General features: G+C 51.8%; 54 protein-coding genes (1 of these 54 running past the window's edge). 23 read left to right on the top strand and 31 right to left on the bottom strand.

All coding sequences use genetic code 11. The annotated features are described in order from the left end of the window. From ACYZYZ_RS07265 to ACYZYZ_RS07250, 4 genes are all read left to right on the top strand, one after another. Positions 1–77: the end of an ArsJ-associated glyceraldehyde-3-phosphate dehydrogenase gene (locus ACYZYZ_RS07265; RefSeq protein ID WP_461483791.1), read on the top strand. Its footprint begins 931 nt before the window's first position; the window shows 77 of its 1,008 coding nt (coding positions 932–1,008); the start codon falls outside the window, past its left edge; the stop codon is at positions 75–77. A 5-nt stretch (positions 78–82) separates the two neighbouring features. Further along, positions 83–1,312 (top strand): organoarsenical effux MFS transporter ArsJ, encoded by a 1,230-nt coding sequence (gene arsJ, locus ACYZYZ_RS07260; RefSeq protein ID WP_305169492.1) that lies wholly within the window; start codon positions 83–85, stop codon positions 1,310–1,312. A 141-nt stretch (positions 1,313–1,453) separates the two neighbouring features. Then, on the top strand, positions 1,454–2,770 hold the full coding sequence (locus tag ACYZYZ_RS07255) for a permease (protein ID WP_305169493.1): 1,317 nt from the start codon (positions 1,454–1,456) through the stop codon (positions 2,768–2,770). An 11-nt stretch (positions 2,771–2,781) separates the two neighbouring features. Continuing rightward, positions 2,782–3,021: a thioredoxin family protein gene (locus ACYZYZ_RS07250; protein WP_305169494.1), complete on the top strand. Its 240-nt coding sequence runs from the start codon at positions 2,782–2,784 to the stop codon at positions 3,019–3,021. 71 nt (positions 3,022–3,092) lie between these two features. Here the strand turns inward: ACYZYZ_RS07250 and ACYZYZ_RS07245 are convergent, their stop codons facing one another. Beyond that, the gene (locus ACYZYZ_RS07245; RefSeq protein WP_461483790.1) at positions 3,093–3,782 is read right to left on the bottom strand and encodes a TetR/AcrR family transcriptional regulator; all 690 of its coding nucleotides are present in this window, start codon (positions 3,780–3,782) and stop codon (positions 3,093–3,095) included. Positions 3,783–4,095: 313 nt separating this feature from the next. Here ACYZYZ_RS07245 and ACYZYZ_RS07240 point away from each other — a divergent pair, with 313 nt between their 5' ends. Together ACYZYZ_RS07240 and ACYZYZ_RS07235 are read left to right on the top strand one after the other, a co-directional pair. Beyond that, positions 4,096–5,277 carry an efflux RND transporter periplasmic adaptor subunit gene (locus tag ACYZYZ_RS07240; protein WP_461483789.1) on the top strand — a complete coding sequence of 394 codons (1,182 nt, stop codon included), beginning with the start codon at positions 4,096–4,098 and terminating at the stop codon, positions 5,275–5,277. Positions 5,278–5,314: 37 nt separating this feature from the next. Next, positions 5,315–8,467, top strand: coding sequence for an efflux RND transporter permease subunit (locus ACYZYZ_RS07235; RefSeq protein WP_461483788.1), 3,153 nt, complete (start codon positions 5,315–5,317; stop codon positions 8,465–8,467). Between the two features lie 75 nt (positions 8,468–8,542). On the opposite strand, the gene ACYZYZ_RS07230 is transcribed toward ACYZYZ_RS07235, so the two are convergent. From ACYZYZ_RS07230 to ACYZYZ_RS07220, 3 genes are all read right to left on the bottom strand, one after another. Then, positions 8,543–9,907, bottom strand: a complete 1,365-nt coding sequence (locus tag ACYZYZ_RS07230; RefSeq protein WP_461483787.1) for a Do family serine endopeptidase — start codon at positions 9,905–9,907, stop codon at positions 8,543–8,545. 232 nt (positions 9,908–10,139) lie between these two features. After that, positions 10,140–10,598, bottom strand: a complete 459-nt coding sequence (locus tag ACYZYZ_RS07225; protein ID WP_305169499.1) for an Hsp20 family protein — start codon at positions 10,596–10,598, stop codon at positions 10,140–10,142. A 153-nt stretch (positions 10,599–10,751) separates the two neighbouring features. Next, positions 10,752–11,171 carry a universal stress protein gene (locus ACYZYZ_RS07220; RefSeq protein ID WP_305169500.1) on the bottom strand — a complete coding sequence of 140 codons (420 nt, stop codon included), beginning with the start codon at positions 11,169–11,171 and terminating at the stop codon, positions 10,752–10,754. 119 nt (positions 11,172–11,290) lie between these two features. On the opposite strand from ACYZYZ_RS07220, the gene ACYZYZ_RS07215 reads away from it, so the two are divergent. After that, positions 11,291–12,298, top strand: a complete 1,008-nt coding sequence (locus ACYZYZ_RS07215) for a zinc-binding dehydrogenase (RefSeq protein ID WP_461483786.1) — start codon at positions 11,291–11,293, stop codon at positions 12,296–12,298. Between the two features lie 60 nt (positions 12,299–12,358). After that, on the top strand, positions 12,359–13,714 hold the full coding sequence (locus ACYZYZ_RS07210; protein WP_461483785.1) for a sodium-dependent transporter: 1,356 nt from the start codon (positions 12,359–12,361) through the stop codon (positions 13,712–13,714). Between the two features lie 41 nt (positions 13,715–13,755). On the opposite strand, the gene ACYZYZ_RS07205 is transcribed toward ACYZYZ_RS07210, so the two are convergent. Together ACYZYZ_RS07205 and ACYZYZ_RS07200 are read right to left on the bottom strand one after the other, a co-directional pair. Beyond that, positions 13,756–14,523, bottom strand: a complete 768-nt coding sequence (locus ACYZYZ_RS07205; protein ID WP_461483784.1) for an SDR family oxidoreductase — start codon at positions 14,521–14,523, stop codon at positions 13,756–13,758. Between the two features lie 64 nt (positions 14,524–14,587). Beyond that, positions 14,588–15,148 (bottom strand): HNH endonuclease, encoded by a 561-nt coding sequence (locus ACYZYZ_RS07200; protein ID WP_461483783.1) that lies wholly within the window; start codon positions 15,146–15,148, stop codon positions 14,588–14,590. Between the two features lie 537 nt (positions 15,149–15,685). Here ACYZYZ_RS07200 and ACYZYZ_RS07195 point away from each other — a divergent pair. The 3 genes from ACYZYZ_RS07195 (at position 15,686) to dxs (ending at position 18,822) form a co-directional block, all read left to right on the top strand. Beyond that, positions 15,686–15,919, top strand: a complete 234-nt coding sequence (locus ACYZYZ_RS07195; protein ID WP_461483782.1) for an exodeoxyribonuclease VII small subunit — start codon at positions 15,686–15,688, stop codon at positions 15,917–15,919. Then, complete coding sequence (locus tag ACYZYZ_RS07190) at positions 15,919–16,806, top strand: polyprenyl synthetase family protein (protein ID WP_461483781.1); 888 nt, start codon at positions 15,919–15,921, stop codon at positions 16,804–16,806. Before ACYZYZ_RS07195 ends, ACYZYZ_RS07190 begins: the two co-directional genes overlap by 1 nt. A gap of 81 nt (positions 16,807–16,887) precedes the next feature. After that, positions 16,888–18,822, top strand: a complete 1,935-nt coding sequence (gene dxs / locus ACYZYZ_RS07185; RefSeq protein ID WP_461483780.1) for a 1-deoxy-D-xylulose-5-phosphate synthase — start codon at positions 16,888–16,890, stop codon at positions 18,820–18,822. 19 nt (positions 18,823–18,841) lie between these two features. Here the strand turns inward: dxs and ACYZYZ_RS07180 are convergent, their stop codons facing one another. The 12 genes from ACYZYZ_RS07180 to ACYZYZ_RS07125 all read right to left on the bottom strand — a co-directional run bounded on the left by ACYZYZ_RS07180 (position 18,842) and on the right by ACYZYZ_RS07125 (position 32,284). After that, positions 18,842–19,171, bottom strand: coding sequence for a YqcC family protein (locus tag ACYZYZ_RS07180; protein WP_461483779.1), 330 nt, complete (start codon positions 19,169–19,171; stop codon positions 18,842–18,844). A gap of 15 nt (positions 19,172–19,186) precedes the next feature. Continuing rightward, positions 19,187–21,316 (bottom strand): ATP-dependent DNA helicase DinG, encoded by a 2,130-nt coding sequence (gene dinG, locus ACYZYZ_RS07175; protein WP_461483778.1) that lies wholly within the window; start codon positions 21,314–21,316, stop codon positions 19,187–19,189. Between the two features lie 2 nt (positions 21,317–21,318). After that, positions 21,319–22,467 (bottom strand): 1-acyl-sn-glycerol-3-phosphate acyltransferase, encoded by a 1,149-nt coding sequence (locus tag ACYZYZ_RS07170; protein ID WP_305169511.1) that lies wholly within the window; start codon positions 22,465–22,467, stop codon positions 21,319–21,321. A 54-nt stretch (positions 22,468–22,521) separates the two neighbouring features. Next, positions 22,522–23,538, bottom strand: coding sequence for an aspartate carbamoyltransferase (locus tag ACYZYZ_RS07165; protein ID WP_305169512.1), 1,017 nt, complete (start codon positions 23,536–23,538; stop codon positions 22,522–22,524). A 74-nt stretch (positions 23,539–23,612) separates the two neighbouring features. Beyond that, positions 23,613–25,031, bottom strand: coding sequence for an exodeoxyribonuclease I (gene sbcB, locus ACYZYZ_RS07160; protein ID WP_461483777.1), 1,419 nt, complete (start codon positions 25,029–25,031; stop codon positions 23,613–23,615). An 89-nt stretch (positions 25,032–25,120) separates the two neighbouring features. Beyond that, positions 25,121–26,071 carry an OmpA family protein gene (locus ACYZYZ_RS07155; RefSeq protein WP_461483776.1) on the bottom strand — a complete coding sequence of 317 codons (951 nt, stop codon included), beginning with the start codon at positions 26,069–26,071 and terminating at the stop codon, positions 25,121–25,123. Positions 26,072–26,323: 252 nt separating this feature from the next. Further along, on the bottom strand, positions 26,324–27,838 hold the full coding sequence (locus ACYZYZ_RS07150; RefSeq protein ID WP_461483775.1) for a fumarate hydratase: 1,515 nt from the start codon (positions 27,836–27,838) through the stop codon (positions 26,324–26,326). Positions 27,839–27,886: 48 nt separating this feature from the next. Beyond that, positions 27,887–28,675, bottom strand: a complete 789-nt coding sequence (locus tag ACYZYZ_RS07145; protein WP_461483774.1) for a hypothetical protein — start codon at positions 28,673–28,675, stop codon at positions 27,887–27,889. A 129-nt stretch (positions 28,676–28,804) separates the two neighbouring features. Further along, a complete protein-coding gene (locus ACYZYZ_RS07140) occupies positions 28,805–29,449 on the bottom strand; it encodes a urate hydroxylase PuuD (protein ID WP_305169517.1) in 645 nt (214 codons plus the stop codon). A gap of 237 nt (positions 29,450–29,686) precedes the next feature. Beyond that, positions 29,687–31,327 carry a chaperonin GroEL gene (groL, locus tag ACYZYZ_RS07135; RefSeq protein ID WP_461483773.1) on the bottom strand — a complete coding sequence of 547 codons (1,641 nt, stop codon included), beginning with the start codon at positions 31,325–31,327 and terminating at the stop codon, positions 29,687–29,689. A 53-nt stretch (positions 31,328–31,380) separates the two neighbouring features. After that, positions 31,381–31,674, bottom strand: a complete 294-nt coding sequence (groES, locus tag ACYZYZ_RS07130; protein WP_305169519.1) for a co-chaperone GroES — start codon at positions 31,672–31,674, stop codon at positions 31,381–31,383. A 139-nt stretch (positions 31,675–31,813) separates the two neighbouring features. Beyond that, positions 31,814–32,284 carry an FxsA family protein gene (locus ACYZYZ_RS07125; RefSeq protein WP_461483772.1) on the bottom strand — a complete coding sequence of 157 codons (471 nt, stop codon included), beginning with the start codon at positions 32,282–32,284 and terminating at the stop codon, positions 31,814–31,816. 119 nt (positions 32,285–32,403) lie between these two features. On the opposite strand from ACYZYZ_RS07125, the gene ACYZYZ_RS07120 reads away from it, so the two are divergent. After that, a complete protein-coding gene (locus tag ACYZYZ_RS07120) occupies positions 32,404–32,712 on the top strand; it encodes an MGMT family protein (RefSeq protein ID WP_305169521.1) in 309 nt (102 codons plus the stop codon). On the opposite strand, the gene ACYZYZ_RS07115 is transcribed toward ACYZYZ_RS07120, so the two are convergent. Next, positions 32,670–34,055, bottom strand: a complete 1,386-nt coding sequence (locus ACYZYZ_RS07115) for an AmpG family muropeptide MFS transporter (RefSeq protein WP_461483771.1) — start codon at positions 34,053–34,055, stop codon at positions 32,670–32,672. The two genes, ACYZYZ_RS07120 and ACYZYZ_RS07115, sit on opposite strands and share 43 nt — an antisense overlap. A gap of 66 nt (positions 34,056–34,121) precedes the next feature. Between ACYZYZ_RS07115 and ACYZYZ_RS07110 the strand changes: the two genes are divergently transcribed. Both ACYZYZ_RS07110 and ACYZYZ_RS07105 read left to right on the top strand, forming a co-directional pair. Further along, on the top strand, positions 34,122–35,006 hold the full coding sequence (locus ACYZYZ_RS07110; protein ID WP_461483770.1) for an ABC transporter ATP-binding protein: 885 nt from the start codon (positions 34,122–34,124) through the stop codon (positions 35,004–35,006). Between the two features lie 4 nt (positions 35,007–35,010). After that, positions 35,011–36,030 (top strand): ABC transporter permease, encoded by a 1,020-nt coding sequence (locus ACYZYZ_RS07105; RefSeq protein WP_461483769.1) that lies wholly within the window; start codon positions 35,011–35,013, stop codon positions 36,028–36,030. Positions 36,031–36,060: 30 nt separating this feature from the next. On the opposite strand, the gene ampE is transcribed toward ACYZYZ_RS07105, so the two are convergent. The 3 genes from ampE to ACYZYZ_RS07090 all read right to left on the bottom strand — a co-directional run bounded on the left by ampE (position 36,061) and on the right by ACYZYZ_RS07090 (position 39,804). Next, positions 36,061–36,897 (bottom strand): regulatory signaling modulator protein AmpE, encoded by an 837-nt coding sequence (gene ampE / locus ACYZYZ_RS07100; protein ID WP_461483768.1) that lies wholly within the window; start codon positions 36,895–36,897, stop codon positions 36,061–36,063. Position 36,898: 1 nt separating this feature from the next. Beyond that, entirely contained in the window at positions 36,899–37,444 is a 546-nt protein-coding gene (gene ampD / locus ACYZYZ_RS07095; RefSeq protein WP_461483767.1) for a 1,6-anhydro-N-acetylmuramyl-L-alanine amidase AmpD, read from the bottom strand. Positions 37,445–37,578: 134 nt separating this feature from the next. Next, entirely contained in the window at positions 37,579–39,804 is a 2,226-nt protein-coding gene (locus ACYZYZ_RS07090; protein WP_461483766.1) for a DUF1631 family protein, read from the bottom strand. 296 nt (positions 39,805–40,100) lie between these two features. Here ACYZYZ_RS07090 and nadC point away from each other — a divergent pair, with 296 nt between their 5' ends. After that, a complete protein-coding gene (nadC, locus tag ACYZYZ_RS07085) occupies positions 40,101–40,946 on the top strand; it encodes a carboxylating nicotinate-nucleotide diphosphorylase (protein ID WP_461483765.1) in 846 nt (281 codons plus the stop codon). Between the two features lie 160 nt (positions 40,947–41,106). Here the strand turns inward: nadC and ACYZYZ_RS07080 are convergent, their stop codons facing one another. Together ACYZYZ_RS07080 and ACYZYZ_RS07075 are read right to left on the bottom strand one after the other, a co-directional pair. Then, on the bottom strand, positions 41,107–42,201 hold the full coding sequence (locus ACYZYZ_RS07080) for an inositol-3-phosphate synthase (protein ID WP_461483764.1): 1,095 nt from the start codon (positions 42,199–42,201) through the stop codon (positions 41,107–41,109). 122 nt (positions 42,202–42,323) lie between these two features. After that, positions 42,324–42,632: a GtrA family protein gene (locus tag ACYZYZ_RS07075; protein ID WP_461483763.1), complete on the bottom strand. Its 309-nt coding sequence runs from the start codon at positions 42,630–42,632 to the stop codon at positions 42,324–42,326. Between the two features lie 143 nt (positions 42,633–42,775). On the opposite strand from ACYZYZ_RS07075, the gene ACYZYZ_RS07070 reads away from it, so the two are divergent. Genes ACYZYZ_RS07070 through ACYZYZ_RS07060 form a run of 3 tightly spaced genes read left to right on the top strand, consistent with a single transcriptional unit; the run spans position 42,776 to position 46,657 of the window. After that, complete coding sequence (locus tag ACYZYZ_RS07070) at positions 42,776–44,215, top strand: hypothetical protein (protein WP_461483762.1); 1,440 nt, start codon at positions 42,776–42,778, stop codon at positions 44,213–44,215. A gap of 19 nt (positions 44,216–44,234) precedes the next feature. Then, positions 44,235–45,716, top strand: coding sequence for a glycosyltransferase family 39 protein (locus ACYZYZ_RS07065; protein WP_461483761.1), 1,482 nt, complete (start codon positions 44,235–44,237; stop codon positions 45,714–45,716). After that, entirely contained in the window at positions 45,713–46,657 is a 945-nt protein-coding gene (locus ACYZYZ_RS07060) for a glycosyltransferase family 2 protein (RefSeq protein WP_461483760.1), read from the top strand. Before ACYZYZ_RS07065 ends, ACYZYZ_RS07060 begins: the two co-directional genes overlap by 4 nt. Here ACYZYZ_RS07060 and ACYZYZ_RS07055 read toward each other — a convergent pair. From ACYZYZ_RS07055 to ACYZYZ_RS07040, 4 genes are all read right to left on the bottom strand, one after another. After that, positions 46,642–46,944, bottom strand: coding sequence for a GtrA family protein (locus tag ACYZYZ_RS07055; protein WP_461483759.1), 303 nt, complete (start codon positions 46,942–46,944; stop codon positions 46,642–46,644). The two genes, ACYZYZ_RS07060 and ACYZYZ_RS07055, sit on opposite strands and share 16 nt — an antisense overlap. Positions 46,945–47,001: 57 nt before the next feature. Next, positions 47,002–47,766, bottom strand: coding sequence for a class I SAM-dependent methyltransferase (locus tag ACYZYZ_RS07050; RefSeq protein WP_461483758.1), 765 nt, complete (start codon positions 47,764–47,766; stop codon positions 47,002–47,004). Between the two features lie 25 nt (positions 47,767–47,791). Continuing rightward, positions 47,792–49,759, bottom strand: coding sequence for a sulfatase family protein (locus ACYZYZ_RS07045; protein WP_461483757.1), 1,968 nt, complete (start codon positions 49,757–49,759; stop codon positions 47,792–47,794). 180 nt (positions 49,760–49,939) lie between these two features. Then, positions 49,940–50,425: a pilin gene (locus tag ACYZYZ_RS07040; protein ID WP_461483756.1), complete on the bottom strand. Its 486-nt coding sequence runs from the start codon at positions 50,423–50,425 to the stop codon at positions 49,940–49,942. A 246-nt stretch (positions 50,426–50,671) separates the two neighbouring features. Between ACYZYZ_RS07040 and pilB the strand changes: the two genes are divergently transcribed. The 5 genes from pilB to yacG are packed head-to-tail and all read left to right on the top strand — an operon-like array spanning position 50,672 to position 55,327. Beyond that, positions 50,672–52,402: a type IV-A pilus assembly ATPase PilB gene (gene pilB / locus ACYZYZ_RS07035; protein WP_461483755.1), complete on the top strand. Its 1,731-nt coding sequence runs from the start codon at positions 50,672–50,674 to the stop codon at positions 52,400–52,402. 3 nt (positions 52,403–52,405) lie between these two features. After that, positions 52,406–53,620 carry a type II secretion system F family protein gene (locus tag ACYZYZ_RS07030; protein ID WP_461483754.1) on the top strand — a complete coding sequence of 405 codons (1,215 nt, stop codon included), beginning with the start codon at positions 52,406–52,408 and terminating at the stop codon, positions 53,618–53,620. 19 nt (positions 53,621–53,639) lie between these two features. Beyond that, on the top strand, positions 53,640–54,500 hold the full coding sequence (locus ACYZYZ_RS07025) for a prepilin peptidase (protein ID WP_461483753.1): 861 nt from the start codon (positions 53,640–53,642) through the stop codon (positions 54,498–54,500). A gap of 18 nt (positions 54,501–54,518) precedes the next feature. Further along, entirely contained in the window at positions 54,519–55,142 is a 624-nt protein-coding gene (gene coaE / locus ACYZYZ_RS07020; protein WP_461483752.1) for a dephospho-CoA kinase, read from the top strand. Further along, complete coding sequence (yacG, locus tag ACYZYZ_RS07015; RefSeq protein ID WP_461483751.1) at positions 55,139–55,327, top strand: DNA gyrase inhibitor YacG; 189 nt, start codon at positions 55,139–55,141, stop codon at positions 55,325–55,327. Before coaE ends, yacG begins: the two co-directional genes overlap by 4 nt. Positions 55,328–55,339: 12 nt before the next feature. Here yacG and mutT read toward each other — a convergent pair whose 3' ends face one another. From mutT to ACYZYZ_RS07000, 3 genes are all read right to left on the bottom strand, one after another. Continuing rightward, positions 55,340–55,738 carry an 8-oxo-dGTP diphosphatase MutT gene (mutT, locus tag ACYZYZ_RS07010; RefSeq protein ID WP_461483750.1) on the bottom strand — a complete coding sequence of 133 codons (399 nt, stop codon included), beginning with the start codon at positions 55,736–55,738 and terminating at the stop codon, positions 55,340–55,342. Next, the gene (gene argJ, locus ACYZYZ_RS07005; RefSeq protein WP_461483749.1) at positions 55,738–56,955 is read right to left on the bottom strand and encodes a bifunctional glutamate N-acetyltransferase/amino-acid acetyltransferase ArgJ; all 1,218 of its coding nucleotides are present in this window, start codon (positions 56,953–56,955) and stop codon (positions 55,738–55,740) included. The genes mutT and argJ overlap by 1 nt, the downstream gene beginning before the upstream one ends. A gap of 145 nt (positions 56,956–57,100) precedes the next feature. After that, positions 57,101–57,671: SEC-C metal-binding domain-containing protein (locus ACYZYZ_RS07000; protein WP_461483748.1), on the bottom strand; the 571-nt coding region annotated here is incomplete at its 5' end.

Here is a 57,671-nt window from a genome sequence, read left to right as displayed (position 1 = left end):
CCTGGTACGACAACGAGTGGGGATACGCCAACCGCACCGTGGAACTGGCGCGAATGGTAGGAATGCAGGACCAGTAAAACACATGTCACCACTCGCCAGACTGAGCCAGGAAGTCCGCCAGTACCTGATTGTCACCGGCAATTACTGGGCTTTCACGCTGACCGATGGCGCACTGCGCATGCTGGTGGTGCTGCATTTCCACGATCTCGGCTACAGTCCCCTGGAAATAGCCCTGCTGTTCCTGTTTTACGAATTTTTCGGTGTGGTCACCAACCTGGTGGGGGGCTGGCTGGGTGCCCACATCGGCCTCAACCGCACCATGAATATCGGCCTGCTGATGCAGGTGGTGGCACTGGCCATGCTACTCGTGCCCGCGACCTGGCTCACGGTGCCCTGGGTGATGGCCGCCCAGGCCCTGTCCGGCATCGCCAAGGATCTCAATAAGATGAGCGCCAAAAGCGCCATCAAGCTGCTGGTGCCGAAAGAGTCCATGGGCACCCTGTACCGCTGGGTGGCTCTGTTGACCGGATCGAAAAACGCCCTCAAAGGGGCCGGTTTCTTTCTCGGGGGGGCGCTGCTGGTGCTGCTCGGCTTTCGCACCACCGTGGCCAGCATGGCGGCGGGCCTCACCGTGGTCTGGCTACTGAGTTTGCTGGCGCTGAGGGGCGAGCTGGGTACGGCAAAACAGAAACCGAAGTTCACCCAGCTTTTCTCTCGCAGCGGGCCGATCAATTACCTCTCAGCAGCCCGCCTGTGCCTGTTCGGTGCCCGAGATGTGTGGTTCGTGGTGGCGTTGCCGGTGTACCTGTCGGCGGCGCTCGCTTGGGATCACTGGCAGGTGGGCAGCTTTCTGGCCCTGTGGATTATCGGCTACGGCGTTATCCAGTCCCTGGCACCGCTGCTGACGGGCAGACAGCGCAATCGAGTACCGGATGGCCAAACGGCCTTTGCCTGGGGCTTGCCACTAATAGCAATCCCCGCGCTAATTGCCCTGGCGATCACTCTGGACTGGCAGGCCAACACCGTACTGGTGGCGGGGCTGATGTTGTTTGGCATGCTGTTCGCCATCAATTCCTCTCTGCACAGCTACCTGATTGTCAGCTATGCCCGGGAGGACGGGGTGTCACTGGATGTGGGCTTTTATTACATGGCCAATGCCATGGGGCGACTGCTGGGCACGGTATTATCCGGCTGGCTGTTTCAGGTCAGCGGACTCGCCGCCTGCCTGTGGGTTTCGACACTATTGATTGCCGCTGCCGCCATCATCTCGCTGCGCCTGCCAAAACGCATATCCGGCCCTGAAGCAACTTGAATCGTAGCGGGGCAATCACTTTGTTTAACCCGGGGTTTATACTCCCTAGAGCCCTACACTTAAATTTCTCGGCGGCACAACAAACTGGCCACCGGATTTATCGGGTGAATTAATAACCCGAAACAAGCGCCAGGAGCATCAATGAAGAACAAATGGTTGAACTTGTATCAGCAGAACCCGGCCCAAGTGCGCTTGATGCTGTTGATGGTCAGCGGTTTTTTGGTGATCTATTTTTTACCCCTGGGCGCGGCGCGTTTTGACAATGCCCTGATGGAAGGCTTCAGGCTGACCCACTGGTATGCACGGGAACACGTGATCCTGTGCCTGCTGCCGGCCTTTGTCATCGCCGGTGCCATGGCCGTCTATATCAGTCAGGGTGCCGTAATGCGCCATCTGGGTCCCCAGGCGCCAAAGCCGATAGCATTCGGGGTGGCCTCCGTGTCCGGCTGTCTGCTTGCCGTTTGTTCCTGCACGGTACTGCCACTGTTCGGTGGCATCTACAAACGCGGGGCAGGACTAGGCGCCGCAATCGCCTTCCTCTATTCAGGACCAGCCATCAACGTTATGGCCGTCGTGGTCACAGCCAAGGTGCTGGGAGCCGAACTTGGGATTGCCCGGGCAGTTGGCGCCATCCTGTTTGCCCTGGTGATCGGCGCGATCATGCACCTGATCTACCGTCGTGAAGAGGCGGCCCGCTCCGCCACCGGGAAAGGCTTTGCCACCGAGGATGGTGACCGGCCACTGAGCGCCGTCGTTGCTTTCTTCTCACTCCTGATCGGCATCCTGGTATTTGCCAACTGGGCGGCCGCCGACAGCCCCACCTGGATGTTAATTCACCACTGGAAGTGGCAGATCACCGCACTGCTGGCGGTCGCCTTCGGCGCGTTACTGGTGTGGCGCTGGCATTGGCCCGCCCGCCATCTACTCATCCTTGGCATAGCCATTGCCCTGCTGGTGCTGCTGTTCCCCAACACCCCCGAGCTTCCATTCGCCACCGGCATCATCGGCCTGATGCTATTGGCTGCCGGGCGCGATGATGACCGGGAATGGGCGGCACAGAGCTGGGACTTCACCAAGCAAATTGTCCCGCTGCTTCTCGCGGGGGTATTTGTGGCGGGCCTACTGCTGGGCAGGCCTGGCTTTGAAGGGGTCATTCCCTCCGAGTGGGTGACAATGGCGGTAGGCGACAACAGTTTCCTGTCCACCCTGTTGGCGTCGCTGCTGGGTGGCTTTATGTATTTTTCCACCCTGACGGAAGTCCCCATTGTGGAAGGCTTGATCGGCAACGGCATGGGCAAGGGACCCGCCTTGGCCCTGCTGCTGGCGGGCCCGGCCATCTCGCTGCCAAACATGCTGGTGATCCGCACTATCATCGGCACCCAAAAGACGCTTATTTACTGTTCCCTGGTGGTGGTGATGGCCACCATCAGTGGCTTTCTCTACGGCAATTTTTTCTAGGAGTGACACCAATGAGGCTAACTATTTACGGCAAAGGCTGTAGCAAATGTGAAAAATTGCAGGAGTACACCGAATTTGCCGCCCAGGCACTAGGGCTTGATTACGAGTTGGAAAAAGTAACTGACATGAACCAGATCATAGATGCCGGAGTGATGCATACACCGGCCCTGGCCGTGGATGGAGAGATAGTCCTGGAAGGACGTATCGGCAGTATTAATCAGATTACGGAGTTACTAACGTCGGCAACCTGATTATCGAGTCCAAGCAGGCACCATTCAGAAAAGCAGAAAGCTGTACTTTTGCCTACCTACCCATCGCCTGCCTAATCACTCCTGCGAGGTAACATCACCTGTTCAACAAAGTGGGAGTTTGCCTGTTGAGGCACCCAGTTGGGCTCTGCCGCATACCAGTGCTCACGCTTCAGCCCCAACAATCGGTAGATACCCACCGTCAGGTCGCGCTTGGTATTTTCAACAACTTCGTGCACATGGGCGTAGCTGAACACACCGTGAATAAAGTGATAAAGCAGCAAACCTGTCTGCTCCGCATCTACATCCACATCCTCTTCGAGGCAACCACCAGACTTCAGGCCATGTACCAGCGCAGCGTTGTATTTCACCGCGTTACTAGAAAGCAGCTCCAGAGCCTCAATCACCTTTTCTTCATTACTGCCAATCTGTGCACCAGAGGTATAAAACGGACAGCCGCGGATGCCTGCCTGATCATTGCCAAGCTTTGCCATGATGAGGAAGTGCAGTAGGTTTTCCAGCTGTACCAGTGGTGAGTTGAGTGGAGAAAAAACCGCATCGAGATCGTTTCGGATCACCTGCCAGTAGTAGGCAGTAGCCTCACAAAACAGGCTCGCCTTGGATTCAAAGTGATGGTAGAACGCACCCTTGGTCACACCGGCCTGTTTACAAATTTCATTAACGCCAACGCAGCTGTAATTACTTTGCCAAATCAGCTCCAGGGCGATTTCCAGCAGGCGTTCACGGGTATCAGTTACAGACATAAGACAGGTAGGTTCTTCAGGAAAGCCGACCAAGTATAGATACCATCTGGTTTCCCAAGCAAGTCTAAATAGCCATCCTTTTGCCTCCAACACCTCTATCTTCAGTCTCCAGCAGCACTCTCTGATGCAGAAATAAAATTTAACCTACTGTAATAAAAAAGAAATAATCTAGTCCTCCGCAATTCATCCACAAGGGTCCGTCCCATTGACGAGCATACCAACCGGTATGTATGCTTGCCCATCCTATTCTACAAACACTCCCGACTGCTTGTTCTGACCATCATGATCAGCAGTTAGTGCGCACGGAGCTCACATGAAAGACCACGCCGACAACAAAGGATTTCGTCGCCCCCTATTAAGTGCTGCTGTCCTTTTCTCGCTGGCAGTTGGCACCTATTACACCCTGACGCCAATCAGTGGACATTCCGACGACTCCAGCAACCCCATGCCGCCACCCACGCACGTCGAAGTAGTAGAGCTGAAAGTAGAACCAGTGCGACTGTGGACCCGTTTTTCAGGACGACTAACGGCAGTGAACAGCGCCGAGATCAAACCCCAGGTGAGCGGCGAAATTCAGCAGGTCCTGTTTGATGACGGACAGCAGATTCAACAGGGCGAGGTGCTTTTTATTATCGATCCCCGGCCATATGAAGCCGAGGTGCAGCAGGCCCAGGCACAGTTAACCTCTGCCCGGTCACGGGCGACCCTTGCCAGGGATGAGCTGGACCGAGCGCGCAAGCTGGTTGAGGGCCAGCTGGTTTCCGAAAGCGTTTTTGATGCCGCCAACAACGAATACCGGATAGCAAATGCCCGCATTGAAGAGGCAGAAAGCGCCCTGGTAAAAGCGAAACTCGACCTGGAATATGCCCATATCAAGGCGCCATTTACGGGACTGATCAGTCGTGCCGAGTTGACCGTAGGCAACATTGTGGAAGCGGGAAGTAGTGCGCCAGTACTCGCCACCCTGGTTTCCAACCAGCAACTGTACGCAGAATTTAATGTCGACGAGCAGACCTATATCCGCTCCATGCGGCAACGTGATCTCGTCGGTCAGATGCCTGTGCAATTAACACTGGCAGATGACGATAAGGTCTACCGGGGAAAAATCCACGCCTTTGACAATCGCCTGGATATTTCCACCGGCACGATCCGGGCCCGGGCCATTTTTGAAAACACCGACGGAGCCCTGACCCCCGGCATGTATGCCAACGTACACCTCGGTGCCCCCAAGGAAACCAATGTCATGCTGCTGCCCACAAAGGCCATTGGCACCAATCAGGATAAAAAATTCGTTTATATCGTTGATGAAAACAACACCGTCGGCTACCGGGAAGTGACTCTGGGGGAGTACCACCAGGGACAGCGGGTTATCGAAAGTGGCCCGGAATCTGGATCACTGGTGGTGGTCAACGGCCTGTCGCATATCCGCCCCGGCATGCCGGTTGAAGCCGAAATAGTCAGCGCTTCAACACCGGCCGAAACCACTGATCACTAAACCTGGAACCGCCCCCCGGCAAAGCTGAAGGATCACCATGAACATTTCCAGATTTTTTGTGGATCGCCCCATATTCGCCGCAGTGATGTCCCTGCTGATTCTGATCGCAGGGCTTTTGGCCATGTTCAAGCTGCCCATTTCCGAATACCCGGAGGTCTCGCCACCCTCAGTGGTGGTCAATGCCAGCTTTCCCGGAGCCAACCCGAAGGTCATTGCCGACACCGTGGCACGGCCACTGGAGGAACAACTAAGCGGCGTGGAAAACATGATCTATATGTTTTCCCAGGCCACCTCCGATGGCCGCATGACACTGACCATCACGTTCAAGATTGGCACCGATCCTGACCTCGCCCAGCAAATGGTTCAGAACAGGGTGTCTCAGGCGTTGCCCAGACTGCCCGAAGTCACACGTCAGCTGGGGGTCACGGTGGTCAAAAGCTCACCAGACCTGACCATGGTGGTTCACCTGGTATCTCCCGACCAACGCTATGACGAACTCTATCTGCGCAACTATGCCCTGAAGCATGTCAAGGATGAGCTGGCCAAGGTCGAGGGTGTCGGCACCGTGCGCCTGTTCGGGTCCGGCGACTACGCCATGCGCATCTGGCTCAACCCGGAAAAAATTGCGGAACGCAACCTATCGGCCAACGAAGTGATCGCCGCCATTCGCGAACAGAACGTTCAGGTGGCTGCAGGTGTCATTGGCGGCGCCCCCATGACCAGCCCTGTGGATGTGCAGCTGCCCATCAATGCTCAAGGAAGGCTCGAAACCACTGAAGAGTTTGGCGACATCATCATTCGTGCCGGCGACCGGGGACAGATTACCCGACTGCGGGATGTGGCACGTATCGAACTGGAAGCGGCGGATTACAGCCTCAATGCCATGCTCGACAACCAGCCTGCCGTGGCCGTCCCAATTTTTCAGGCTCCCGGTGCCAATGCCATCGCTATTTCCGATGAAGTTCGTCGCACCATGGAAGCGCTGAAACCGAACTTTCCAGAGGGCGTCTCCTACTCGGTGGTCTATGACCCTACCGTGTTCGTTCGCGACTCGATCAAAGCGGTGGTGAAAACACTCCTAGAAGCGCTAGCGCTGGTGGTTCTGGTGGTCGTGGTGTTTTTGCAAACCTGGCGCGCGTCCATCATTCCACTACTGGCGGTACCGGTCTCCATCATTGGCACCTTTGCTCTGATGTGGGCGTTCGGGTTTTCGATCAACACCCTATCGCTGTTCGGGCTGGTGTTGTCCATCGGTATCGTGGTGGATGACGCCATCGTCGTCGTCGAGAATGTGGAACGGAATATCGCCGACGGACTGGACCCGAAAGAGGCCAGTTATCGCGCCATGCAGGAGGTGAGCGGTCCGATTATCGCCATCTCGCTGACACTGGTGGCAGTGTTTGTTCCCATCGCGTTTGTCAGCGGCCTCACCGGACAGTTTTACAAGCAGTTCGCTTTGACCATTGCCATTTCCACAGTGATTTCAGCGTTTAACTCCCTGACACTCAGCCCCGCCCTGGCAGCAAAATTATTACGAGGCCATGATGCCCCGAAAGACCGGCTGACCCGAATCATGGACTATCTGTTCGGTGGCTTTTTCCGCCTCTTTAACCGCGGTTTCAAACGCTCCTCCGAAGCCTACTCGTCCTCCATTTCGGGTTTGCTGAGTCACAAGGTTGTGGCTTTCGCTATTTACATGGTGCTGATCGGCGCCACGGCAGTCGGGTTTAATTCCCTGCCCCAAGGCTTTGTTCCACCCCAGGACAAGCAATACCTGATCAGCTTTGCGCAGCTTCCCGATGGATCATCCCTGGCCCGCACCGAAGCCGTTATCAAGGAAATGGGCAACATCGCCATGCAGCAGGAAGGGGTGGCAAACGCCGTGCAATTTCCCGGTCTCTCTGTCAACGGCTTCACTAACAGCCCCAGTGCCGGCATCGTCTTCGTTACCCTTGAAGACTTCGACAAACGCAATACCCCGGAGCTTTCGGCGGCGGCTATTGCCGGTCGACTGCAACAACAGTATGCGGGCATAGAAGAAGCCTTTATTGCCATTTTCCCACCCCCGCCGGTACGCGGCCTTGGCACAACGGGAGGCTTCAAGCTTCAGATTGAAGATCGTGCAGACCTGGGTTACGAGCGGCTCGCCGAGGTGGTGCAGATGGTGCAGCAGCTCGCCTGGCAGGATCCGGCCCTGATGAATGTTTATTCCAATTACAAGATTAATGTGCCGCAGCTTTATGCAGATCTGGATCGCACCAAAGCCAAGCAACTGGGGCTGAACGTCAAGGACATCTTCGACACCATGCAGATCTATCTGGGCTCGCTGTATGTGAATGATTTTAACCGCTTTGGTCGCACCTACCAGGTGATTGCCCAGGCCGATTCGCCCTACCGCGCCAGCCCGGAAAATGCCCTCAACCTCAAGGTCAAGAATCACGAGGGCAGCATGATTCCTCTCGGCAGTGTGCTGGAAATGCAGGAAAGTTACGGCCCCGAAAGTGCCGCCCATTACAACGGCTACCTTGCTGCCGACCTGAACGGTGACGCCGCCCCCGGATATTCCAGTGGCCAGGCCCAGGATGCCATCAGCAATATTCTTGAAAGCACACTGCCCTCCGGTATGACATTCGAGTGGACAGATCTCACCTACCAACAGGTACTCAGTGGGAACACGGCTATCTTTATTTTCCCCCTGTGCCTGCTGCTGGTCTTTCTGGTACTCGCGGCACAGTATGAAAGCCTGGTGTTGCCCCTGGTTGTCATCAGCATCGTACCACTCTCGGTATTATCCGCGGTTGTCGGTGTCTGGCTGTCCGGCGGCGACAACAATATCTTCACCCAGATCAGCCTGTTTGTTCTGGCCGGGCTGGCGAGCAAAAATGCCATTCTGATTGTGGAGTTTGCCCGTGAGCTTGAGCATCGCGGCTGCGACACCTGGCACGCAGCAGTCACTGCAAGCCGCATGCGGTTACGCCCTATTCTGATGACCTCTTTTGCCTTCATCATGGGTGTCGTGCCAATGGTTTTTTCCAGTGGTGCCGGCTCGGAAATGCGCAGCGATATCGGTGTCGCCGTATTCTCCGGAATGTTGGGCGTGACTTTCTTCGGTCTGTTCTTTACTCCCATCTTCTATGTATTGCTGCGCAAACTGGAGGGTTATCGCAAACTGTATGTCCCCACCCATTAAAGCTGAGTGTTACAAAGCGACAGAACAAAAAAAGGGCCGGTAAACACCGGCCCTTTTTTCATACTTGCTGACAGATCAACGGATCACCAGATAAAGCGAATGACCACCGCGGTTAATGTGCAGCAGCACCGAGCTGTCACTCAGGGTAAGTGCTTTTTTGAAGCTTTCCAGGTCAGTTACCCGCTTGCGATTGGCACCGAGAATAACATCCCCTGGGCGCAAGCCACTGTAAGCGGCACCCGAATTGGGCGATAGCCCGGCGACAATCACTCCGTCGCCGTCAGGGTTATTTTCAAAACGGGCACCTTCCAGTAATGAGTGCAGCTTGCCGCTGACTGCTGTCAGCTGTTGCGGCTCACCCACCACTACATCAACAACCTTTTTCTTGCCATCGCGAATGAGGGTCAGCTTCACTTTTTCACCGATTGACTTGACCCCGATCTGGCTGCGCAACTGACCAGCCGAGCTAGTCTCTTCGCCGTCTACGGCAATAATGACATCCCCGGCCTTAACACCAGATTTTTCAGCAGGAGAGTCCTCGCCAACGCCGGTTACCAGTACACCTTTCTGACCATTTTTCAATTCAAAGGCGTCCCGCAACTCCGGGGTGATGTCCTGAATGCCTACGCCGAGCTGACCACGTTTAACTTCACCATGCTCAACAATCTGCTCTAGACTGGCCCTGGCCATATTTACCGGAATAGCAAAGCCGATGCCGACATTGCCACCGGAAGGGGCCAGAATTGCGGTGTTAATACCTACCAGCTCACCGCGCAGGTTGACCAGCGCACCGCCAGAATTACCGGGGTTAATGGATGCATCGGTCTGAATAAAATTTTCGTAGCCTTCAATGCCCAGACCAGTGCGACCCAGGGCGCTAACCACACCTGTTGTCACAGTCTGACCAAGGCCAAAGGGGTTACCAATGGCTACTACAAAATCTCCGACCTCAAGATTACTTGAATTACCCATGGGCACCGCCACCAGATCATCGGCCTCGATAGCCAGAATGGCAATATCCAGCTCCGGATCAGCGCCTTTCACTTCCGCCGTGAAGGAACGGCCATCTTCCAGTGAAACCTGGACCTCGTCGGCGCCTTTAATCACGTGATAATTGGTCATCACAATACCGTCATCGGCATCGATGATTACGCCTGAACCGGCACTCTGCTGGCGTTTTTTAGGTGCCTGCTGGCGAAACTGCTGATCGTCGGGGATATTGAAGAAACGTCTGAAAAAGGGGTCGTTCAGCAGCGGATTATTCACCTGCTGATTGGAAAAAGTTGCAATGTTAACCACTGCCGGATTCACCTGTTTCAACATGGGTGACAGGGTAGGTAAGGACTGTCCTGAGCTGTCTTTCAAGGGAAGCGCTGCCTGGCTGGAGGCAACGAAAAACAACATGGATACCGCGAGCATTAACTGTTTAATCTGCTGCATGGTAAAAACTCCTGATAAGTGATGGCATGATATTTATAGGTTTACATTTCGTAAGGCAGTAAACCGGTTTTTATGGGGTGGATCCGCTTAAACACCCTACCGCCGCTACACGCCGGGCGATCGGCAAGGGTCAACAAAACCGCTGATCATGGGACAAAAATTGGCGGAAAAAATTCCGAAGAGGGGACAAATTAAAGGGCGGCGGGAAAACCCGTCGCCCCTTGGTCTTGGACTACTTGTCCTCGTCAGCGGTATGTTCCAGAGTTGTTCTGTTATCGCTGATGGGAATGGATTTCGGTTTCATCGCCTCCGGAATCTCGCGCACCAGACTGATGGCCAGCAGACCATTGTTCAGGGAGGCATCGGTCACTTCCACGTGGTCCGCCAGGTTGAATTTACGCTCAAACGCACGACGGGCTATGCCTTGGTGCAAGTAGCGACGGTCTGATTTCACGGCTTCTTTTTTTCCGCGAATGGTGAGCACACCTTTTTCAACCTGGATATCCAGCTCGCTGCGTTCAAAACCTGCCACAGCAATGGTAATGGCGTAACGGTTCTCGTCGATGACTTCAATATCGTAGGGGGGATAAGCCGCCGCATGGTCATTGCGTAAGGCCGTTTCCAGCATGGGGGCCAAACGGTCAAAACCAACCGTGCTGCGATACAGTGGGGTCAAATCTATTGTTGCCATAATATATTCTCCTAATGAAGCAATATGAATAAATTGGGTTGCGAACTGCCACTCTGCAAGAGACATGACATCCGCATAATTTATTTATGTGCAGCAAAATAGATTTCAAGGCTTAACAACAAAATTTTTTCACCGGCGGATACCGGGAAACAATCAACGCACCATCAGCACGGAGATTGGAGAAAACAATGCCACCTGGTGACTGAGCGTACCGAAGGGTTGCCGGTCAGTTTCAAGACTGCGTGAGGCCATCACAATAAGATCAATATGGGTCTTCTCGCAAAAATTGATAATTTCCTGTGCACGTTTCCCCAACACAATATTTTTTTCAATTCGCACACCGGGAAACTCCGACTGAAAGCGTTGCTGCCACTGGGTGAGTGTATGATCGGCGGTCTCCCCCAGCTTTAGATAAAATGCTTCCATTTCGGCATCGGTTTCACCCCCCAGCTTCTCGAGCACATGCAGCAGATATATATTTGCACCGGACTGAACTGCCAGACTTAGTGCGGTACGAATGGCTTTTTCATTTTTATCGGCAAGACCGGTAGGCACCAGGATATTTTTGAACATTACCACCACCTGCTGTTGACTTATTATTCGTTAATTTTTTTATTTCGTCATACAGTGACAAGAATAGACGCTGGAGAAAGCTCCCGTAAAGGGGCGATGTCGAACAACTGGAGAATGGCATGAAGGCTGTGATACTGACCAAAACCGAGGGGCCACATTCCCTTGTCTTAGACGAGATAGACACCCCGGAACCATTACCCGGGGAGGTGCGGGTACGTCTCAGGGCATGCGCCCTCAATAGGCGAGACTACTGGCTAACCCTTGGAAAATATCCGAAGTTAACACTGCCATGCATACCAGGATCTGATGGTGCAGGGGTAGTGGAAGCCGTGGGAGCCAATGTTAACCACGGGCTTCTGGGCCAGGAAGTGATGATCTACCCAGCACTGGACTGGGGCGATGACGAAGCCTGCTGCGGTAGAGATTTCCGTGTTCTGGGCATGCCTGACCAGGGCACATTTGCCGAGGCAATTTGTGTTCCCACCGACAATGTCCATCCCAAACCCCCACACCTGGACTGGGCTCAGGCTGCCGCCATGCCTCTCGCCGGCCTCACCGCCTGGCGGGCCTGTGTTACCCAGGCCGAAGTGCGCCCGGGGCAGCGGATCCTGATTACAGGCGCTGGCAGTGGCGTCTCGGGATTTGCCATTCAGTGGTGTCTAAAACTCGGCGCTGAAGTTTATGTCACCAGCGGCAGTCAGGAAAAACTCAGCCATGCCATCGCGCTGGGTGTCAGTGGTGCAGAAAACTACCACGACCCCGATTGCTACCGAAAACTCAGGCAACAAAGCGGCGGCTTTCACGCAATTATTGACAGCGCCGGGGGCAATGCCGTCAATGCATTGCTGGACACCCTGCTACCTGCGGGCCGATTTGTTTTTTTCGGTGCCACACTCGGCAACCCGGAGACTGGCTTGGAAATGCCGAAACTGTTTTTCCGTCAAATTCGCATCCAGGGCACCACCATGGGCACCAATGCCGAATTCGCCGCCATGCTGGACTTTGCCTGCCGACATCAGGTGAAACCCGACATCGACCGGGTCATGCCATTGCACGCAGCCGCCGAAGCTTGTCAATTGATGGCTAATTTTTCCCAGTCGGGAAAAATTGTGCTTTTAACCAGCTGACATTTCCGGCCCCCGCTCAAAGTCGTTAACATAGGGTTTTTAAAACCCTGAGCCTCATCTATGTCAGCCCATCGCGGAGAGTTTTCATCGAAAGCCGGTTTTATTCTGGCGGCCTCCGGCTCTGCGGTGGGGCTGGGCAATATCTGGGGGTTCCCCACCAATGCGGCAGAAAATGGTGGCGGAGCGTTCGTACTTATGTATTTCCTGCTGGCATTCTGCCTTGCCTATCCGGCGCTGATGGCCGAACTGGTGATCGGCAGGTATACCAAAGCCAATATGGTCCATGCACTGCAGGCAATCGCACCCGGCCGACTATCAAAACTTCTGGGAAAACTGACGGGGTTTTACGGCATTCTGGTGGCATCGCTGATCCTCGCCTTTTACAGCATTGTCGCCGGCTGGATGCTCGCCTACTTTTTTGAACCGGTGGCAACATTGCTGGGGTTGAAAACTCTTGCGTCCTGGCTGACCAGCGACAGCATTGTGCGCAACCTGGTGTTATGTTTTCTGTTTTTAGCTCTCACCTGCAGTGTCATTGTTGCAGGAGTTGAAGAAGGCATCGAAAAATGGTCTTGCCGGCTGATGCCAGCGCTGTTTCTGATGATGGCCGGGCTGATTGTTTATGTGATGCTGCAACCCGGTGCCATCACCGGCCTTAAACTTTACCTGATACCGGATTTCAATCAGCTGCTGGACCCTAAACTGGTTGTCAGCGCCTTGGGACAGGCCTTTTTTTCGCTGTCTTTAGGGGTCGGCACCATGTTGATTTACGGCTCTTACCTGCGTCCGGAAGAGAGCCTGCCCAGCATGGGAGCTATCGTCACGCTGGTGGATTCCTCTATAGCCTTTCTCGCAGGATTACTGGTACTGCCCGCCCTGTTTGTCGCGCAACAGCAGGGCCTGAGCATTTATACCGAGAGCGGCAGCCTGATTGCCGGTCCCGACCTGATCTTTCAGACAATTCCAGCGCTATTCAAAAACATGGGGACGATGGGTATCTGGGTGGCCATAGTCTTTTTTGCCCTTATGTCTATCGCCGCTCTAACCTCCTCCATTTCCATGCTGGAAGTGCCGGTTTCGTTCACCATCGAACACCATGCCACTCATCGACGCAGTGCCACCTGGCTGATCGGGGCAATTATCTTTGCTTGCAGCAGTGTCATTATTATTAATTTCGATGCGCTATTCGGGCTGGTGGTCACACTCGCCACAGAATACAGCCAACCCCTACTGGGATTGATGATCTGTGTGTTTGCGACCTGGGTGTGGCACCGGGATTTGGTGCTTGAAGAAATTCGCAGCGGTCATCCGGACGTGGAGCAAAGCCTGTTCTGGAAAATCTGGCCCCACTATGCGAAGTATTGCTGCCCCATTCTGATTCTGGTGTTACTGGCTCAGAGTTTTATTAACAGTTAAGCGCGGTGCTCGGCTGAATACTACGTTAATGAGTGCCTGGACTAGAACGTGCCGCGATAATTTCCACCGTCCACGAGAATGTTCTGACCTGTGATATAGGCTGCGTGCTGGCTACAGAGAAAGGCACAGGTGGCGCCAAACTCATCAATCATGCCCAGTCGGCCGGCGGGAAGTGTTTCAATATATTCGTCGGCAGAAAGCCCTGAACCACCACCAATCAGTGCGGCCGCACCCCTGCCACGCTCGGTATCAAACAAACCCGGCAACAGGTTATTGATGGTGACATTGTGACGGGCCGTATCCCGCGATATCCCCGCCACAAACCCTGTCAGACCAGAACGGGCGCCATTGGACAAACCCAGGGCAGTGACCGGCTGTTTGACAGCGGCACTGGTGATATTGACGATCCGCCCGAAACGTCGCTCGAGCATGCCATCCAGTGTGCGCCGAATCATGTCGATAGGACTGTACATATTGCCATTGATGGCTTCGAACCAGTGCTGCTGACGCCAGTCGCGGAAATCACCCGGTGGTGGACCACCGGCGTTATTGATCAGGATATCCGGGGCCGGGCAGGCCGCCAGTGCAATGTCCCGCCCCTCTTCCTTGGTGATATCGGCAACAACAACATTTACCTGTGCACCGGTCTGATTCCGAATCTCTTCTGCCGTCTGATCCAACACATCACGCTGTCGGGCCAGAATAGTAACCATGGCACCCTCTTTGGCAAGGGCCATTGCGCAGCCTTTGCCCAGGCCTTTACTGGCCGCACAGACCAATGCTTGTTTTCCCGCAATACCCAGTTCCACGACAGAGACTCCACACAACAGTCAGGGTGCAGAGGCTAGCATGAAACTGTCGAGATAGGTGAGCTTAAAGCCAGCGGGAATTGCGGGAAAACTGGCCGCGAAGGAACTCCATTTGGTCACCCAGTATCCGCTTGGAATTAATCAGCGCCAGGTACTCCGCATTGTTGGGACGGAACGGCAAGGCTACCAACTGCATGTTGATCTCTTCGAGGAGTTGATCTGCCTTGTGCTGGTTACATCGGCGACAGGCTGCCACCACATTCTCCCATTTATCAAAACCTCCTCTCGACGTCGGTACAATGTGGTCGCGGGTCAGACTCGCCGCCGAAAACGGTCGGGCACAGTACATACACAGATAGCCGTCGCGGGCAAACAACGCCGGATTGGTAAGCGGGTAATTGGTCCTCGGACGCGCCAGTTGCTCACCCCCGGTGGCGATAATGCTGGGCAGAACAATCTGCGAGGTCTGCCCTGTCAGTCGGGAGAATCCCCCGCGGACTCGCTTCACTTCATCTCCCAGCGTCCAGACAATCATCTCACGTGCAAACAGGCATACTGCCTCCTGCCAGTCCAGCCACTCTATCGGCTGACCCGCCTGATTCAGTCGCAAAATTCTAGGCTGCATGATGGCTAGCTCCCCGCAGAAGAAAAAAAGGCATTGGCCCATAAGCAAAAAGCCCCACCAGGGTTACAGGCAGGGCTTTGAGAAGAATATTTGAGACGTGGAGGGGGCCGACCCACCACGATATGTGGGATTGTATGCGACAAATTCGATGGGGCCTAGGCACCCTGACACCGATTATCTGCTTGAAAGCCGCCCCTCCAAAGGGTGTGTTTGGACCATAATACCCCAGTCTTATGACCTGTCAATGACAGAAAATAAAGCCCCGACACCTTCCGGTATCGGGGCTAAAGGCAGTATAGGAAAGTTGCGTGTCCAGCCTTGGAACAGATGTTACCGAACGTCCATGTTGCTCCTTGGTAATACACATCCGTGTGCCGCAGCATCCATTCAAAGCCAATATCTCTTTTTTGAGGATACTTTAATATTGGGTCTTTTCTGCTTTTCCTGTAGGAAAAAGCTTACACAGACTTAATTCTTCAAATTGACCCGTCTGCACAGCTCGGTTAGTGTTGCGGCTTCCTCGCTGGAGTAAACGCCGTGACATCGCGAAAAAAAGCCGTCGACTTCGAACAGAAACTGAACCAGCTGGAATCGCTGGTGAATGACATGGAACAGGGAAGCCTAACCCTTGAAGACTCTCTCAAGGCTTTTGAGGAAGGCATCAAGATTACCCGTGAATGCCAACAGGCGCTCAAGGAGGCGGAATTACGGGTGGATATGCTCACCCGGGACAGTGATAGCCCCACTGAGTTTGTTCCCGAGAAAGACTGATGTCCGTTTCAGCAACCAGCTTCATTCCAGCTTATAAAAGCCGCATTGATTCTCACCTTGAAACTGTACTGACATTTCCAGACAGCCACAGTAGCAGCCTTTTCGATGCCATTCGCTACAGTGTGCTCAACGGTGGCAAACGTATTCGGCCAGTTCTGACCTATGCAGCAGCTACAGCTGTGGGTGAGATCAATTTAGCAACCGATGCCTCTGCGGCTGCGGTGGAATTGATTCACGCCTACTCCCTGATCCATGATGACCTCCCGGCAATGGACGATGACGATCTGCGCCGTGGTATGCCTACCTGCCACATTGCATTTGACGAAGCAACGGCAATTCTCGCTGGAGATGCTCTGCAAACTCTTGCCTTTGAGGAGCTGTTAACAGTTGCTGCGCACTCCCCGCAATTATGCGTACAGTTATTATCACTCCTCTGCAGAGGTGCAGGCGCCTCGGGGATGGTGGTGGGACAGGCACTGGATATCGCTGCTGTGAATCTGTCACCCGATTTACAGCAACTGGAGCAGATTCACTGCAACAAGACCGGGGCCATGATCAATGCCAGTATTCTTATGGGTGCGGTATCAGCAGGGGCCGATAGCCAGCAACAAGCTGCTCTCTCCGAGTACGGGGATGCCATTGGCCTGGCTTTTCAGGTACAGGACGACATCCTGGATGTTACCGGCACCACAGAAGTTATCGGCAAACGTCAGGGCGCAGATGAGGCTCTGAACAAACCCACGTACGTCACACTGCTGGGGCTGGGCGGCGCCAGAGAAAAAGCCGCCGACCTGCACCAAAAAGCGCTGGCAGCCCTGCGGACATTTGACAGCCGGGCCGATCAGCTGCGGGCTATTGCCGACTATATCGTCAACCGGAATAGCTGAAACCTGCCGAGACCTCCATTTGATGCGGCTCCGCTGGCAATTTTGGTGTAAGATTGCTCCCTTTGCGCCCATTCGATTTGCATGCTCAAGACGTTCAACGACATACCGCTGATCCGGCCGGAAACCCCTCTTCTGGACAGCATCGACCACCCGTTTCACCTGCGTGAACTGGATGTTGAGCAATTGCCTGAGCTGGCAGATGAACTGCGCGCCTATCTGCTCTACAGCGTCGGGAAAAGTGGCGGCCACTTCGGTGCCGGACTGGGGACTGTCGAGCTCACCATCGCCCTGCACTATGTTTTCAATACCCCCCATGATCGGCTGGTGTGGGATGTAGGGCACCAGGCTTACCCCCATAAGATCCTCACTGGTCGGCGAGAGCTGATGCCACTGATTCGGCAGGCAAACGGTCTGTCCGCTTTCCCCAAACGGGAAGAGAGTGAGTTCGACACCTTCGGGGTGGGCCATTCCAGCACTTCTATCAGCGCCGCTCTCGGTATGGCCCTGGGTGCCGCCATGAATGGCGAAAAAAGAGAAGTCGTGGTGGTGATCGGGGATGGGGCCATGACGGCAGGCATGGCGTTTGAGGCTCTCAACCATGCTGCACATACCAACGCCAACATGCTGGTAGTGCTCAACGACAACAACATGTCGATATCCCACAACGTCGGCGGCTTGGCCACCTATTTTTCCAAAATCTGGTCCAGCCGTTTTTATAATTCCATCCGTGAAGGTGGCAAGAAGGTCTTGCGCTCAATTCCCTCAGCAGCGTCTTTTGTCCGCAAGACCGAGGAGCACCTCAAGGCCATGGTCGCTCCGGGTATTGTTTTTGAGGAGCTGGGGTTCAACTATATCGGACCCATTGACGGCCACAACCTGCCACTGCTGGTTCAAACGCTTAGCAACCTGAAGCAGCTGGATGGCCCTATCCTGTTGCACACGATCACCCGAAAAGGCAAAGGCTTTGGTCCGGCCGAAGCAGACCCGGTGGGCTATCACGCGCTCAACAAAATCGAACCCAAAAGCAAGCCCCAGGTTGCCGTCGCCAAACCTTCGACGGTAGTGACTCCCCCCAAGGTGAAATACCAACAGGTATTTGGAGACTGGCTTTGCGATATGGCTGAAAAAGATTCCCGCCTGGTGGGAATAACGCCGGCTATGTGTGAAGGATCCGGCATGGTTGAGTTTTCCAAAACCTATGCCGATCGCTACCACGATGTGGCCATTGCCGAGCAACACGCGGTGACACTGGCCGCCGGGCTTGCCTGTGAGGGATTGAAACCCGTGGTGGCCATTTACTCCACCTTTTTGCAACGGGCCTACGACCAACTGATTCATGATGTGGCACTGCAGAACCTGGATGTTCTATTCGGTATTGACCGGGCCGGGCTGGTCGGCGAAGACGGCCCTTCACACGCAGGCAGTTTTGATCTTACCTACCTACGCTGTATTCCTAACCTGCTGATCATGGCGCCCTCGGACGAAAATGAAACACGGCAGATGCTCTATACCGGCTTCATTCACCAGGGTCCTGCTGCCGTTCGCTATCCCAGGGGCACAGGTCCAGGCTCTGTCATCGAAAAACAAATGACGGCACTCCCCATCGGCAAGGGAGTGGAGAAACGCACTGGAAGCCATGTCGCTATTTTAAATTTTGGCACCCTGCTCCCGGCAGCATTACAGGCCGCTGAAGAGCTTGGCGCCACCGTTGCCGACATGCGTTTTGTGAAACCACTGGATACCGCACTGGTTGATCGGCTGGCATCACAACATCAATTACTGGTTACCCTGGAAGAAAACACGGTACAGGGCGGAGCCGGAGCAGCGGTCAGTGAACACTTGGCCTGCACCGGAATGGTTGTGCCAATCATGCACCTGGGCCTGCCGGATCAATTTGTGGACCATGGCAGCCATTCGCAACAACTCGCCGCCATCGGACTGAACGCGGAGAGTATTACCCGTGCTATTCAACACCGCCTGGATGAACTGAAGGGTACCCAGGGCGCCGTTTCCTGATACTGATCCCAGCAATAGGTTAAATATTGGTCGTTAACAGCCGATCAATGGCGACTAACATCTCGATTAACTCCCGACTGTTCTCCCCCCTCTCGCGAAAATACTCCTCGGCCATGGGGCTGACGGCACAGTTTTCAGGCAGTTTGGCTTTGTTCTCGACCAGATGTTGCAGTCGAGGCAGAAAAATGAACTGGAGCCACTGTTCAAACGAGAGGGTATCAATGGCAAAGGGCTCCCGGCTGGACAATGCCGCAATTGACGGCATCGTTTCTGACCACAACATCATGTCCCGCATCTGCTGCTCAAGGCTGACCAGTATGGCGGCCAGCTGCCGGTGTTTATCATTCATCTCAGGTCCTGACGACTACCCGGTTTCGCGCCGGAAAGGAGGCAGGTCGTCCAGCATCTGTTTACCGTAACGTTTGCTGATAATTCGGCGGTCGAGGATTGTGATTCGCCCCCGGTCTTTCTCTGTGCGGATCAGGCGCCCGCAAGCCTGATGCAGCCTGAGAGAGGCATCGGGTAACATCAGTTGCATAAAAGGATTCTCACCACGATGTTCCAGCCAGCCGGACAGGGTCTGATAGACGGGATCATCCGGCACGGCAAAGGGCAACTTGGCGATAACCACGTGAGAACAATAATTCCCCGGAAAATCCATCCCCTCGGCAAAACTGGCGAGACCAAAAATCACACTGCCCTCTCCACCATCAATCGTGGCCCGATGCCGGCGCACAATTTCCTGGTGTGACCATTGTCCCTGTACAAGAACCTGATCCTGCCGTTCTTCTCCCAGTCCGTCATAAACCAATTCCATCTGGCGGCGGGATGCAAACAACACCAGCGTCCCTTCATGCCAGTCAATCATCTCGGGCAGCACGCTGATCAGCGCCTCGGTATGTAACTGACTGTCTGAACCATCAGCGCCGATATCCGGCACCGCTATCACTCCAGCGTTGGCATAATCAAAGGCCCCCGCCACTGCCGTGTACACCGTTGTGGCAGGCAGCCCGCATCGTTTGCTGAAATTTTCAAATGAACCCAGGGTCTGCAGGGTCGCGGAGGTGATGATCGCTGCATAACACCGTTGCCACAAATTGAGGCGAAATATGCCTCCGGCATCTGTGGGAGACGCTGACAGGCGAATATCTGGGTTGCCCGCTCCCTCTTCCAGGCTTAGCCACCGGGCAGTGGGCGGTGCTTTTTGTGTATCATCTTCTCGGGCGTAGGATTCCCAGAGACGCAATGCCCCTTCGATGCGGCCTTGCCACACCCCCACTTGCTGGAATAGTTGTTCGAGATCGACTCGGGGTACCGGAAAGTGCGTCTCATCCATCGCGTCACTCAATCGGTCGGAAAGAAGTTCCAGGGTACTGAACAGTACTCCCAACCCCTGCACCAGGTGGCCTGCCAGTTCTCTTATTTCCTCGCCGGGATCGCCGTCGACAAAACACCAGCGCAGCTCTGTGCTCCCTTCTGCAGCCCCTTCCAGGTATTTTTCCAAGAGAGGATAACTCAGCCCCATTAAACGCTCACTGTCCGCAGCAGAGCTGGCCAGTTTTTCCAACCGTGACACAATATCCGGAGCGTCCCTGAACAGCGGCAGCCAGGCATCTGCCTGTTTCTGCATACGCCCCAACCAATTACCTGTGGTTCGAATCCGGCAGGAACCAGCAAAGTGGTTAAGGGCAGTGGGCGCGATGCGATGACCTTCGTCAAAAATATAAATGGTCTCTTCCGGCGGAGGAAGAATGGCACCACCTCCCAACGACAGGTCTGCCATCACCAGGTCGTGATTGGCGACAATACAATCGGCTTCATCCAATTCATCCCGTGCTTTAAAAAAGCAGCAGTTGCGAATCAGCCGACAGCGTCGACCGGTACACTGGCGACGATCAACAGTCAGGGGACGCCAGTCACTGTCTTCCAGAGAATCGGGCCAACTGTCCCGGTCACCTGCCCATTCGCCCGCAACCAACGAATTATCCATGGCGCGATAACTGGCAATCAGATTTGCCGTTGGATTGAACTGGATTTCATCTTCAAAGAGAAACAGCCCGTTATCACGAGCTGAAGCAGAATCGAGGCACTGCTCGAGTCGAATCGGGCACAGGTAGCGCCCACGCCCCTTGGCAAGGACTACCTGATAGTCCCAGCCGGTACTGCTCAACAGGTTAGGGATATCGCGATTGACCAGTTGCTCCTGCAGTGCAACCGTTCCCGTTGCCACCACCACTTTTTTGCCAAGTGCGCGGGCAATGGGCAATGCTGCCAACAGGTAGGCAAGTGTTTTCCCGGTTCCGGTGCCGGCCTCAACAACGTTGACAGGGTTATCCGAGCGCCGCCGGCCTTCGGCATCTTCCTCAATAGCGGCCAGACCATTAGCAATGGCGGCGATCATCTGCTTCTGGCCGAGACGGGGACGCAGCTCGTTAACGTCCAGGAATGTCCGGTAACCCTTCTGAATTTCTGCTTTCAGGTCAGCGCTCAGCACCGTTAATCAAGACCAAGTCTTAGCTTGCTGCGCACCGGATTGGCATACATATTGAGGATAATTTCCCGGTGCGCCTGAGGTACCGCATTCAGGCGCTCTTCAAACTCACGAACTTTTTGTGGCCAGCTCCCGCTAAATACTGATTTCCACTGTGCCAACTCAGGCACCTTGCCCTCCAGCATTTCGTAGGCAATGAGATTGCTGGGGTGAAGTCGGTAGTTACCGATGATCTGACGGTCGACGGCTTCAGCCATTTCCTCGGGGGTATCGATACCTTCTTCCAGCGGATCACCAAACGCAACGTGCACCGCCCCTTTGCGTCCAACAATGCCCTGATAGATGCTCAGCAGGTCCTCGTGGGCTTCTTTCCGGTAAACCCCCTCCGTCTGTTTGGCATAGAGCTCACGACCTTTGGCTGCGTCCAGGGGGTCCAGCTCATAGGAAATAGCTACCGGTACGACTTTCAGCTCACGAATGGCGTCAGCAAATGTCTGTTCTTTCTGTTTGCTGAGTGAAAGCATTTTCAACAGGGCCTTTTCCGTTTTATCGACCCCATCCTTGGCACGACCTTCACGTTGGGCAATCCAGACGCTGGCGTGCTCTTCAACCAGGGAAAACCGAATGTAGCGCGACAACTGCAACAGCGCGTTCAGCTTTTCACGACGCCCTTCCACAGAGCGTTTTACAATAAAACTTTTGTTGATGCGCATTAAGTCCGAGGCAAACTCTTTGCTCATCAGGTTGTCGCCGATGGCGATGCGCACCGTGTCATAACCGGCGTGGTAGCGGACGAAATTCACAAAGGCCGGGTCCATGGCAATATCACGGTGATTACTGATGAACAGGTAGGAGCTTTCAGAAGAAAGCTTATCCTGCCCGGAAACCGTCAGATGGCATTCAATTTTTTTCAGCAGTTTGCCCATGCTCTCGCCCACTGCTTCCTGAAAATCACGCACATTATGAATTTTCTCAAAGCTGTGGCGTAACACCCGAGCAATCAGCGGCCGCATTAGCCAGGGCGCATACCGCCCGAGCCGTGGATATTTGATGGACATCAGGGTATCAACAAACTCGCGACTGGCCGCGAGACGAGCCAATACTTCTGGAACTTCTGAGTCGTAATAAGGACGGATATCGTCAAATTCATTCATAACGGCGATGTACTGATTGTTGTTATAACGGCTTGCCAAAACAGCGGCAAAAACTCAGGAGCCCAGACGAGGGTTGTGCCAACGCACTTCCGTGGAGTACTTTTCGACCAGGTGTGTCACATCAAGAATCATGGCAAACAGCGCCATACGCACCAGTAGACCATTGTCCGTCTGGCGAAAAATTGCGAGATTCGGGTTGCTGTCCAGATCGCTGTCGAGCTCATTGGCCTCTGCCCGCGAATCCCGCGGCAGAGGATGCATAATCACCGTATTGGGCTCGCAGTTGGACGTGTAAATCGCCTGGTTAAGGCGAAAACGGCCGCGGTACAAATCGGCTTCATCCTTACTGGCGAAACGCTCTTCCTGAATACGGGTGGAATAGACTATATCAACGTGGGAAATACTCGATTCCAGGCGATCAGATTCGTCTACGTGGATTCCAGCGGCTCGCATATCCTCAACCAGCTCTCTTGGCATCGCCAGCTCCAGCGGAGAAACCAGCTGTACTGAAACCCGCTGGAATAACATCAGCAGCTTGCAAAGGGAGTGGACGGTGCGCCCGTGCTTGAGATCACCAATCATGGCGATGCGCAGGCCATCCAGTTGACGCCCACGATCCCGAAGTTCTTTTTCTATGGTGTACAGATCCAGTAATGCCTGACTGGGGTGCTCATTGCTGCCATCACCACCGTTGATCACCGGAACCCTACTGGCGGCGGCAAAATCTGCCACGGAACCAGACTCAGGATGGCGCATACAGATTACATCACTGAATCCGGACAGAACCCTGGCCGTATCCTGAAGTGATTCACCCTTGGCCAAGGCTGAGGCTTCAAAACCTACCGTTTCCCTGACCTCACCCCCCAGCAGGTTAAAGGCACTGCCGAAACTGATGCGGGTTCGGGTACTGGCCTCAAAAAACATGTTGCCGAGAATCGCGCCTTCAAGAACCCGGGTGATTTTCTGGCGCTGGGCATAGGGCTCCATACGATCAGCAACGCGAAAGATACGATCAATATCGGTGCGCTCGAACTGACTGATGGAAAGTATACTGCTACCCTTGAATTCCACATTGCCCCCACGGCTTAGCCCATCAAGCGCAGCATTTTAGCGGCTTTGCCAAAATCGGACCAGCGGCATTGTCGTTATAAAATCTGATCGCCCCATTCTTGCAACGCGTGCAGCAGTGAGCGTTCACGTTCGCCCGTTTCCTCACTGGCCATCAGCTGGTCGATTTCCGCATGATAGGCTTCCAGACTGAGGTATCCGGTGGAGGAACCTGTGAGTCGCTGAAAGCGCCATTCTTCCCACTGGTTTATCTCTTCTTCACTCAATGACTCAGGAAAATTTCTGGCGCGATACAGGAACAGCAACTGCCGATAGCGAGGGTCCTGAAAATGAAAGCGGTCTGCCCCCAACTCGTCCGCCGATGCCGAACGTACCTCACTCAATAAATTCCGATCAGAGTCATTAAGAAAACCCTGATAGAGCTGGCGATCTGCTTCCTCAGGGCTTTCCTGCCCTGGTGCAGAAAACAGTTGTGACAGCTTTGCCGTCAGATCGCGGCCCCGCAACAGGCGCCAGTTCTCTTCGCAACGCTCCAGGTCTATACCCAGACGCTTGGCCGCCGCAGCATCCAGTAGTTTTGGCGTTGCCACCACAGGGCAGCGGTTAATCTGAACATTCTTTAAGGGGATACGCTCCACACCCTCGGGCAGATCCTGGGTGCGGGTAAAAAGCCGATCGTGAATTTGATCTACCGATAGATTCATGAGCCCCTGAGCATCCCCTGACAGATTAAAACAGATAATGGCGTTGTTATTGGTCGGGTGTTTGGCCAGCGGCATCATTAACGCCACGTAACCATTATCCCGCGGCAACCGGCCCGATACGTGCAGGAATGGCAGCTGGTTCTGCAGATCGATCAGTCCGGCCACCTTATTCTTCAGGCGGTGCTCGTAAATATAGTCGTACAGTTTGGGTTGTTTAGCCTTTACCAGACGTGCCATAGCGATGGTTGCCATGACATCGGAGAGCGCATCATGGGCTGATTCATGGGTTATACCGTTGGCCTGGGTGAGTTGTTCCAATTTGAAACAGGGGGAACCGTCGTCGTAGTTGGGCCACTCGATACCCTCCGGTCGTAACGCCCTGGCCAACCGAACCATATCGATAATGTCCCAGCGCGAGTTCCCGTGCTTCCACTCTCGCTCATAGGGGTCGTAGAAATTCCGGTAAAGGGTATAGCGAGTCACTTCATCGTCAAAGCGGATGCTGTTATAGCCAACTCCGCAGGTCCCCGGTTGTGACAACTCCCGGTGCACTTGAGCAATAAATTCCGGTTCTGGCACTCCCTGCTCCCGGGCTTTCTGGGGAGTAATGCCCGTAACCAGGCAAGCCATCGGGGAAGGCAGCCGATCCGTAGGCGGCTGACAATACAGGGATAAGGGTTTACCGACCAGATTGAGGTTTTCGTCGGTGCGAACACCAGCAAACTGTGAGGGGCAGTCTCGAGACGGGTCAGTGCCAAACGTTTCGTAGTCGTGCCAATAAAGCGTTTTCACAGACTCAGCATCCTTTTTCCAGAACAAAAAAAACGGCGTCCCCAGACGCCGTTTTTAGATAACGCAACAGACTGTGCGTTCCGGTCAGATCACTCAACCACTTCGGTATAGGTCATTTCGCCTACTACACGACGGTTGCGAGCACGACCTTCATCAGTGGCATTATCCGCAATCGGACGGCTTTCACCGTAACCTTCTGTGGTGATGCGACTCGGGTCAATGCCATAGTCTTCAACGATTTTGGCTTTAACTGCGGCAGCACGGCGCTCTGACAGGCCCTGGTTGTAGTCATCCGAACCACGGGCATCGGTATGACCTTCGAGCACGAGAGTGATGTCATCGTGAACTTTCATGGCATTGGCAACAGCATGAAGCTCATCACCGTAGATGGCACGTACAATGGCCTTGTCGAATTCAAACTCAACATTCAGGCGCACGGTAATGGTACGAGTCTCAGGCTCTGGTGCAGGCATTTCTGGTTCGCGAGGTTCTACAGGCGCTTCAACAACCGGCGCAGCTGGCTTGTTGAAGTAGTAGTTGAGGGCGAAGTTCAGTGAACCATCGTTGATACCCTCGTTGCCTTCACGCAATTTGTGGGCGATGCGGGCATCACCACGGAATTCCCATTGATCGCTGATCATTTTGGAAAGACCAAAACCGATTTGCGCCTGATGGGTGTATTCCTCATCTGACCACAGATTGTTTTCACCATCGCGGTCGTAATAGCTGAAACCTGCCACTACATAGGGGCGCCAGCCGCCATTATCTTCACCCAGCCAGAAATAGGCATTGATTTGGGCAACATCCAGATCGTCACCGGCAATGTCTTTGCCGTAACCAGCTTCCAGAGCCCAATCATTAAAGAAGCGATAACCAACATTGAAACCAGCCACGCCAGCTTCATCATGACCACTGACAACGCGATCGCTGTCAAGGTAGTAATAACCGAGCGACGGCCCGAGGTACAAACCCTCTTGTGCAAATACAGAGGCCGACAGCGTCAGCAACGATACACCAATAGCAGCAGCAAGCTTTTTCATCAACTTCACCATTAATTCCGATTTAAAAACACAGGCACCCTCGCCTGAACAATAAAAACAGCACGCGTAATGATAATACAGTTACTGTTTTTTTTCCGCATAGAGGCCAAAATTTTGCCAAAAACTCAAACAGGATCAAAAAAATGGCGCTGACTTCTAAAGCTTCGTCGAACGCATTTTTTTCTCTGGGTTTTCAGGCGGCAACAGCCGCACCTTGAGTGCGGCGCGAATATATACCTCTGTAAGCCAGTACTAGATGACCAATTTTCGCTCTTCAATTTTGGCCTGCCAGATTTTCGGGCCAGTTTGGTGGACGGCTTCACCTTTGGTATCCACCGCAACGGTCACCGGCATATCAACAATCTCAAATTCATAGATTGCCTCCATACCAAGATCCTCAAATGCCACCACTTTGGCTCCGGTAATCGCTTTTGAGACCAGGTACGCGGAGCCGCCGACAGCCATCAGGTAGACCGCCTGTGAATCGCGAATAGCATCAATAGCCGTGGGACCACGCTCAGCCTTACCGATCATGCCAATCAGGCCGGTTTCTTCCAGCATGGTACGGGTAAATTTATCCATGCGGGTTGCTGTGGTTGGGCCAGCGGGGCCCACTACTTCTTCCCGCACCGGGTCCACGGGACCCACGTAATAAATAAAGCGACCTGTCAAATCTACCGGAAGCTTTTCGCCCTTCGCCAGCATATCGACCATGCGCTTGTGAGCGGCATCACGGCCCGTCAGCATTTTGCCGGAGAGCAGCAGGGTTTCACCGGGCTTCCAGTCTTTAATATCTTCCTTGGTCACTGTATCCAGGTTCACGCGGCGCACGCTATCACCTACTTCCCAGGCAATCTCGGGCCAGTCTTCTAGGTTTGGCGGCTGCTGCTTCGCGGGGCCACTGCCATCCAACTTGAAGTGTGTATGTCGTGTCGCTGCACAGTTTGGAATCATCGCCACGGCCTTGTTGGCGGCGTGAGCCGGAAAATCTCTGACTTTGATGTCCAGCACCGTGGTCAATCCACCCAGACCCTGCGCACCGATACCCAGTCCGTTGACCTTATCAAACAACTCCAGGCGCAATTCTTCGGCACGATTGGAAGCACCGCGAGCCTGTAGTTCATGAATATCAATGGGATCCATGAGTGATTCTTTTGCCAGCAGCATGGCTTTTTCAGCGGTACCGCCAATACCAATACCCAGCATACCCGGCGGGCACCAGCCTGCACCCATTTTAGGCACCTGCTCCAACACCCACTCAACCACGGAATCAGACGGGTTCAGCATGGCAAACTTGGATTTCGCCTCTGAACCACCACCCTTGGCCGCCACATCCACTTCCACGGTATCGCCGGGAACAATTTCGTAATTGATCACTGCGGGGGTGTTATCGCCGGTGTTTTTCCGGGCACCGTCAGGGTCGGCCAAAACCGATGCTCGCAGCACATTGTCAGGGTGCATGTAAGCGCGTCTGACACCTTCGTTAATCATATCGGAGACACTCATGTCTCCTTCCCACTGCACGTTCATACCCACTTTGACAAAGACATTCACGATGCCTGTATCCTGACAGATCGGGCGGTGTCCCATCGCACACATGCGGGAGTTAATCAGAATCTGCGCCATGGCATCCTTGGCCGCTTGCGACTCTTCGCGCTCATAGGCTTCGTTAACCGCCTGGATAAAATCCACGGGGTGGTAATAGGAGATAAATTGCAGCGCATCCGCCACACTTTCAATCAGATCATTTTGTTTGATAACAGTCATTTCACTCTCACAACCTGTCATTTCCAGAAAAACCACATCGGCTCATACTCAGCCGGGGGGAGCCCCCAACTGTTGTTTGATCAGTTGCAAATCCCGGTTAATTTGCAGCCGGTATGCATCGATGGCACGAATTGCCTCCTCATTACCCGCAACACGGGCATTCAACGACTGCTTGGAGTCATTGATAGTCTGTTCCATCCGGGCCAAACGGTCAGCCACATCCTGAACCTGACTCACCAGGTCGTTGACCTCCAGTTTTGCCGCCAACGCCGAACTCGCGGCCGACTCCACAGATTTTGTCGCCTTATCCACCTTGCCAGTCAGGGTTTCTATTTCTTTCTTGCGAGCAGAAATGGAGGCCTGCAGGCCCTTGACCGCCTTGGCCTGATCATCAATAGACTTACCCTGATCTTCAATAGACTTGCGATTACGATCATAGGCCACACCCCAGAGTTTCTTGATCTCGGACCAGTGTTCATCCAGGCTGGTCTGGTGCTCCTTGAGTTTTACCGACAAGGCTGCACCGGATTGGCTCAGTGACTCATCGGTGGAAACAATTTTTGCTTCCAGATCATTGAAGCGAGTCTGCAGGGTTTCAAAACGCTGGGTCTGTTCAACAAAAAAGTACCCCAGACCAGCGACACCGAGAACCACTACCAGCAGCAGAAATTTCCACAGGGTTCCGACACTACCTGACGGTGCAGGCGGCTTTGCCCGGGGCCGTTCCCTGCTGGGACGTACATTGTCTGCCCCCCGCTCCCGACCTTCGCCACGGCCTATGCGGTCATCACTGGTGGGGACAATTGGATCAAAGCGAGGGTTATCACTGTCACTCATAGCACATCAAACCTGAAGCAGGCCTCTCATCAGAAGGCGATTGGAATAGAAGCTTGGATACACGAGGCAGGCATTATACGACAAACATAAAAAAACCGGCCATTCGGCCGGTTTTTTATCAAACTGCACTTACAGGAAGCAGAGGGAGCCAACCAGCACGGCAGTCAGAACCAGGCTGGAAACAATCACACCACGAACGGTGGTCATTGGCCCTTGTTTGCCGAACAGCGCATTGGCTTCCAGCACCAGCACAATGGCCACTGCAAGATAAAGACCTAAACCACCACCATTAGCGGATGTCAGGTGTTCGGCACTATAACCCATGTGGGGAGATGCCAGCATGCAGTACGCCATTGGCGCAGAAAACAGGGTGTTGGTGCGCGATGCCAGCAGAGCTTTTGCCGCTGCTGCAGGGCCGTCACCCTCTTTCATGCCGAGGGCAATCTGTTGCGCCGGCCAGATTACCAGCCAGACGTTGAGGAACATCAGGGTACCCAGTAGCGCACCCACCTCAATGTAGTCATTCATGACGTGCTGCTTACCAACACCCGCCAGCAGAATCACACCGGTGATGAAAGTGAACATGGCACCCCAGCGGAACCACCAGAGGGCACTGGGAGCCAATTTAGCCTTAGCATCAGCCAGGGCTTCAGGACTGGCCTGTTTGAAGTAACCGCCCTGAACAAAATTGAAGTAGTACAGCATACCAATCCAGGTAATACCGAACAGCAGGTGACCCCAGCGGGCCAGAAAATTAATGAATTCAAGTGACATGTCTTTCTCCTTAGCAGCGAGATGCTAGTTTATTGGGCCGGGTTTTGTTTGTAATCAACTAATTGTTATACCCGCCAGAGTTGAGCACTGGCGATTTCCCCTCGATCAAACCGCCCAGAAACCCTATAAAACAAGAGGTTATAGGACGGCTTCACGTGACGGCAATTTTGTCATAAAGTGCCCGAAAATAAAAAGCCCCGACCAGCGGGGCTTTTTGTCCTTGATGGATGGGGACGATTACATCATGCCGCCCATGCCACCCATACCACCCATGTCAGGCATACCGCCACCAGCATTTTCTTCCGGTGAGTCAGCAACCATGGCTTCAGTGGTAATCATCAAACCGGCAATAGAGCCCGCTGCCTGCAGCGCAGTGCGAGTTACTTTGGCGGGGTCAAGGATACCCATGGCGATCATATCACCATACTCACCCGTACCAGCGTTGTAACCAAAGTTACCTTCACCCTGCTTGACCTTGTCGACAACCACAGAGCCTTCTTCACCGGCATTGGTGACAATCTGGCGCAGTGGCGATTCCATGGCACGACGGGCCAGATTAATACCAACGGTCTGATCTTCATTATCGCCTTTGAGACCTTCAATAGCCTGCAGGGCACGAATCAAGGCTACACCACCACCGGGAACAACACCCTCTTCGACAGCTGCACGGGTCGCGTGCAGAGCATCTTCAACGCGGGCTTTCTTCTCTTTCATTTCAACTTCAGTCGCTGCACCAACCTTGATGACCGCAACACCACCTGCCAATTTGGCAACGCGCTCTTGCAGTTTCTCACGATCGTAATCGGAAGACGTATCTTCAATCTGGGCACGGATCTGGTTAACACGGGCTTGGATAGCATCGTGATCGCCTGCGCCGTCGACAATGGTGGTATTTTCCTTGGAGATAGTCACACGCTTGGCAGTACCCAGATGATCCAGAGTGGCAGACTCAAGGTCCATACCCACTTCCTCAGAAATCACGGTTCCGCCAGTCAATACAGCGATGTCTTCCAGCATAGCCTTGCGGCGATCACCAAATCCAGGAGCCTTACAGGCTGCCACCTTGACGATACCGCGCAGGTTATTCACAACCAAAGTTGCCAAGGCTTCACCCTCAACGTCTTCAGAAATAATGACCAGCGGCTTGCCTGCTTTGGCCACGCTTTCCAGCAGCGGCAGCAGTTCACGGATGTTTGAGATTTTCTTGTCAAACAACAGGATGAAGGGCGAATCGTGCTCAACGCTCATACTTTCCTGGTTGTTGATGAAGTAGGGGGACAGGTAACCGCGGTCAAACTGCATACCCTCAACGATATCCAGTTCATTTTCGAGACCGGAACCTTCTTCAACAGTGATGACCCCTTCCTTGCCAACTTTCTCCATGGCCTCGGCAATGATATCGCCGACATGGGAATCGCTGTTGGCAGAGATCGTGCCAACCTGGGCAATCTCCTTGGTGTCGGCGCAGGGCTTGGCGATTTTGGCAATTTCAGCTACTGCTGCGGTAACTGCCTTATCAATACCGCGCTTCAGATCCATCGGGTTCATTCCGGCGGCTACAGATTTGAGGCCTTCGTTCACAATTGACTGGGCCAATACTGTCGCCGTGGTGGTGCCATCGCCGGCCTCGTCGGAGGCTTTGGATGCCACTTCTTTCACCATCTGGGCACCCATATTTTGAAACTTGTCTTTCAGTTCGATTTCTTTCGCTACAGACACACCGTCTTTGGTAACCGTGGGTGCGCCGAAAGATTTATCCAACACAACATTGCGTCCCTTGGGACCCAAGGTCACCTTCACAGCGTCGGCCAGGACATTGACGCCTTCCAGCATCGGGTTGCGGGCGTTATCACCAAACATTACGTCTTTTGCTGACATGACTTACCTTCCTTAAACAATTCGTTTGACGAGATTAAATCTGCTTTGTGTTCTCAGCCGTCAATGACAGCCTTGATATCGCTTTCACTGAGAATGACCAGTTCCTGGCCGTCCAGCTCAATGGTGTCACTTCCGGCGTACTTGCCGAATACGACCGTATCTCCAACTTTCACATCCACAGGGCGCACTTCACCATTATCCAGCACGCGACCGATGCCAACGGCAATCACTTCTCCCTGGTTCGGTTTTTCTTTGGCGGAGCCCGGCAACAAAATACCACCGGCTGTTTTTTCTTCTTCTTCCTTGCGACGAACCACAACACGATCGTGTAAGGGACGAATTTTCATTGTCTATTCTCCAACTATTATGGTCTAACCTGTTCAATTCATCAGAGTTCGGATGTTACCGAGCTGAGGCTAATGTGGAGGCTTTCCAAATTATTTCAAGGGGCCAAACAAAAAAAAAGTTTCTTTACAGAACAATCTGTTATTTTGGAAGCTGCCGGTCATCGTTTTCCTGCCAGAACTCACCGTCAACCACCTCTCCATCTGCGTCTGAAGGATGCGACCCCCCGGAGCGATAGGTCTGTTGATTGCTATAGCTAACGACCTCCATCTTTGCAACCATCCCCAATACACAGCGTCGCCTTAAGGGCGGAAAAAGGCCCGCGAAGCCTATCACGTCTGTCACAAAACCCGGGGTTAAAAGCAAAGCACCACAGACCGCCAGTATCAGCCCTTCTGCCATCTCCATCGCCGGCAGCTCGCCCGCATCAAGTTTGCTTCGCGCCCTGAACAGGGTCGCAAAACCCTGTTGGCGAAGTAATGACAACCCAACTACCGCCGTCAATAACACCAGCCCGATGGTGGGTAGCGCACCGATTTCACGGCCCACGGTAATCAAAAGCCACATCTCGACAATGGGCATGGCAATGAACAGTAATAGCAGATGTCTCAAACTGAACTCCTGTAGGTATTTTTTGAATATGGGGCCATCTGCGTTCAATTCAATACAAAACTGGACGGAAGTTCCAAAACCTCACTATGATGAATGTCCTAAACAGGACAAATCAGCAAATGAAAAGCGAAGTTGAAGTTCTGATTTACAGTATTCTCAGCGCCATCCCCAAAGGTCAGGTTGCCAGTTACGGGCAAGTGGCCAACTTTGCCAGACTGCCGAAAGGTGCCCGCCTTATTGGGCGCATTCTCAGCCGTTTACCCCCGGAAACCACGCTACCTTGGCATCGCGTACTAAAGGCTAATGGTCAGATCGCCTTTGCCCCAGACAGCAGCGCCTACCACCGTCAAAAACAGTTACTGGAGTTGGAAGGCATCAAAGTCTCTCAGGGCAAGGTGGACTTGAGACTGTTTGGCTGGCGGGACTGAGCAAGAGAATGTCGCCACAACAGCCAGGATAACAGGATTGCCGGTGTTCCCATGACAGCAGCGTAAGAGAAGAAAACCTCATAGTTACTGGCATCAACGATAACCCCCGAGAAACCACTTAAAAACTTGCCTGGCAACGTCATCAGAGAACTAAACAACGCATATTGCGTAGCGGTATAGGCCCTGTTGGTCATGCTCGACAGGTAGGCCACAAACGCCGCATTGGCAAATCCGCCGCTCAGATTATCGCCACTGATCGCCACTGCCAGCCACACCAGGTCGGAACCTACCATGGCCAACTGCACAAACAGCAGGTTTGTCAGCGCCACCATAATGGCACCAGCCAGCAAGGGGCGAAAGATGCCGTAGCGCACCACGAACAATCCCCCGAGGAAAGAACCCGCCAGAGTCATGAAGAACCCAAAGACTTTACCAATATCGGCAATTTCCTTCTTGGTAAAGCCCAAATCCAGATAAAAAGGGTTGGCCATAATCCCCATGGTGATATCACTGAGGCGATAGAGACCGATGAAGGCCAGGATCAACAGCGCCCATGATCCATTGCGGCGAAAAAACTCCACAAACGGAGCGACCACCGCGCCCACAAACCACGCCTCAAACCGCCTCCAGCGACCGGGCTGATCGGCATGCAACTGATGCTTCAGCGACAGCTCCATGGCCTCGGTAGTGTCTGGCACATGGCGCTCCGGTTCCGACACCAGCAGTACTGTAACCACACCCACCAGCATCAGCAGTGCCATCACCAGATAGGAAATATCCCAACTCGACCAATCGGCAATATAGAGCGCACCCGCCCCGGCAACCAGCATAGCCAACCGGTAGCCAAAGATATAACTGGCAGACATGGCGCCCTGGTACTCATCCACCGCAGACTCTATGCGAAAAGCATCGATAGCGATGTCCTGGGTGGAGGAAGAGAACGCCACCAGTAACGCACTGAGCGCTATGCTCACCAGAGACACCTGAGGATCAGACAACACCATGGCGACCAGTCCGGCCATGACGCCAAATTGACCAACCAACATCCAACTACGGCGCTGGCCCAGACTACGGGTTAACAGGGGCAACTTCAGCCGGTCCACCACCGGTGCCCAGACCACCTTGATGGAATAGGTAATACCGATCCAGCCAAAAAACCCTATGGTGCTGCGACTTATATCGACATCCCGCAACCATGCTGTGAGAGTTGAAAACACCAACAACAGAGGCAATCCGGCGGCAAAACCCAGGAAAAGCATGGTGATCACCTGCGGCCGGGTATAGACACGAACGGCCTCGCTCCAGCTGACCACCCCCTGCTCTACACCTTGTTTTGACGCCATATAGCCTGCTCCTGACAGGCGCATACCCTAACAGATAATTGCACAGATGCTATACACTCTCCGCCCATGAGTGCCATTCTTGAAATTCGCAACCTCAGCAAAAATTTCCGTCATCTCAAGGCCGTGGATGACGTATCTTTTGCTATCCCCCGCGGAGCCTGTTTTGGGCTGCTGGGCCCCAATGGCGCAGGGAAAACCACGACGATCGAAATGATTGAGGGTATCACCACGCCATCTTCCGGTGAGATTTTTTATCAGGGACAGATTCGTGACCGACGCTTTCTGGAACAAACCGGTATCCAGTTCCAGTCCACCGCATTAATGGATTACCTGACGACACGTGAGGTAATCAGGCTGTTCAGCAACTTTTACCCCCGCGCCCTGCCACTAGAGGAGTTGGTAGAGTTGTGCCAGCTGGAGGAATTTCTTGATACCTACGCCACTCGTTTGTCCGGCGGTCAACGCCAGCGCCTGCTACTGGCGGTGGCGTTAATCAATGATCCCGAAATTCTGTTTCTGGATGAACCAACCACGGGCCTCGACCCCCAATCCCGCAGACACTTCTGGTCCCTGATCAGTAACATTAAGGCACGTGGTAAAACCGTACTGCTCACCACCCACTACATGGAAGAAGCCGAACTGTTATGCGACCACATGGTGATCATGGATAAAGGGAAAATTATTGCTGAAGGCACACCGCAAGGGCTGTTGCGACAACATTTTGATTTCACCTACATCTGTATTGATTACGAGGATTTTAGCTGCGACCCCAACAACCTGCCTTTTGCCATTGAACGCCGGGAGGACTGTATAGCCATCGCCACTAATTCTGTAGAGCAGACTCTTGCCAAGCTGGTGACCATGGACATCAACCTGCAATCCCTACGTGTCCGGAACCCGTCTCTGGATGACTTGTTCCTGAAACTTACCGGGCACTCCCTGAGGAATTAAGACAATGCGCCGTATTCTGGCTCTGTGGGCAGCCCGCAACCGCGAGTATTATCGAGACAAGGGTTCTTTATTCTGGTCCTTTGTTGCCACACCAATGATTGTCATTGTGCTGGCCATTGCTTTTTCCACCAGCAACGACCACCTCTTCAGGGCGGGCCTGTTGCTGGACACGCCCAATATCAACCGGGATACCCTGCCATTTGCTAAGGAACCGGCCATTGACTGGGTGGAATATCAGGATCTCGACACAGCCTTGCGACGCATCCAGTTTCACCAGCTGGATATTCTTATCACCACGTCCTCACCCCAACGCTACTGGATCAACCCGGAATCAGCCAAGGGGCGCATTCTGGAAGCACTGCTTCGCAACGACGGACAGGCAGATAGCAGCATCTGGCAAGGTCAGGAGGTATTCGGCGAAAAGATCCGCTATATCGACTGGGTGATACCCGGAGTGCTGGCCATGAACATGATGTTCAGCGGGCTGTGGGGTATCGGTTATGTCATTGTTCGCTATAGAAAAAATGGGGTTCTGAAACGGCTTCAGGCAACTCCTCTGAAGGCCTGGGAGTTTCTTTTCTCACAGGCGCTATCCCGTCTGGGCATCATGCTCGCTGTCACCATCATCGTATTTACCATTTGCAATTTATTTATCGGTTTCAGAATGGTTGGCAGCTACCTGCTGCTGTTGCTGATTGCCGTTGTGGGCAACCTCTCCATCATCAGCATCTCCCTACTGATGGCCTCGCGCACAGCCAGTGAAGAACTGGCCAACGGTCTGCTGAACCTCATCAGCTTCCCGATGCTGTTGTTATCGGAGTTGTGGTTTTCGCTGGATGATGCTCCCGAGTGGCTACAGGACCTCTCCCAACTATTGCCTCTGACCCACCTGGTGAAAGCCGCGCGGGGAGTGATGCTGGAGGGAGATGGGATTCTGCAGGCCTCCCCCCAGTTATTGATACTTGTCCTGATGACAGTCACCTGCCTGACACTGGCGGGATGGCTATTCCGTTGGCGGGATTAAGCCCATAACCCTGCGTATTTACTCTACCCGCTATAGCAGTACCACTAGTACAGCTACCATAAACACCGCAAAAATCAGGGTGCGAGTAAACAGTGCTTCAATACCTGCTTTGCCAACAAAACTGTCCTTCTGATCACCTCCCGTTAAAGAAGCCGCTAGTGTGAAGTTACCCAATACCTCCACACTGCTTGCCGAGGAAACAATCGACTCGCTCAACCTCGCCAAACATGCGGGGAAGTTCCCTACCACAGCCAATGAAATACCCACCAACCTCACCGGCAACCATTCCAGCAACCACAACCATCGGTTTTGAAAATCTGTCTCGGAACTATCCTGTAATCGTTGCTGGTAATAGATCACAGACAACCTGTACAACAACGCCCCCGGCGCGCCAGCGAGAATAAACCAGAACATCACTGCGAAATAACGTTCGAAATAGCGGTAAGCAATGGTCCTGACCGCCTCCGCATGTGACTGGGAAGCATTTTCCACCTCGCCCTGCTGCTGACCAACTTTCAACTCAGCGATATCGTTATAGGCTGCCTGTTCATCGCCACGATCCAGGTCCTCCTGGTAGTTTTCCACATCCTTTTCCAGGTCTCCCCGACCCAGTGAGTAGAGAAAAACCAGCAAGCTAATCAGAAAAACGGGAAGGCCCAACCAACGATCCGTCAGAAACAAAAGTAACGCAGCCAGTATCAGTACGGGCAGGGCAATAGCGACGCACGCCGTCAACCACTCCATGGAGCCGCACCCCTTGCGCAGCTTTACCAGCAACCCAAGAAACCATTGATCACTCTGCAATGCGCCCAGAGAACCCATCTGCCGGATCAGAAGCAGGCCAATCACGATAACAATAAACTCCATATCAGGTCTCCAGAGAGCTCAGGTAGTACGGCCAATCAAAAGCTGGCCCGGGATCAGTTTTGCGGTCCGGGGCAATATCGCTGTGACCAACAATACGCCCTATGTTGATAGAGGGGTAACGTTCCATCAAAGCCAGCGTCACTGCTGATAATGCCCGGTATTGGTCCTCGGTGTAAGGGATATCGTCAGCACCTTCCAACTCAATACCAATGGCGAAATCATTGCAGTTTTCCGCCCCCTCGTAACAGGAGTTTCCGGCGTGCCAGGCACGATCATCGAAAGAAACGAACTGCACCAATTCACCATCGCGCTGGATTAATAGATGCGCAGACACCTTCAAGTCTGAGATCGTTTCAAAATAGGGATGCTCGACGGGGTTAAGACAATTGGCAAAGAAATCACAGATGTATTTACCGCCAAACTCCCCGGGAGGCAGGCTGATATTGTGAATAACCAGTAACGACACAGGCGCCCCTTCCGGGCGTTGATTATAGTTGGGGGAGGGTTTGCAAATTGCGTTTTGCAGCCAACCCTGCTGATTGATCAAAAGGCGTGTAATAACCGGTCTCCCATACCCCTCATTTATCTGATCATAGTAAAAAAGGGCTACAGGCTTGTCTACGCGCACCGTCAGCTCATGTAGTGCTGCTAATTTTATCTACAGGAGCAGAAAAGGATAGATTAGTGCAGAGAGTGGTGCTGGCACATATCGCTAACCACCCCCTCCAGGGCTCTATCAAACAATTGGGATTTGTCCAATGCCCGCAGTTTCTCGTCCTTGAGTTCCCGCGCCACCCGTTTACGGTTTTTCTGCCCAACCTTGGCACCCTGGCGGTTCACGAAAACGAATTTGCCTTCCGGCATAATAATACCAGCCACCTTACAGCGCCGACGTGACGGTGATTCTTCAGCAAATTCAACCCAGACACCGCGGGTCAGGCTGTCCGCCCGCCGCAAATACTGTTCTTCAATGTCCTCATCATCTTCATCATCCGATATATCGGGGTTGCCGGGAATATCGGTTCTCAACACCTGAATGTATACATCATCTAACGGATTGGCGGAAATGCCTCGGGTGAGCTCATCGTGCTGCGGCCCCTTCTCAGGTATTTCTTCACCAAAAAAGTATTGCTCCATTGCCCCCATCAGTCGACCGAGGTCATAGGCATCGTAGGAAATGGACTCCAGGCTGCTGCGAATAGCCTCTAGCACCGGCTTCACCGCAGCCTCATGGCGATCCCCTAGACGAACCAGCTCCAGCAAACTGTCCAGCAACTGCTCACTGTGCTGCCACTCGGTGGAATCGACGCCACAACGAAGGTGATTCAAGAACATTACCTTGCACCAGGCATCTTCGGCAAAGCTCACAACAAAGCGGGGGAATGTCTGCCCCTGGATTTTCCTGATCAATACTTTAAGAACCGCTTGGTGAGCCTGGTTTACTTTTTCCGCAGCGGCCACTTCTTCCATGAGTCGTTGCTCCAGAACAGCCACCCTGCGCCGCTCCTTATCAACCAAATCGATAAAATTCAGCAATAGCTGGGTCAACGCCACATTATCCTGACGGGATTCATTACACAGCTCATCCACCACGCTGGCAATGGCCTTAGCCACGGGGTCATCGGCAGTGGATTGGTCATCAACATAACCGATGGATGCTTCGGCAATTTCATTCAGCAAACGCCGGGCCGGATGCTTTTCGCGATCAAAAAATGTGTTATCCCTAAGCGCAATCTGCAATACAGGCAACTCAAGCTTGCGTAGCTCTTCGGCAATTTCACTGGAGGCGATGGCCTGGGTATTCACTCGAGCAAACAGCTGATCGAGCAGGTCAATCATCCCTCGCTCAGTACCACCCAAGTTGCGTCCCTGTTGTGCCAGATGCTTTTCAACCATATCAAGCAAGCGGGTTGAACTCTCCGGGTCCTGTGGCGTCTGCGCCCAGTCCTGCTGTAGATTGCTCACCAGCGAATTTAGCTGCTCCAAGTCAACACGTTCATGCCGAGAAGTTCCACCCTCCTCGGCTGCCTCGCTAGCCATGGGACTCCGTGATTCCCACTGCAATCTATTTTTCAGCTGAGAAATAAACTGCCCATAACCCCTGCCACTGCTTTGGCCCGCCGATGGCTTAGCAGCAGGCCGCTGGCGAGGCTCGTGGGAACCATGGTCGAATTGCCGGGGCTCAGGCACATTCTCCTGTTGAGACGCAGCAGGTTTTGGCTCCGGTTTGGGTGGGGGCTGCGGCTTGGCTTTTTTGAGTTTTTCGAGGTCGGGAACAACCCCCATGTCTTTGAGACGGCGGTTACTGTCAACCAAAAAATCCTGCAAAGCGGCCAGCACCAACCGATCGAACAGTTTAAAGAACACCAGCTTGATGGAGATTTTCAAATCCAGGTGAGCAACAGACTCGTTAAAGGCCTCACAGATTACATCGGGACCGACAGGATTGTTCTTCATGGTAACTTTCGCAGGCACCAGCGAGTCGATCCGGGTATTCAGGGCTTCCAGTTCAGACTTACACTGCTCCACCAACTTCGACACCATGGTATCAAGGGCAATAATCTCCTCAAGTTGCTCGTTCTCGATGACCTCCAGCCCTTTATCCTTGGGTTCCACAAAGCCGGTTGACCTAGGGTTACCTAGTAGCTGAAACCCTTGGGTCAGGCAACGAAAGAAATGATGCTCGATATTTTTCCGTTCCATACGTATCTGGCGCATGGCGTCGAAATACATGGTTTGCTGACGATTGTTATAGGCACGATCAGCGAGATCAAAAAAGGTATCATCCACTTGATCGAACATACTGGCCAGACAGGCGCTGAGATAAGTGCGGGCACGCCCCTGCAACGCCAGCACTGGCTGAGGCAGTTTGTAGAACGATTCTGACGGGACTTTTGTGTCTATCACCTTGAGACTCTACACTGGCACCTTGAAAATCTACTCCTGGCCTGACCTGATAGATAAGCTTTTATGATTGCAGCCAAGCCAATGTTTCCATAGTTTCTATCAATCGGACGTATCCTATTGATTCTATTATATCTGGATTAGTGTAGATAAAAAGCGCTGCGTACGTTATCGCAAACGGATAAACCGGTTTTTTTAATGAGTTTCTAACCGGCACACATTCATGCTGGGCTTAAAGCACATAATACCCAAAAAGCCAACGACTGATATAATCACCCCTCGCGATTTGGAAGCTAAAAATGATCGACGACCTGCTCCGTCAAGATATGATTGAAGCCGTCAACCGGGCTCTGCATGAAGACATCCGCGATGGCGACATAACAGCACAATTGATTCCTGCTGAAAACAAGGCAACAGCCACCATCATTACCCGGGAACCGGCTGTTATTTGCGGCACAGCCTGGGTCGACGAAGTTTTTCGGCAACTGGATACTGCCATCACACTGAAGTGGCTGGTTCAGGATGGCGATGATGTTCAGCCCGGGCAAACCCTGGTTGAGCTATCAGGCCCAGCCCGCAGCCTTCTAACTGGTGAGCGCACTGCTCTGAACTTCCTGCAAACCCTGTCAGGTACGGCCACCCTGTCAAGGCAATATGCCAAGCTTGTCGAAGGCACGGATATCAAAATCCTCGACACCCGAAAGACCATTCCCGGTTTACGACTGGCCCAGAAATACGCAGTCAACGTCGGTGGCTGCCACAACCATCGCATTGGTCTTTACGATGCCTTCCTGATCAAGGAAAACCACATCGCCGCCTGCGGGGGAATCGGAGCAGCCGTCAAAAAAGCCCATGAGACGGTTCCGGGCAAACCGGTAGAAGTGGAAGTTGAAAACCTTGATGAGCTACACCAAGCTTTGGAGGCTGGTGCCGATATTATCATGCTAGACAACTTCGATCCCGAGCAGATTCGTGAAGCAATCACCGTTAATCAGGGACGTGCAAAACTGGAAGTTTCTGGCAACTTAGAGGCTAACAACCTCACCAGCAAAGCGATACCCGGCATTGACTATTTATCCTCAGGCAGCCTGACAAAACACTGCCGAGGGGTAGACCTGTCAATGCGGGTCTACATTAACATCTGATTTTTTCTACGTCTGTTAGCATTGTCTCAACAACAGGCCGCGCAACGCCGTACTTTAAAACTTATGGAATGACTTCCACCTTACATTTTTTTCAGATAGCTTCAGTGCCATTGATGGAGTTGAAGCTATGAGAAAAATGGCATAAAAAACTAACCCACAATCACACCCACTCACCCATCAGGATGTCATAAGACTCATCATCTGGGACCTGCATAGGTGGGTGCTTGCAGAAAAACGCCGAGGGAATTTCAACAATGCCACCCATTCCCCGATCAAGGGCAACCTTCGCGCAACGAATAGTATCGATTGCAACCCCGGCAGAATTAGGTGAATCTTCTACGGACAAACGAAGCTCAAGATTCATAGCCACATCCCCGAACAACTTACCTTCCATACGTATAAAACATACTTTGTTATCATTTTGCCAAGGAACGTAGTCACTGGGTCCAACGTGTATGTTAACGTCCTCCAGACGCTGCGGAATGGCACTTTGAACAGCTTCCGTTTTGGACTTTTTCTTTGAGGACAGTCGCTCACGATTCAGCATGTTCAGGAAGTCTGTATTGCCCCCGGTATTTAGCTGGTATGTACGCTCCAACTTCACACCACGCTTCTTGAACAAATTACCTAGGGTGCGGTGCACAATGGTAGCCCCAAGTTGAGCCTTGATATCATCACCAATAATAGGGAGGTTCCTGGCCTTGAACTTCGCGGCCCACTCTGGGTTGCTGGCTATAAATACGGGGATGTTATTAACAAAAGCGCAACCTGCTTCCAGCGCACATTCCGCATAAAACTCAGTGGCTTTTTGAGAGCCTACAGGCAAATAATTCATCAAGACATCCACCCCGGCCATTTTAAGTTTTTCTACCACATCTGCCTGGGTTGGCTCTTGCTCAGAAGACAGTAGAAATGTTCGATCATCTCCAAAGTTAGCCATATGCTCAGAGTATCCATCAAGGATTTTTCCCATTGAGACCTCCACACTTCCCGATGGCAAATCTCCACAGAAGACAGCTGTGCAATTAGGCAAAGCAAAAATAGCTTGGTTTATACCTTTCCCGACTTTTCGTTTATCAATATCAAATGCCGCTACCACTTCGATATCACCTGGACGGTAACCACCCACCTCATAATTCAGTAGACCAATACAATCCTCTACTTCTTTGGCGCGATAGTAGTGGATACCCTGAACCAAAGAGCTCGCACAGTTACCAACTCCAACCACTGCTATCCTGATAGTCTTTCTTTCCAAGTAGGTTCCTTAAATACATTTCAACACATCTTTAACGTTCACTATTAACAAGCGCCAGTCGTTCATAAACTTTTCAGCCAAACTCCTGAGTTGAGAACACTAAGTGATGATGAAGGAGGTAGTTAATCGATAAAGCTACCATCACGGTCACAACCAGTCGCAGTATGTTCAACTAACGCCAGAACCCCTGTCGCATTAACTACGGCTGGTATCAAACAATCTGACAGATAAGTGAGCACTTGCCAGTATATATTTTCTCCCGCCGCACAAAAGCACCAATATCGATTAATAGAAAAATTAGCCACGCCGCCCATAATAGGTCCACAAAATACAGTAAAGCCTAAGGAAAGACCGAGAACCTGATAGCAAATCCCCATAACACCAACGCCAGTGGCAGTAGCGATTGCGGCAGTCGCCTGAGATAGGCTCAATATCAGTTCTTGGCTTTAACAGAAAGGAACTAGGAGAAAACTATTCAGGGCAAACCTCAAAACAGTAACAGCTTCACTGTAAATAGGTCTTGCCAGGCTTTACACTAGCGGACAGCCATGTACTTCCCTTTAGCAAGGTAGCAATGTTTAAAACCACCTTGAAATCTGTCATTTTTTTTCCTGTCACACTGTTCAAGCTGAGCTTTTGGCTTCCGAACAAATTCATGCACGCTGACCGCTATCACTTGGTCAAAAAAAGCTTTGGCACAATTACCTACCTTCTTCTTGGTATCCCACTCACAATCGCACTCTTGTTTGAGTTGCTTATTATTGCCAACGCACAGGTAGTAGGAGAGCCACCAAACTATCAATTTTCGGTATCAACTGAAGATCTACAACTGGGCCAGAATGTTGAATTGCCCGGCTACAATAAGGGTGTGACGTTCACCTCTCCAGGAAAGGAAAATCGGGAAGCTTATTACCACTACCTTTTAGAAAATTATAGCCCGACAATCATACATAAAATGGGGCACCACCCACTTTGGGACATTCCTACAGACCTGTTCTTTGACGGGGATAGGGACCCCAGAAACAATGTTAGAAATGCCGCCAAAATCCCACAGTTACCGCCGGTCATTCACGGGGAAGTAATTGCCGAGACAGAGGATTCCTACTACTTAGCGTACATGCTGTACCACATCAAGGATTATGACCAGCCCCTACGTGAGTTTCTGACCCACTGGACCTATCACGACAGCGATAACGAAGGCTTCCAGATCAGGATAGACAAAGCAACCATGGAGGTTGCTCATGTGGAGGCCTGGTATCACAACCGATTTTTTCTCTGCAACTCAACTGGAAAAACTTCGGGCTCCGAGCCCATTCAATCTCTCTCTCTTTTTGAGGGGGGCTCACATATTGTTATTTATGCCCAAAGCCTGGGTCATGGGGTTCGCTGTGCAACAAGGGCTGACCTTGCGTCTATTTCCAAAAATACAAAAATCATGCGCTACCACCCCAACCCTGAAGAAATCGTTCCGCCAACCGCCAACCGCAAAACCCAATACAATACCAACTACTCCCTAGCCAGCCTCAAGCCCTGGTATGAGAACGCCACAAACCTGACAAAATCAGGCTCTGAATCAACAAGTCTGTTTGAAGACAAAATACACGTTGGCACTGACAAGGATGGTAAAGAACTCTACGTAGGTAGATTCATTGCCGGTGAAGACTATGACCGCAACGCCTGGTCACGACCAAAACCGCCCTGGTCCTGGGATGACAAATGGGACGATATCCCAATTTTTCTTTGGCATTACTATCCGAGCTTTGCTTTTGGCCGGCATGCCGAAGGCAGTCTTTCTCATAAGTACATCTACAACGGTCCCATGGAACATACCTTCGGCATTACCAATCTCGATGAGATATTGCCTTACCTGGAACTGGAGATGTCCACCAGCAGAAGCAACAAATGGGGCAATTTGGCTTGGCGAAGCAACCTGGTTGGTCAAAAGGACTTATGGGCCCATCTGAACTTCTGGGCAAAACAATACGTAAATTATATTTTTAATGGGCTGGGGTAGTTTTTAAATGAAACTACCAATGTCAAAAACCAGTATCACCTTATACCTTACCCTAATGTCCCTCTTTATGGTCGGGATAAGGTGGATCTACAAAGACCTGCCTTTAGAGATGGATTCAGCAACATATTCAATAATTGCTGAAGGAATATTAAACGGGGGACGGCTTTACTCTGATTACTGGGACATAAAGCCCCCACCAATTTTTATGCTGTATGCACTTGCCCAACTTGTTGCTGGAACAGGGGGCGCACACATATTATTCTTATCAATTACTGCTTCTCTAGCAACCTTGCTAGGCATTTTCACGGCTGCCCGTCAGGGCCCTGGGGGTGATAAAACCGGGCTGTATGCTGCGCTACTTTGGACTATAGTGAGTGCCGACAGAATAATGCAGGGGAACTACCCAAACACCGAGATATTTATCAATGCACTCTTAGTCTGGGCTACAGCCCTTACACTGACCCTTCTAACACAAGCACAGACACCCAAGAAACTCTTTCTTATCGGCGTCCTTTTTGCATTAGCCTCCCTTTTCAAGCATGTGTGTGCAATCCCTGCCGCTTTTATCTCGCTCGCCTACTTATATCTCAAGTGGAAGGAGGGGTTGACCAAACAAGGATTACAGTTTGTTTTTTTTATAGGTGCTACAGGTGTGCTCGCCTGGGCACTCATGTTTAGTTATTTTTACTATAACCAAAGGCTACCCGAAGCTTGGGACGCACTAGTAACATTCAACCGCGGTTACGCTGGAAATATGACAGCGAATATTCTCTCACTACTTAACCCCCTCACCGCATTCCCTCCCAACATTTTTCGCTTCAATCTAATTCTGGTTCTTACCTCCTGCCTAGGCATCTCCTGGATATATAAAGAAAAAATTTCTAGAAGAACCTGGATATTTCTAGCATACCTTACAGGCTCTGGAATTGCGGTTGCCTTGCCAGGCAAGTTTCACGCCCACTACTATCTTCTATGGATCCCGGCTCTTTGCATTGGTAGTACATGGGCAATCGAAAGAGTTATCTCCAGTAAGCGGGCACTACAATTTCATTTAGTATATCTACTTATGTGCTGCATATTACTTTCGTATCAGGCTACGCAGATTCATATGCCCATGTACAAAGTACCGGAAATAGGCCCGCGCTTAGCCTATAACTACCTGCTATCGCCTCTTATCAGCCAGCAGTTAGATTCTGGAGAAAGCTTTCTCCAGTGGGGGCACAATGTTGAGCTCTATTACTATACCGGCCACCAGCCCCCAATAGGAGAACTCAGAGCTGGCCACATTCTTGACGGAAGCAGGGGCAAGCAAAGGGTAGAGAAGGTGTTGCTCGAGCTAAAAAAAAATCCCCCGCCGTTAGTCATTCTAGCCAGAGGCTGGAAATTTAGAGAGGCACATCCTGTAGAATCCTGGATAGATAATAACTACCACGAACTTTTAATAGATTACCCAAAATCCGTACCGAACATTGGCATAAAATTTTACAAACTCAACAAATGAAAGATTTTAAAATATCCATCGTCACCCCGTTCTTCAATGAAGCAGGTTCAATCTGTTCGTTTTTTGAATCCATTTTTAGGATATTAGATAACCAGAAATTCTCATATGAAATTATATGTATAGACGATGGCTCTTCGGATCAAACTCTTGAAAATCTAAAAAAATTCGCAATTGGTAATAAAAATATAAAGATAATTTCCCTTTCTCGAAATTTTGGCAAGGAGTACGCGCTAACTGCGGGCATTGATGCCGCACAAGGTGATGCCGTTATTCCGATTGATGCCGACTTACAAGACCCCCCGGAACTTATACCCTTAATGGTTGATGAATGGTTAAAGGGGTTCCCTGTCGTTTTAGCCAAAAGGGCATCAAGGATTACCGACACAAAGTTTAAAAGGGGTACAGCTCATTTCTTTTACAAGATAATAAATGTACTAAGCGATGTTTCGATCCCTGAGAATACTGGTGACTTTAGGTTAATGGATAGGCAAGTTGTTGACATACTGAAACAATTACCAGAGAGAACACGGTTCATGAAAGGACTTTTTGCCTGGGTTGGATTTGAACAAGCAACAGTTTATTACGATCGTCAGGATCGACGCGACGGGCAAACTAAGTGGAATGTCTGGAAGCTATGGAATTTTGCCTTGGATGGTATTTTCTCATTCAGCACTTCGCCAATAAGAATTTGGACCTATCTCGGCCTTACTATCGCTCTTTCTGCAGGCCTGTATGGCTCATTCATTATCCTCAAGACCCTTGTTTACGGCATTTCAGCCCCTGGCTACGCATCCCTCGCATGTTTGATTCTTTTCTTTAGCGGTATCAACTTGGTTGGTATCGGGCTACTTGGCGAATACATTGGAAGGATATTTATGGAAACAAAGTGTCGGCCTTTGTACATCATTAAGGAAAAGATAGGCTTTCAGGATGAAACATAAACCCACTTCCTTGACATGAAATAATTGAAAAAACAAATTGCAGCAATTGCTACCATCTGAACTAACAAAAAGTTGAACTTCAAACCTAATCCCAGCGATACAACCGAAGCATTTAAAACCCCTCCGATTGACACCATGACCAGGTATTTCCCAACCGCCAAGTTATGACCAACACTGGCCACAAAAGTCCATTTGTAATTCACCAGATAATTAAATGTAATTGCTAATAAGTAGGAGATAGAGACCGAAAAAAAACCTACACCACCGAAAAAAAGGATGTTATCCACAGAGATAAAAAATAGATAATCGCCGTACCAGAGCCAACGACCAAGTATTTCAAAAAACTAGTCTGTATGAATTTCATTTTTTTTTAATATATAGCATTGCGTCCACAAAATATGACTTAGTGGAGTATGCTTAACCTTGTCTTCGAGATACTTCTGAACTTTAACTGCGAATTTACCAAAAAATTCCGATAATATCGGAATATATAATCCACACTTATAGGCCTCGACCACCAAGAGCCCTTGGTTAGCAAAATGTTTTCTCATCTCCCGCTCGGTGAGCAGGTTTATATGCCCCGTTTCTAAAATTGGCTCTCGATAAATTTTACGAACCAGGTCAATCACAATTGGCATGAAAGCAATCTTGCAGGCGAGCTCAATGAAGCTATATTTTTGAGGAGTACTTAAAATTAATATTCCGCCAACCTTTAACTTACGCACAATATTATTAAGAACCAGCGAAGCATTTGGAATGTGCTCAATAACCTCACTAAACAAAATTAAATCAAAAAAGTTTTCTGGAAGCTTTGAAGCAGTTATATCGTCTTCAAGAACAACCACCTTTTCGCTCTTTTTCGAGAACGAGAAGGCAACTGTTAAATGTTGATTTTCAATGTCGGTAACATACAGCTGGGATGCGTTCTTTTCCAGCTTGGGCAAATATATACAGCTTCCCGGGCCGATCTCACAGGCCAACATCCCTCTAAAGGAAACTCTTTCAATCGCATTATCAACCCAGCACTTTCTGCTCTGGTGAAGCCATCGCCGTGTTAAGTTTCTAGAATTGTATATTGTTTCTTGCAGCTCAGCCTCAGTAGCATTCATTAGATTTAAGCCCTGCCAGCATTATCTAATGTAAACATACGCCAGCCTCGTCAAACCCCGGCTCTCCCTTATAGTGACTGCACAAAGCCGCCAACATCTCCTCTGTCGCAGCATCACCTTGATATTGGGCAAAAGGCCACCATTTTTTCTCTTGTATATTTGTGACGACCATGTGTTCCCCCATGCCAGGAATCATTGATAGCTGCCAGTTGCCTCGAATAACGGCCCGGTGCTTGGAACGAATAATTGGGTTGTACCAAACATCACGCACAACCAACTTTCCATCATCGTTCACCGTGTATGCCTTAATGCCCTCCCTCAGCAACTTCTCCTCAGTCATGTCATCTGCAGTGACCGACAGGGTTTTAAACCCACTTTCCAGAAACAGGTTGCGGGTATCCCGCTCTTTTTTGTCACTACTCAACAATGACACGCCCTCAATTTTTTTATCCTTTAAAGGGCTATCTAACAGATCAAAGACCGTTGGCACGATATCCATCAGGGAGGCATTACCATCCACCAGCCCTGGTTTAAAAACGTCATTCCCGTAACTGCGCCCAGCCAGCAAAACTCGATACTGGCCCAGGTTAAGAATATTAGTGGCATGTCCCCGGGTATTAGTGTCGACCTCAAACGGAAAATCATCCCTGGCGGGAGTCAGAAGATCTTTTTCAAAGGCAAACCCATCGCCGTGATCAGACAACAAAATTACCTGTGCATTATCCAACACACCTGACGCCTGTAGCTGCTCCATAAACTGCCCGAACTGCCGGTCTACCTGCTTTAGCATCATCCGGTACTGATAGGCAAATTTATCCGCAGGTTCTTTAGGAATTTCAAATTTTTCCAGCTCCTCAAGATCCCGGGAGAACCAGGGAAAATGGGGCAACAGAAAATGCGCCGAGAGGAACAGCGGCTTGCCGGGCTCCGCTATGATTTCGTCCAGTAGCGCTCGATTGTAGCGCTCAGGGTCATAGTTGCCGGCGCGACCTCGATTGAGGAACATCTCCGGAAACAGATATTTACCCACAATGGTGTTGGAGAGCAGATTGATCATCGGGTGGTCATACTGCCCCAACACAAAACCCATCGCTCCCGGCTTTGGACCAACCACCGCATCGAAGCCAAAAGAAGCATCAATGTTATTAAAGCGGCGCTCATCGAAACCGTAAACGGTCCGATAGCCCCGGTCCTTCATCCACCAAGCAAGGGTCTGGCTACTATCAAGGTAAGAGTGGTTTATCAGATTAAACCGCCCTTTATGGTTCACTGGCTCTTTGCCGGTCAGAATACTCATCCAAGCGGGAAAGGTTCTTGCGTAAGGGGTATACGCATTGCGATAAACCGTGCTCTGCTTAAGAAACTCATCAATATTGGGAGTCAACTGCCCGTCACTACCGAAGTAACCGGTTTCATCGGGGCGCAGAGAATCCACACCGATTACCAGGATATTGGGCCGACTGTTGTTTGCCCACGGCGATATCTTTGCCTGTGTCTCGGACACCCCATTCACCCAGAACAGCCCCGCCACGGCACCAAAAATCATGGTTGCCGCCAGACTCTTCGCCCATTTGCTATTACAGAGCCTATACAGACTGACCGCAAAGGACAGGGCAATCATGGCACTCAGCGCATACAGGGTGATATCCGCCATCAACAGCGGGTTGTGTTTGATAAACCCGCTAGGCATGTTGGGGTAAGCCCGCGCGCTTAGAATCATGATCCAGGCACAAACCACTGCAAATGAGAAGTAAATAGTTATGATACGCTGCCGCTCGCGCATGGTGGGATTGGCAAGCCAACCCACCGTACCCAGCCAAAGCAACAAGACCAGAAGTAGATGGACAAAGATAGCGGCCCCGAGGAACCACAAAAGATCCCGTACAAAACCGGGACTGGAAAACATTGCCGATTTAAAGGCTTTCATCCCCACCGTGTCCGGAGCCACCATCAATATCTGATAAAAATTGGTCGCGCCAACAAACAAGAACAAACCGAGGACTAACCAGAGGTACCGAATGAAAACGGTTCTAGAGCTAACTTTCATGACTGACTGTATCTTGTTATCTAAAGGCATATACGGCATTGCTGAGTAGAAAATGGCTTATTGAAGCATAAAAAAGCCCCACAAAGTGGGGCTTTCTCACAAACGCACACATCTTAAAAAATACGCTTAAGACTTACATGAGCCGGGAAGGTATTTGTTATCGATACCAGAACCGGGGGCACATTTAAACTTAAACACTTGTTTGCCAAGGTTCGAAGTCGTCATCGGAGCAGAGTCAGTGTAGTAAGGTGTCAAGAGGATGGTTCCGCTATCCACTTCGTCATCAATACCCTGCACAACCGCGGTAATAACGCCGTTACCATTAGTCTGGATGCTTGCAACATACTTGGTGACACCACCGTTGCCGCCGGAGTCCTCACAACCCCAGGCGTTGGAGCCCGGACCAGAACCGGCATCAGAGGTTTGATAGACTTCACTCACCGCCGTACGGCACTGGCTGGTAGCCATGATGACTTCAGACAGCTTAGACTTGATGACATAAGTCTGGTAAGCCGGCAACGCTACCGCAGCCAGAATACCGATGATCGCAACCACAATCATCAATTCGATCAGGGTAAAACCCTTTTGGATATTTTGTACTTGCTTCTTCATTGTGTTTCTCCCTTATCAGAAATATTTAAACACGTGAGTGAATTTGCAATGTATGTGCCAAGTAAAAAAATCCCAGTTAATACATCAGAGCCACCCAGATACTGCTGACACTTTTTGTCAGACAAGCGCAAATTTCGCATTAAATGATCACGCCATGGGCACAACTCAGCCAAGCTCTGGCTCGAACTGGCTGGCTGTATTACTATCAACACCTTGCGGGCAGCTATTAATGGATCATCTGAGCCTATGAAAAACAGCGACCAACTCAAGGGCCTCCCAAAACGGCTGGTAAGCGATGGCTTGATGGAGGAAACCGCAGCGTTCGAGGCGCTTGCAGAATGTGAAAACGACAAAATCAATTTCGTACATTATCTTACCCACCACAACATATTACCTGCCCATTTAATTGCTTCCGTTGCAGCCAACGAGTTTGGCACCCCCCTTTACGACCTCGACGCCCACAATATGTCGGTCTGCCCCAAAGAGGTAGTCGAGAAAAAATTGATCCGCAAACATCAGGTTTTGCCTCTCTATAAGCGCGGAAACAGGCTGTTTGTTGCACAGAGCGATCCGACCAATCATATGGCGATTAGTGAAGTTCGCTTTCAGACCGGCCTTTCCATCGAGGCCTTGCTAGTTGAGCATGACAAACTTGAAACCGCCCTCGCCGAATTTCTGGATTTGCAGGATGACGATATCGGTGATGCTCTCGGCACTATGGATGACGTTCACCTTGACGACCTGGATGTCGAAGCGCTGGATGATGACGCCACCGAAACCGGGACTATGAACTTTTCGGATGCCGATGATGCCCCGATTGTTCGCTTCATCAACAAACTGATGCTCGATGGCATCAAGCAAGGCTGCTCAGACATTCACTTTGAGCCTTACGAGAAGACCTACCGCATCCGCTTCAGAACTGACGGCATTTTAAGAGAAGTCACCAAGCCACCGGCAAACCTGGCACCCAGGCTGGCTGCCCGATTAAAAGTGATGTCATCTCTGGATATATCTGAACGAAGGGTACCTCAGGATGGCCGCATCAAGCTGCGCATCTCAAAGAACCGGGCTATCGACTTCCGAGTCAACACCCTACCTACCCAGTTCGGCGAGAAAATCGTGTTGCGGATTCTCGATCCTACCAGCGCTCAGGTGGGTATTGAAAATCTGGGTTTTGAGGAAGACCAGAAAGAAGCCTACATGGAAACACTGCACCAACCTCAAGGCATGATTCTGGTGACAGGACCAACCGGTAGCGGTAAAACCGTTTCCCTTTACACCGGGCTTAACATCCTCAATACCTCCGAGCGCAACATTTCCACCGCGGAAGATCCCGTGGAAATCAATATGCCCGGCGTAAACCAGGTGCAGATAAACTACAAGGTCAAGCTGACTTTTCCCGAAGCACTACGCGCATTCCTGCGGCAGGACCCGGACATTATCATGGTGGGTGAGATTCGGGACCTGGATACTGCCGAAATTGCCATCAAAGCTGCACAAACCGGCCACTTGGTCTTGTCCACACTCCACACCAACAGTGCCCCGGAAACTCTCACCCGCTTGCTAAATATGGGTGTTCCAGCCTTTAACGTGGCAACCTCAGTGAATCTGATTATTGCTCAGCGGCTAGCTCGAAGGCTTTGTACTCACTGCCGTAGACCGGCAGAAGACATTCCAGAGAATATTCTTATTGAGGAAGGGTTTGGCGATATAGGCCGTCCCATGGAGGAAGTCACCTTATTCCACCCAGAGGGCTGCTCAAAATGTACCCATGGCTACAAAGGCCGAGTTGGCCTCTATGAAGTATTGAAAGTGACGCCCAAGATCTCAAGAATCATTATGGAAGGCGGCAACTCCATTGATATTGCGGATGCTGCGCGCGAAGAAGGTTTCAGAACTTTGCGCCAGTCGGCACTCCGCAGAGCCGCCGAAGGTATAATAAGTTTGGAAGAGGCAAATAGGGTAACCAAGGACTAATCCATGGCAACTGCGCAATCGCACACCTTTATCTATAAAGGCAAGGACAAGAAAGGCAAACCGATCCAGGGAGAGATCAAGGGGCAAAACCCCAACCTGATCAAGGCACAGCTGCGCAAGCAGGGCATTATCCCGTCCTCCGTCAAGAAAAAAACACCCAGACCTTTCAGTGGTGCTTCCAAGGCCATTATTCCTGCTGACATTGCCATTTTTACTCGCCAGATGGCTACCATGATGAAAGCCGGGGTACCCCTGGTGCAGAGTTTCGATATTGTTGCGGAAGGCGCGGAAAAAGATGCTCTAAAGAACATGATTCATAATATTCGCGATGATGTCTCCTCCGGTTTGAGCTTCGGCGCCTCGTTGCGTAAACACCCGAAATTTTTCGATGACTTGTTCTGCAGCCTGGTAGAAGCCGGGGAGCAGGCCGGTGCTCTCGAGACCATGCTCGACCGTATTGCCACCTACAAGGAAAAAACCGAAACCCTGAAGGCCAAGATCAAGAAGGCCATGACCTATCCCACGGCGGTTGTCTGTGTGGCCATTATTGTTACGGGTATTCTGCTGGTAAAAGTGGTGCCGGTTTTTGCGGAAACCTTCAGTAACTTTGGCGCCGACCTACCCGCCTTTACCCTGTTTGTAATGGGTATTTCAGATGCTGCACAGGAATGGTGGTTTATCTGGCTAGTATCTGTAATCGCTGCCTTTTTTGCTTTTAAGGAAGCCAAACGCAGATCGAAAAAATTTGACGCCTTTATCGACAAGTATTCGCTCAAAATACCTGTAGTAGGCAATATTCTCTATCAGGCCATTAACGCACGTTTTGCCCGCACCCTATCTACCACCTTTGCTGCCGGTGTTCCCCTTGTGGATGCACTGACGTCTGTCGCCGGGGCCTCGGGCAACGCCGTATATCGGGAGGCTATTCTTAAAGTGCGCGACGATGTTACCACCGGCTTGCAGCTCAACCACGCCATGCGCTCAACGGGTAGATTTCCGGTCATGATGTTACAGATGACCGCTATTGGCGAGGAGTCAGGTGCGCTTGATGAAATGTTGGAAAAAGCTGCTATCCACTACGAAGAGGCCGTCGATAACGCGGTGGATAACCTGACTACACTCCTAGAGCCCATGATTATGGCGGTGCTTGGGGTACTGGTAGGCGGCCTACTGATCGCTATGTACCTGCCAATCTTCAAGCTCGGCGCCGTTATTTAATGCCTTAAGGCCCAGAACTATGCCTGACTATCTGGGCCTGTCCCTCAGCATCATATTGCCCATCGCAATCATCTTTGGTTTGCTGGTGGGCAGTTTTCTGAATGTAGTGATCTATCGTCTGCCCCTACAGCTTTCCAGTGCCTGGAAACGGGATGCCATGGACTTTCTGGGCATGGATGCGCCGGAACCTCATCATATCAATATTGTCTTTCCCGCCTCTCACTGCGCTTCCTGCGGGGAAAAGGTCAAACCCTGGCAGAATATCCCCCTGCTCAGCTACCTGATTCTCAAAGGAAAGTGTGCGTACTGCGCATCACCCATTTCGATACAGTACCCCCTGATAGAGTTCATATGCGCATTGATGACTGCCTTTGTGGTCTACCATTTTGGACTCACATTTGAGGGCCTGTTGGTACTGCTATTCAGCTGGTCACTGCTGGCTCTTACCGGTATCGACTTTAACGAACAGTTACTGCCGGACAACATTACCCTGCCACTTCTCTGGCTGGGTCTGCTGGTAAACCTCAACAATACTTTTGCCAGTCTCGATAGCGCTGTGCTGGGGGCTGTTTTCGGATACCTGAGCCTGTGGTGGGTTTTCTGGTTGTTCAAACTGCTCACCGGCAAAGAGGGCATGGGCCATGGCGACTTCAAATTACTGGCGGCACTAGGCGCCTGGCTCGGCTGGCAACAGTTGCTTCTGATTATTCTGCTTTCTTCCATGGTAGGCGCTGTGATTGGCATTCTCTTAATCATGTTTACAGGCCGCGACAAGCAGATACCGATTCCTTTTGGCCCCTACCTGGCCGCGGCTGGCTGGATAGCCATGATGTGGGGTGAAGAACTCACCAACAACTACCTTTCGCTGTTCAACTACTAACCTATCCCAACCCCTGGCATGTCTGATAAAAAATTCCACGTTTTTACCGTAGGCCTGACCGGAGGTATTGGCAGCGGCAAAAGCGCCGTTGCCAATCAATTCAGAGCGTTAGGTATTGACGTGATCGATGCTGACCAGGCGGCTCGACAGGCGGTAGAAGTTGGCAGCGACACACTGAAAGCCATTGCGGATCATTTTGGTGAAGAAGCCTTGCTGAAAGACGGCTCCCTCAATCGCGCTTATTTACGCAAGCTGGTTTTTGATCACCCCCAACATCGTCAGTGGCTGGAGTCTCTGCTTCATCCCATTATCAGAGACCTCATCGATCAGGCTCTTCAGCGCGTCAACGGCCCCTACGCCATACTTGAGTCACCCCTGTTACTGGAAACAGACCAACACCTGCGCGTCGATAGAGTACTGGTGGTCGATGTTCCCGAGGCAGTGCAAATCCAGCGCGCCAGAGTGCGTGATGGCAGCAGTGAATCGCAGATTTTGGCTATCATGAAAAGCCAGCTGACCCGCGAGCAGAGGCTGTCGAGGGCGGACGATATTCTGGATAACAGTGGCCCACCTGGCGACCTGACTGATGCTGTTGCACAATTGCACAAGCAATACTTGAAACTGGCTGGGGAGCAACGATGACAAAAATGGTCAATTGTCCGGAATGCGGGAAACCCGTTGAATGGAAAGAGGAGTCCCTGTTTCGCCCTTTTTGCAGCAAACGTTGTCAGCAACTGGACTTTGGCGGCTGGGCTAACGAGAACTTCAGCATTCCCGGCGAAGAGGTTTACCTTGATGCCGAACAAGATGACAGTGGTCATCACTAGTCACGCAGGGTATTAGCGAGATATTTTAGCCACTACCGCCTCAATAATTGGCTGATTGGCTTCCGGAAACGCGTAATTTGCTAGCTGCTTTTTGCTGACCCAACACAACGGCTGCCCCTCGTTACCACTGGGAACCCCCGTAAATCTGTTCACACACCAAACATCCAGCAATACACACTTATCCGGGTAGTCGTGTCTAATTTCGATCAGGGGTTCAGCAGCCTCAACCCGGATAGCCAGTTCTTCCCAGACTTCTCTTTTCAGGGCATCAAACACGGCTTCTCCAGGTTCAACCTTACCGCCGGGAAACTCCCACAAACCACCCTGGTGAACATGGTCAGGACGCCGGGCTATCAGTATCTGGCCATCACCATCATCAATCACTGCCACGGCCACATGAACCGCGTCCATCAGGTACGGTATTCAGCATTGATGGTGACGTACTGGTGAGAAAAATCCATGGTCCAGACCGTTTCCTCGGCAGTGCCTCTGTGCAGGTCAATGGTAATCGCAATTTCTTCCTTGGCCATGACCGCCGCGCCCTGTTCTTCGGTATAACTATCGGCACGGCCACCATTTTTGGCAATCAGCACTTCATCGAGAAACACCTCAATGGCATCCACGTTGAGTTTTTCTATTCCAGCACGCCCAATGGCTGCCAGAATGCGCCCCCAGTTAGGGTCTGAGGCAAACAGCGCTGTTTTAACCAGTGGAGATTCAGCCATGGTGTACGCCACCGCCAGACATTCTTCTGTATCTACACCGCCAACTACGTTGACAGTGACAAACTTGGTGGCACCTTCACCGTCCTGAACAATTTGCTGTGCCAGGGAGATAAACAGGTTGTTGAGCGCCAGTTCAAAATGTTGCTGTTCTTCCAAAGACAGGTTTTGCCAGGCGATAGATGAAGCGCCTGTAGCAATCAGCATAGCGCAGTCATTGGTGGAGGTATCTCCATCGACGGTAATGCGATTAAAAGAACAATCCGCAGCATTGCCTACCAGGCTCTGCAACTGGTCGCGGTCAACTTTCATGTCCGTCGCAACGTAAGCGAGCATAGTGGCCATGTTGGGCTTGATCATCCCGGCACCCTTGGCGATGCCAGTAATGGTAACCACCCCGCCACCCAGTGGCAGCTTGACGCTTTCCCCTTTCGGGCGCGTATCAGTGGTCATAATCCCTTTCGCCGCCTGACCCCAACTGTCTTCAGACAGTGCTGCATGGGCCTCAGGCAAGGCCGCAAGAATTTTATCGACAGGCAGTGGCTCGCCAATCACCCCAGTAGAAAACGGTAAGACCGACTCAACAGGTACCCCACCGATGGTAGCCATCTGCTCGCACACTTGTAACGCATGAGCTCTACCCGACTCTCCCGTACCGGCATTGGCATTGCCCGTGTTGGTAACGAGATATCGACTGGGCATATCGACAATGTGAGACTTGGTTAGTTGTACCGGGGCGGCGCAGAAAGCATTTTTGGTGAAAACACCTGCCACGGCGCCACCTTTTGCCACCTCCATCACCACCAGGTCCTGTCGCCCGGGCTTTTTAATCCCCGCACTGGTCGTCCCCAACCGGAAGCCGGGCACGGGATGCATGATTGGAAAAACATCTTTTCCCACTGCCATGACACTATCTCTCAGACGTAAAAACAACAGCGCCGCGCCTTATTAGGGCACGGCTTTTTTATAATTAATCAGAGTCCTCTACCGGAGATCGGCAGCGGAAAAGTCCAGGGCCGTATTTAACTCTGAATTGAATGAAGGAACAATCTTAGCCTAGACGTCCATGGCATTGTTTGTATTTTTTGCCACTGCCGCAGGGACAGGGGTCATTGCGCCCGACCTTGCGACCCTCCCGCACAAATGGTTGTGGATTATTGCCCTGTTGCGGCTGAGCTTCACCACCGAGTGCGGAGACTTCTTCATGCTGCATCTGCAATTGTTGCCGCTTCTGCTCCTCCAACTGGCGCGCCTCCATGGCAGCAACTTCTTCCGGACTGCGCACCTGAACACGACTCAGGAAACGAACGGTATCCAGCTTAATGGATTCCAACATCTGCTGGAAAAGCTCGAAAGATTCCCGCTTGTACTCCTGGCGGGGGTTTTTCTGGGCATAGGCACGCAGACCAATCCCCTGACGCAAATGATCCATGTTTGACAGGTGCTCCGTCCAGAGGGTATCCAGAACCTGCAGCATCACCTGTCGCTCAATGACGCGAATATCTGCACCCAGGGTTTCACACTTCTGCTGATACGCTTCGTTAGCCGCCTCGTGAATTCGCGTGCGCAACCCCTCCTCATGTAAACGATTATCTTCAGCAAGCCACGTCTGAATAGGCAAC

The sequence above is a fragment of the Porticoccus sp. genome, from assembly GCA_023261185.1.
In the GTDB taxonomy this organism is placed as follows: Bacteria; Pseudomonadota; Gammaproteobacteria; order Pseudomonadales; family Porticoccaceae; genus Porticoccus; species Porticoccus litoralis.
Note: the sequence above shows the minus strand (reverse complement) of the source record. Positions and strands in the feature narration are given on the sequence as shown.

Coding starts and splice junctions, on each gene's coding strand:
- ACYZYZ_RS07255 (WP_305169493.1), top strand. CDS start 1,454: ATGAAGAACAAATGGTTGAACTTGTATCAGCAGAACCCGGCCCAAGTG.
- nadC (WP_461483765.1), top strand. CDS start 40,101: ATGATCGACGACCTGCTCCGTCAAGATATGATTGAAGCCGTCAACCGG.
- ACYZYZ_RS07240 (WP_461483789.1), top strand. CDS start 4,096: ATGAAAGACCACGCCGACAACAAAGGATTTCGTCGCCCCCTATTAAGT.
- mutT (WP_461483750.1), bottom strand. CDS start 55,738: ATGGACGCGGTTCATGTGGCCGTGGCAGTGATTGATGATGGTGATGGC.
- ACYZYZ_RS07235 (WP_461483788.1), top strand. CDS start 5,315: ATGAACATTTCCAGATTTTTTGTGGATCGCCCCATATTCGCCGCAGTG.
- ACYZYZ_RS07190 (WP_461483781.1), top strand. CDS start 15,919: ATGTCCGTTTCAGCAACCAGCTTCATTCCAGCTTATAAAAGCCGCATT.
- ACYZYZ_RS07030 (WP_461483754.1), top strand. CDS start 52,406: ATGGCAACTGCGCAATCGCACACCTTTATCTATAAAGGCAAGGACAAG.
- ACYZYZ_RS07230 (WP_461483787.1), bottom strand. CDS start 9,907: ATGCAGCAGATTAAACAGTTAATGCTCGCGGTATCCATGTTGTTTTTC.
- ACYZYZ_RS07060 (WP_461483760.1), top strand. CDS start 45,713: ATGAAAGATTTTAAAATATCCATCGTCACCCCGTTCTTCAATGAAGCA.
- ACYZYZ_RS07040 (WP_461483756.1), bottom strand. CDS start 50,425: ATGAAGAAGCAAGTACAAAATATCCAAAAGGGTTTTACCCTGATCGAA.
- yacG (WP_461483751.1), top strand. CDS start 55,139: ATGACAAAAATGGTCAATTGTCCGGAATGCGGGAAACCCGTTGAATGG.
- ACYZYZ_RS07200 (WP_461483783.1), bottom strand. CDS start 15,148: ATGCAGCCTAGAATTTTGCGACTGAATCAGGCGGGTCAGCCGATAGAG.
- ACYZYZ_RS07145 (WP_461483774.1), bottom strand. CDS start 28,675: ATGAGTGACAGTGATAACCCTCGCTTTGATCCAATTGTCCCCACCAGT.
- ACYZYZ_RS07245 (WP_461483790.1), bottom strand. CDS start 3,782: ATGTCTGTAACTGATACCCGTGAACGCCTGCTGGAAATCGCCCTGGAG.
- coaE (WP_461483752.1), top strand. CDS start 54,519: ATGTCTGATAAAAAATTCCACGTTTTTACCGTAGGCCTGACCGGAGGT.
- ACYZYZ_RS07225 (WP_305169499.1), bottom strand. CDS start 10,598: ATGGCAACAATAGATTTGACCCCACTGTATCGCAGCACGGTTGGTTTT.
- ACYZYZ_RS07215 (WP_461483786.1), top strand. CDS start 11,291: ATGAAGGCTGTGATACTGACCAAAACCGAGGGGCCACATTCCCTTGTC.
- ACYZYZ_RS07180 (WP_461483779.1), bottom strand. CDS start 19,171: ATGAATGATAAACACCGGCAGCTGGCCGCCATACTGGTCAGCCTTGAG.
- ACYZYZ_RS07050 (WP_461483758.1), bottom strand. CDS start 47,766: ATGAATGCTACTGAGGCTGAGCTGCAAGAAACAATATACAATTCTAGA.
- ACYZYZ_RS07155 (WP_461483776.1), bottom strand. CDS start 26,071: ATGAAAAAGCTTGCTGCTGCTATTGGTGTATCGTTGCTGACGCTGTCG.
- ACYZYZ_RS07110 (WP_461483770.1), top strand. CDS start 34,122: ATGAGTGCCATTCTTGAAATTCGCAACCTCAGCAAAAATTTCCGTCAT.
- ACYZYZ_RS07150 (WP_461483775.1), bottom strand. CDS start 27,838: ATGACTGTTATCAAACAAAATGATCTGATTGAAAGTGTGGCGGATGCG.
- ACYZYZ_RS07070 (WP_461483762.1), top strand. CDS start 42,776: ATGTTTAAAACCACCTTGAAATCTGTCATTTTTTTTCCTGTCACACTG.
- ACYZYZ_RS07210 (WP_461483785.1), top strand. CDS start 12,359: ATGTCAGCCCATCGCGGAGAGTTTTCATCGAAAGCCGGTTTTATTCTG.
- arsJ (WP_305169492.1), top strand. CDS start 83: ATGTCACCACTCGCCAGACTGAGCCAGGAAGTCCGCCAGTACCTGATT.
- pilB (WP_461483755.1), top strand. CDS start 50,672: ATGAAAAACAGCGACCAACTCAAGGGCCTCCCAAAACGGCTGGTAAGC.
- ACYZYZ_RS07250 (WP_305169494.1), top strand. CDS start 2,782: ATGAGGCTAACTATTTACGGCAAAGGCTGTAGCAAATGTGAAAAATTG.
- ACYZYZ_RS07115 (WP_461483771.1), bottom strand. CDS start 34,055: ATGGCGTCAAAACAAGGTGTAGAGCAGGGGGTGGTCAGCTGGAGCGAG.
- dxs (WP_461483780.1), top strand. CDS start 16,888: ATGCTCAAGACGTTCAACGACATACCGCTGATCCGGCCGGAAACCCCT.
- ACYZYZ_RS07140 (WP_305169517.1), bottom strand. CDS start 29,449: ATGTCACTTGAATTCATTAATTTTCTGGCCCGCTGGGGTCACCTGCTG.
- ACYZYZ_RS07105 (WP_461483769.1), top strand. CDS start 35,011: ATGCGCCGTATTCTGGCTCTGTGGGCAGCCCGCAACCGCGAGTATTAT.
- ACYZYZ_RS07120 (WP_305169521.1), top strand. CDS start 32,404: ATGAAAAGCGAAGTTGAAGTTCTGATTTACAGTATTCTCAGCGCCATC.
- argJ (WP_461483749.1), bottom strand. CDS start 56,955: ATGGCAGTGGGAAAAGATGTTTTTCCAATCATGCATCCCGTGCCCGGC.
- ACYZYZ_RS07220 (WP_305169500.1), bottom strand. CDS start 11,171: ATGTTCAAAAATATCCTGGTGCCTACCGGTCTTGCCGATAAAAATGAA.
- ACYZYZ_RS07025 (WP_461483753.1), top strand. CDS start 53,640: ATGCCTGACTATCTGGGCCTGTCCCTCAGCATCATATTGCCCATCGCA.
- ACYZYZ_RS07065 (WP_461483761.1), top strand. CDS start 44,235: ATGTCAAAAACCAGTATCACCTTATACCTTACCCTAATGTCCCTCTTT.
- ACYZYZ_RS07170 (WP_305169511.1), bottom strand. CDS start 22,467: ATGAATGAATTTGACGATATCCGTCCTTATTACGACTCAGAAGTTCCA.
- groL (WP_461483773.1), bottom strand. CDS start 31,327: ATGTCAGCAAAAGACGTAATGTTTGGTGATAACGCCCGCAACCCGATG.
- groES (WP_305169519.1), bottom strand. CDS start 31,674: ATGAAAATTCGTCCCTTACACGATCGTGTTGTGGTTCGTCGCAAGGAA.
- ampE (WP_461483768.1), bottom strand. CDS start 36,897: ATGGAGTTTATTGTTATCGTGATTGGCCTGCTTCTGATCCGGCAGATG.